The organism is Novipirellula artificiosorum (assembly GCF_007860135.1).
In the GTDB taxonomy this organism is placed as follows: Bacteria; Planctomycetota; Planctomycetia; order Pirellulales; family Pirellulaceae; genus Novipirellula_A; species Novipirellula_A artificiosorum.
Genome location: NZ_SJPV01000001.1, coordinates 752,336 through 810,006 on the forward strand (window position 1 = coordinate 752,336; position 57,671 = coordinate 810,006).

At 55.8% G+C, this 57,671-nt stretch carries 47 protein-coding genes (1 of these 47 cut by a window edge); 20 read left to right on the forward strand and 27 right to left on the reverse strand.

What is annotated here, in order from left to right:
• The first annotated feature begins 816 nt into the window (after positions 1-816).
• The 6 genes from ffh to Poly41_RS02625 all read left to right on the forward strand — a co-directional run bounded on the left by ffh (position 817) and on the right by Poly41_RS02625 (position 5,781).
• Positions 817-2,286 carry a signal recognition particle protein gene (gene ffh, locus Poly41_RS02600; RefSeq protein WP_146524341.1) on the forward strand — a complete coding sequence of 490 codons (1,470 nt, stop codon included), beginning with the start codon at positions 817-819 and terminating at the stop codon, positions 2,284-2,286.
• Between the two features lie 259 nt (positions 2,287-2,545).
• A complete protein-coding gene (gene rpsP, locus Poly41_RS02605; RefSeq protein WP_390621404.1) occupies positions 2,546-2,923 on the forward strand; it encodes a 30S ribosomal protein S16 in 378 nt (125 codons plus the stop codon).
• Positions 2,924-2,936: 13 nt separating this feature from the next.
• Positions 2,937-3,650 carry a tRNA (guanosine(37)-N1)-methyltransferase TrmD gene (gene trmD / locus Poly41_RS02610; protein ID WP_146524343.1) on the forward strand — a complete coding sequence of 238 codons (714 nt, stop codon included), beginning with the start codon at positions 2,937-2,939 and terminating at the stop codon, positions 3,648-3,650.
• Between the two features lie 39 nt (positions 3,651-3,689).
• The gene (gene rplS, locus Poly41_RS02615) at positions 3,690-4,025 is read left to right on the forward strand and encodes a 50S ribosomal protein L19 (protein ID WP_456237818.1); all 336 of its coding nucleotides are present in this window, start codon (positions 3,690-3,692) and stop codon (positions 4,023-4,025) included.
• A gap of 229 nt (positions 4,026-4,254) precedes the next feature.
• The gene (locus Poly41_RS02620) at positions 4,255-4,713 is read left to right on the forward strand and encodes a YraN family protein (RefSeq protein ID WP_146524345.1); all 459 of its coding nucleotides are present in this window, start codon (positions 4,255-4,257) and stop codon (positions 4,711-4,713) included.
• A gap of 51 nt (positions 4,714-4,764) precedes the next feature.
• A complete protein-coding gene (locus Poly41_RS02625) occupies positions 4,765-5,781 on the forward strand; it encodes an AAA family ATPase (protein ID WP_146524346.1) in 1,017 nt (338 codons plus the stop codon).
• A 61-nt stretch (positions 5,782-5,842) separates the two neighbouring features.
• Here Poly41_RS02625 and Poly41_RS02630 read toward each other — a convergent pair whose 3' ends face one another.
• The 4 genes from Poly41_RS02630 to Poly41_RS02645 all read right to left on the reverse strand — a co-directional run bounded on the left by Poly41_RS02630 (position 5,843) and on the right by Poly41_RS02645 (position 11,889).
• Positions 5,843-6,880 carry an electron transfer flavoprotein subunit alpha/FixB family protein gene (locus Poly41_RS02630; RefSeq protein ID WP_146524347.1) on the reverse strand — a complete coding sequence of 346 codons (1,038 nt, stop codon included), beginning with the start codon at positions 6,878-6,880 and terminating at the stop codon, positions 5,843-5,845.
• 88 nt (positions 6,881-6,968) lie between these two features.
• Positions 6,969-7,781, reverse strand: a complete 813-nt coding sequence (locus Poly41_RS02635) for an electron transfer flavoprotein subunit beta (RefSeq protein WP_146524348.1) — start codon at positions 7,779-7,781, stop codon at positions 6,969-6,971.
• Between the two features lie 38 nt (positions 7,782-7,819).
• Positions 7,820-9,679: a hypothetical protein gene (locus Poly41_RS02640; RefSeq protein ID WP_197231014.1), complete on the reverse strand. Its 1,860-nt coding sequence runs from the start codon at positions 9,677-9,679 to the stop codon at positions 7,820-7,822.
• A gap of 8 nt (positions 9,680-9,687) precedes the next feature.
• Positions 9,688-11,889 carry an acyl-CoA dehydrogenase family protein gene (locus Poly41_RS02645; RefSeq protein ID WP_231615348.1) on the reverse strand — a complete coding sequence of 734 codons (2,202 nt, stop codon included), beginning with the start codon at positions 11,887-11,889 and terminating at the stop codon, positions 9,688-9,690.
• Between the two features lie 362 nt (positions 11,890-12,251).
• Between Poly41_RS02645 and Poly41_RS02650 the strand changes: the two genes are divergently transcribed.
• The 3 genes from Poly41_RS02650 to Poly41_RS02660 all read left to right on the forward strand — a co-directional run bounded on the left by Poly41_RS02650 (position 12,252) and on the right by Poly41_RS02660 (position 16,111).
• A complete protein-coding gene (locus Poly41_RS02650; protein ID WP_197231015.1) occupies positions 12,252-13,238 on the forward strand; it encodes an electron transfer flavoprotein subunit beta/FixA family protein in 987 nt (328 codons plus the stop codon).
• Positions 13,238-14,266, forward strand: a complete 1,029-nt coding sequence (locus tag Poly41_RS02655; RefSeq protein WP_146524350.1) for an electron transfer flavoprotein subunit alpha/FixB family protein — start codon at positions 13,238-13,240, stop codon at positions 14,264-14,266. The genes Poly41_RS02650 and Poly41_RS02655 overlap by 1 nt, the downstream gene beginning before the upstream one ends.
• Before the next feature lie 99 nt (positions 14,267-14,365).
• On the forward strand, positions 14,366-16,111 hold the full coding sequence (locus Poly41_RS02660) for an acyl-CoA dehydrogenase family protein (protein ID WP_146524351.1): 1,746 nt from the start codon (positions 14,366-14,368) through the stop codon (positions 16,109-16,111).
• Positions 16,112-16,136: 25 nt separating this feature from the next.
• Here Poly41_RS02660 and Poly41_RS02665 read toward each other — a convergent pair whose 3' ends face one another.
• The 11 genes from Poly41_RS02665 to Poly41_RS02715 form a co-directional block, all read right to left on the reverse strand.
• Positions 16,137-17,267: a homocitrate synthase/isopropylmalate synthase family protein gene (locus tag Poly41_RS02665; protein ID WP_146524352.1), complete on the reverse strand. Its 1,131-nt coding sequence runs from the start codon at positions 17,265-17,267 to the stop codon at positions 16,137-16,139.
• 201 nt (positions 17,268-17,468) lie between these two features.
• Positions 17,469-17,771, reverse strand: coding sequence for a (2Fe-2S) ferredoxin domain-containing protein (locus tag Poly41_RS02670; RefSeq protein WP_146524353.1), 303 nt, complete (start codon positions 17,769-17,771; stop codon positions 17,469-17,471).
• 113 nt (positions 17,772-17,884) lie between these two features.
• Positions 17,885-19,183: a radical SAM protein gene (locus Poly41_RS02675; protein WP_197231016.1), complete on the reverse strand. Its 1,299-nt coding sequence runs from the start codon at positions 19,181-19,183 to the stop codon at positions 17,885-17,887.
• 19 nt (positions 19,184-19,202) lie between these two features.
• A complete protein-coding gene (locus Poly41_RS02680) occupies positions 19,203-20,570 on the reverse strand; it encodes a nitrogenase component 1 (protein ID WP_146524355.1) in 1,368 nt (455 codons plus the stop codon).
• Positions 20,567-21,970 (reverse strand): nitrogenase iron-molybdenum cofactor biosynthesis protein NifE, encoded by a 1,404-nt coding sequence (gene nifE / locus Poly41_RS02685; protein ID WP_197231017.1) that lies wholly within the window; start codon positions 21,968-21,970, stop codon positions 20,567-20,569. The genes Poly41_RS02680 and nifE overlap by 4 nt, the downstream gene beginning before the upstream one ends.
• An 86-nt stretch (positions 21,971-22,056) precedes the next feature.
• Positions 22,057-22,293 (reverse strand): TOBE domain-containing protein, encoded by a 237-nt coding sequence (locus Poly41_RS02690; protein ID WP_146524356.1) that lies wholly within the window; start codon positions 22,291-22,293, stop codon positions 22,057-22,059.
• 65 nt (positions 22,294-22,358) lie between these two features.
• Entirely contained in the window at positions 22,359-23,753 is a 1,395-nt protein-coding gene (gene nifK, locus Poly41_RS02695; RefSeq protein WP_146524357.1) for a nitrogenase molybdenum-iron protein subunit beta, read from the reverse strand.
• A 125-nt stretch (positions 23,754-23,878) separates the two neighbouring features.
• Positions 23,879-25,531, reverse strand: a complete 1,653-nt coding sequence (locus tag Poly41_RS02700; RefSeq protein ID WP_197231018.1) for a nitrogenase component I subunit alpha — start codon at positions 25,529-25,531, stop codon at positions 23,879-23,881.
• A 130-nt stretch (positions 25,532-25,661) separates the two neighbouring features.
• Positions 25,662-26,495, reverse strand: coding sequence for a nitrogenase iron protein (gene nifH, locus Poly41_RS02705; protein WP_146524358.1), 834 nt, complete (start codon positions 26,493-26,495; stop codon positions 25,662-25,664).
• Positions 26,488-26,811 (reverse strand): hypothetical protein, encoded by a 324-nt coding sequence (locus tag Poly41_RS02710; protein WP_197231019.1) that lies wholly within the window; start codon positions 26,809-26,811, stop codon positions 26,488-26,490. The genes nifH and Poly41_RS02710 overlap by 8 nt, the downstream gene beginning before the upstream one ends.
• 247 nt (positions 26,812-27,058) lie before the next feature.
• A complete protein-coding gene (locus tag Poly41_RS02715) occupies positions 27,059-28,663 on the reverse strand; it encodes a sigma-54-dependent Fis family transcriptional regulator (RefSeq protein ID WP_146524360.1) in 1,605 nt (534 codons plus the stop codon).
• Positions 28,664-28,798: 135 nt separating this feature from the next.
• On the opposite strand from Poly41_RS02715, the gene modA reads away from it, so the two are divergent.
• Genes modA through Poly41_RS02730 form a run of 3 tightly spaced genes read left to right on the forward strand, consistent with a single transcriptional unit; the run spans position 28,799 to position 31,203 of the window.
• Positions 28,799-29,794, forward strand: coding sequence for a molybdate ABC transporter substrate-binding protein (gene modA, locus Poly41_RS02720; RefSeq protein WP_197231020.1), 996 nt, complete (start codon positions 28,799-28,801; stop codon positions 29,792-29,794).
• 33 nt (positions 29,795-29,827) lie between these two features.
• The gene (modB, locus tag Poly41_RS02725) at positions 29,828-30,514 is read left to right on the forward strand and encodes a molybdate ABC transporter permease subunit (RefSeq protein ID WP_146524362.1); all 687 of its coding nucleotides are present in this window, start codon (positions 29,828-29,830) and stop codon (positions 30,512-30,514) included.
• Positions 30,511-31,203 carry an ATP-binding cassette domain-containing protein gene (locus tag Poly41_RS02730; RefSeq protein ID WP_146524363.1) on the forward strand — a complete coding sequence of 231 codons (693 nt, stop codon included), beginning with the start codon at positions 30,511-30,513 and terminating at the stop codon, positions 31,201-31,203. Before modB ends, Poly41_RS02730 begins: the two co-directional genes overlap by 4 nt.
• On the opposite strand, the gene hisN is transcribed toward Poly41_RS02730, so the two are convergent.
• Positions 31,170-31,982: a histidinol-phosphatase gene (gene hisN, locus Poly41_RS02735; RefSeq protein ID WP_146524364.1), complete on the reverse strand. Its 813-nt coding sequence runs from the start codon at positions 31,980-31,982 to the stop codon at positions 31,170-31,172. The genes Poly41_RS02730 and hisN overlap by 34 nt on opposite strands.
• 152 nt (positions 31,983-32,134) lie before the next feature.
• Positions 32,135-32,713: a signal peptidase II gene (locus Poly41_RS02740; protein WP_146524365.1), complete on the reverse strand. Its 579-nt coding sequence runs from the start codon at positions 32,711-32,713 to the stop codon at positions 32,135-32,137.
• 301 nt (positions 32,714-33,014) lie between these two features.
• Here Poly41_RS02740 and thrC point away from each other — a divergent pair, with 301 nt between their 5' ends.
• Positions 33,015-34,442, forward strand: a complete 1,428-nt coding sequence (gene thrC, locus Poly41_RS02745) for a threonine synthase (protein ID WP_146524366.1) — start codon at positions 33,015-33,017, stop codon at positions 34,440-34,442.
• Between the two features lie 55 nt (positions 34,443-34,497).
• Here the strand turns inward: thrC and Poly41_RS02750 are convergent, their stop codons facing one another.
• Positions 34,498-36,042, reverse strand: coding sequence for a B12-binding domain-containing radical SAM protein (locus Poly41_RS02750; RefSeq protein WP_146524367.1), 1,545 nt, complete (start codon positions 36,040-36,042; stop codon positions 34,498-34,500).
• 244 nt (positions 36,043-36,286) lie between these two features.
• Between Poly41_RS02750 and Poly41_RS02755 the strand changes: the two genes are divergently transcribed.
• Complete coding sequence (locus tag Poly41_RS02755) at positions 36,287-37,684, forward strand: RtcB family protein (RefSeq protein ID WP_146524368.1); 1,398 nt, start codon at positions 36,287-36,289, stop codon at positions 37,682-37,684.
• Positions 37,685-37,801: 117 nt separating this feature from the next.
• Here the strand turns inward: Poly41_RS02755 and Poly41_RS02760 are convergent, their stop codons facing one another.
• Positions 37,802-38,692, reverse strand: coding sequence for an endonuclease/exonuclease/phosphatase family protein (locus tag Poly41_RS02760; RefSeq protein ID WP_146524369.1), 891 nt, complete (start codon positions 38,690-38,692; stop codon positions 37,802-37,804).
• 209 nt (positions 38,693-38,901) lie between these two features.
• Between Poly41_RS02760 and Poly41_RS02765 the strand changes: the two genes are divergently transcribed.
• Complete coding sequence (locus Poly41_RS02765) at positions 38,902-40,086, forward strand: DUF2786 domain-containing protein (RefSeq protein ID WP_146524370.1); 1,185 nt, start codon at positions 38,902-38,904, stop codon at positions 40,084-40,086.
• Between the two features lie 58 nt (positions 40,087-40,144).
• Here Poly41_RS02765 and prmC read toward each other — a convergent pair whose 3' ends face one another.
• The 4 genes from prmC to Poly41_RS02785 all read right to left on the reverse strand — a co-directional run bounded on the left by prmC (position 40,145) and on the right by Poly41_RS02785 (position 43,694).
• Positions 40,145-41,047, reverse strand: coding sequence for a peptide chain release factor N(5)-glutamine methyltransferase (gene prmC / locus Poly41_RS02770; protein WP_146524371.1), 903 nt, complete (start codon positions 41,045-41,047; stop codon positions 40,145-40,147).
• 58 nt (positions 41,048-41,105) lie between these two features.
• A complete protein-coding gene (prfA, locus tag Poly41_RS02775; RefSeq protein ID WP_146524372.1) occupies positions 41,106-42,185 on the reverse strand; it encodes a peptide chain release factor 1 in 1,080 nt (359 codons plus the stop codon).
• A 156-nt stretch (positions 42,186-42,341) separates the two neighbouring features.
• A complete protein-coding gene (gene rpmE, locus Poly41_RS02780) occupies positions 42,342-42,590 on the reverse strand; it encodes a 50S ribosomal protein L31 (RefSeq protein ID WP_146524373.1) in 249 nt (82 codons plus the stop codon).
• Positions 42,591-42,725: 135 nt separating this feature from the next.
• Positions 42,726-43,694, reverse strand: coding sequence for a bile acid:sodium symporter family protein (locus Poly41_RS02785; RefSeq protein ID WP_146524374.1), 969 nt, complete (start codon positions 43,692-43,694; stop codon positions 42,726-42,728).
• Positions 43,695-43,797: 103 nt separating this feature from the next.
• Here Poly41_RS02785 and Poly41_RS02790 point away from each other — a divergent pair, with 103 nt between their 5' ends.
• Positions 43,798-45,117, forward strand: coding sequence for a hypothetical protein (locus Poly41_RS02790; protein WP_146524375.1), 1,320 nt, complete (start codon positions 43,798-43,800; stop codon positions 45,115-45,117).
• A gap of 8 nt (positions 45,118-45,125) precedes the next feature.
• Here Poly41_RS02790 and ccsA read toward each other — a convergent pair whose 3' ends face one another.
• The 4 genes from ccsA to Poly41_RS02810 all read right to left on the reverse strand — a co-directional run bounded on the left by ccsA (position 45,126) and on the right by Poly41_RS02810 (position 52,537).
• The gene (ccsA, locus tag Poly41_RS02795; protein ID WP_146524376.1) at positions 45,126-48,719 is read right to left on the reverse strand and encodes a cytochrome c biogenesis protein; all 3,594 of its coding nucleotides are present in this window, start codon (positions 48,717-48,719) and stop codon (positions 45,126-45,128) included.
• 58 nt (positions 48,720-48,777) lie between these two features.
• Positions 48,778-49,929, reverse strand: a complete 1,152-nt coding sequence (locus Poly41_RS02800) for a hypothetical protein (protein ID WP_146524377.1) — start codon at positions 49,927-49,929, stop codon at positions 48,778-48,780.
• Positions 49,930-50,196: 267 nt separating this feature from the next.
• Entirely contained in the window at positions 50,197-51,957 is a 1,761-nt protein-coding gene (locus tag Poly41_RS02805) for a helix-turn-helix domain-containing protein (RefSeq protein ID WP_146524378.1), read from the reverse strand.
• Positions 51,958-52,093: 136 nt separating this feature from the next.
• The gene (locus Poly41_RS02810; RefSeq protein ID WP_146524379.1) at positions 52,094-52,537 is read right to left on the reverse strand and encodes a hypothetical protein; all 444 of its coding nucleotides are present in this window, start codon (positions 52,535-52,537) and stop codon (positions 52,094-52,096) included.
• Positions 52,538-52,818: 281 nt separating this feature from the next.
• Between Poly41_RS02810 and Poly41_RS02815 the strand changes: the two genes are divergently transcribed.
• From Poly41_RS02815 to Poly41_RS02830, 4 genes are all read left to right on the forward strand, one after another.
• Entirely contained in the window at positions 52,819-54,270 is a 1,452-nt protein-coding gene (locus Poly41_RS02815) for a MotA/TolQ/ExbB proton channel family protein (RefSeq protein WP_146524380.1), read from the forward strand.
• Positions 54,267-56,450 carry a hypothetical protein gene (locus Poly41_RS02820; protein WP_146524381.1) on the forward strand — a complete coding sequence of 728 codons (2,184 nt, stop codon included), beginning with the start codon at positions 54,267-54,269 and terminating at the stop codon, positions 56,448-56,450. The genes Poly41_RS02815 and Poly41_RS02820 overlap by 4 nt, the downstream gene beginning before the upstream one ends.
• Entirely contained in the window at positions 56,447-57,505 is a 1,059-nt protein-coding gene (locus Poly41_RS02825) for a hypothetical protein (protein ID WP_146524382.1), read from the forward strand. Before Poly41_RS02820 ends, Poly41_RS02825 begins: the two co-directional genes overlap by 4 nt.
• A gap of 138 nt (positions 57,506-57,643) precedes the next feature.
• On the forward strand, positions 57,644-57,671 hold the 5' end (the start) of the coding sequence (locus Poly41_RS02830) for a PhoPQ-activated pathogenicity-related family protein (protein ID WP_197231021.1). The gene runs 1,448 nt beyond the window's last position; only the first 28 of its 1,476 coding nucleotides appear in the window; the start codon lies at positions 57,644-57,646; its stop codon lies beyond the right edge, outside the window.

Consider the following 57,671-nt stretch of genomic DNA (forward strand, 5'->3'; position numbering starts at 1 on the left):
GCGGCTTCATCGATCGACCAAAGAACGATCCTGGGACGCAAACGCTTTGGGTTGGAATCCAGAGATCCTACGACCTGTCCAACGCATGGAACGCTTTTGGGCCAGGTGCAAAAAATTTTTCAAGCGTCTAACTTATGTGGTACAACGAGCCCTCTGGGAGAGGTCGAGCCTAAGCGAGGGAGAGGGAAAACGGGCTGCGATGACAACATGAAATTCCAGCACGGTTTCTATACTGGCCCTCCCCCTCGCTGCGCTCGACCCCTCCCGCTGCGCGGGCAGGGGTGGTTGGATACCTAAACACTTCAGCAGTCACAACTTAAAAACTGCACGACCCCCGCGCGGGGAGAGGGGAGCCAGAATTCAAGAGCGTGACTTGTCTCCATACCAATGCCCTCTGGGTGAGTAACGCTAAGCTGCACGACCTCAAAATCGGGGGGGAGAAGCGAGCCAGAAAGGAAGGGTGCTGATGCCAATGCCTTTGGAAAACGTCGGGGGGGGCTGACGAGGATCTTGCACCCGGGCGGTGGAAGTGTCGCTGCTAAGCTCCCGCTAATAGGCCTTCAAAGAGGAAAGAGTGGCCAGCAATCCCCCATCACCGGTGAAGTCGTGGACGAGGGAGCCCAACGAGCAACTACTTTGGCCGGTTTTCTCGCAAAAAACGAGATATCTTGCGGTGGGACTCCATTTACAAAACAGGCGTTTTCCGCTTAGACTGGCGGGCTTCGTCACTGACCCCCGGCCCGCAGTGCCCTTCGAGGTGCCCTCGGCCAGAGACCCACGGTCTCTTCTTTTGACGCAAATGTCCGAGCTGTCCCCGTGTTTGATTCCCTCTCTGAAGGTCTGCAATCTGCGTTTAAGAGCTTGTCCGGCAAAGGCAAGCTCTCCGAAGGCAATATGCGCGACGGGCTGGAAATCGTCAAAACGTCGATGCTCGAGGCGGACGTCAGCTATTCGGTGGTCCAGGACTTCATGGATCACGTTACCGAAAAAGCCCTCGGAAAACGGGTCCTGCTGAGCCTACGGCCGCACGAAGAATTGGTGCGGATCGTCCATGACGAACTGATTTCGATCCTGGGTCCGGTCGACTCGTCGCTGCATCTGAAGCAGGAAGGCCCGACCATCATCATGCTCTGCGGATTGCAGGGTAGCGGAAAAACAACGACCTGCGGCAAGCTTTCGCAGTTACTGAAGGAAGAGAACGTCAAGCCGATGCTGGTGGCCGCAGACCTTCAGCGACCCGCCGCAATCGAGCAGCTGCACGTCATCGGACGTCAATTGGATGTGCCGGTCTATAGCGAAGCAGACAACAAGAACCCTGTAAAAGTTTGCCAAAACGGGATCGCCAAAGCGAAAGCCGAAGGGGCACGCGTCGTCATTCTTGACACCGCTGGCCGATTAGCGATCGACGAAGAGTTGATGGGGGAGCTTCAACGGATCGATAAGAAAGTCGCCCCCGATCAAGTCTACCTGGTCGTTGACGGGATGACCGGGCAAGACGCCGTCAACAGCGCCGGGGCCTTCAACGACGCCTTGGAGCTCAATGGCGTCATCATGACCAAACTCGATGGTGACGCTCGCGGCGGAGCGTTGTTGTCGGTCAAGCATGTCACCGGTGTTCCGGTCAAGTTCATCGGGACCGGTGAACACTTCGATGCCCTCGAGCCGTTTCGTCCCGAGGGGATGGCGAGCCGCATTTTGCAGATGGGTGACATTGTCGCGGCCGCACGAGAAGCCCACCGCATCGTTGATGAAAAAGAACGGGAAGAACTCGAAGCGAAGATGGCTTCGGGAGATTTCACGCTTGACGATTTCAAGGGGATGATGGAGAAGGTCGCCAAACCTGGCTTGATGGGCAAAATGATGGGTCTGATGCCAGGCATGGGCCAATTCAAAGACATGATGGAAAGCGACGAGGCGGCAGGCGGGATTCGCCAGACCATCGGCGCGATCAACAGCATGACGATGGCCGAACGTCGCAACCCGAAAGTGATCGACGTCCATCGTCGCACGCGAATCGCCAAGGGGGCGGGCGTGCAAGCATCGACCATCTCACAGCTGGTCAAACAATTCGAACAGATGAAACCGATCATGCAAAGCATGATGGGAACCGGTGTTGGCGACCGTATGAAGATGATGCGTCAATTGCAAGCCGGTGCTGCGATGGGCGACCCCACCCTGGGGATGAAGACCAAGAAGAGCACGGGCGAACGATTGTCCACCTCGGAAAAGAAGAAACGAAAGAAAGAACGCGACAAGTTGTTGCGGAAGATGAAGAAAAAGAAGTAGTTGCAGTTCAGGCTTTAGGCAGCTTGCGCCAGGTTGATCCGGTCTGCAGGCAGCCAAAGAGGCGGAACGTCAACAAACCAAACAGATGCCGAGCGTATCGGCACCGACCCGGCGCAGAGAGTGTTTCTCTGTCCCAGGCAGTCTGACTAGAAGTGAAACCCCAAGCAAACGAAAGTTTTGGAGCAAGAAGTCTATGGCAGTAAGAATTCGAATGAAAAAGATGGGCCGGACACATCGTCCGTTCTTCCGTGTCTGTGCAATGGATCAACGAAGCCCCCGTGACGGTCGTGTGATCGAAGAACTGGGTTACTACGATCCGATGTGTCCCGAGACGGATGCACGCGTTTCACTCAAGTCAGACCGTATTGATCATTGGATCAGCGTCGGAGCACAAGCGAGCGACAAGGTCGCCGTTCTGATCAAGAAGTATGGAACCAACGGCACGCACCTGGAGCAGCAAAAAGCTGCACTGGAACGGTTGGGCAAACGCAAGGAATACACCTTCGTCCCTGAAGCTCCACAGCCTAAGAAGCAGGAAGAGCCAAAAGCGGAAGCCCCGGCCGAAGCAGCTCCAGCCGAAGAAGCAGCTCCAGCCGAAGAAGCAGCTGCGGCGAGCGAAGAAACGGCAAGCGAGTGATCCTTAGCACGTCATGCGATTTGACATCGTCACCCTGTTTCCAGCCATCTTTGATGGTTACCTGACTCAGAGCCTACTTGATAAAGCGATTCAGCGAGAATTGGTCCACATTCACCGGCATGACCTGCGTGATTGGGCCGAAAACACGCCCCATCGCAAAGTCGATGACCGACCGTTCGGCGGCGGTCCCGGGATGCTGATTCAAGTGGAAACCACGGTGAACTGCGTCGAAGCGATCGAAGCGATGGACCCGCGGCCAGCACGAAGAATCCTGCTGACCCCACAAGGCAAACCGTTCGATCAACGCGTGGCAGAGGATTTGGCAACCACCGACCGCATCATGCTGTTGTGTGGTCGCTACGAAGGATTTGATCAGCGGGTTGTCGATATTTTGCAGCCCGAAGAAGTCAGCATCGGTGACTTTGTCCTCAATGGAGGCGAAGTGGCCGCGATGGTAATCGTTGACGCAGTGGTCCGGCTGTTGCCCGGAGTGCTCGGCGACGAGAACAGCAACATTGATGATTCCTTCAGCCGCGGAAATCGGCTGCTGGAATTTCCTCAGTACACTCGCCCGAGAACGTATCGCGGTCACGCGGTTCCCGAAGTCCTACTCAACGGCGACCACAAAGCGATTGCAGCGTGGCGGGAACAACAATCTCAGCAGCGAACTCAACAACGACGCAGTGATTTACTGCGTAACGATACAGATCACCCCTCATCAAAATAAGAAGAAGCAAAGGGATAAGAAATGAGCCAAGCATCGATTATGGAACTGGTCGAAAAGACCTCGCTAAAAGCCGACCCACCTCAATTTGACATCGGCGACACCGTTGACGTGCATTTGAAAATTCTTGAAGGCACCAAAGAACGCATTCAAGTCTTCAGCGGTGTGGTCATCGCTCGTAGCGGTTGCGGATCGAAGGAAATGTTCACGGTTCGCCGCATCGTTGCCGGACAGGGGGTGGAGCGTAAGTTCCCAGTCCATAGCCCGCGCGTCGAAAAGGTGGAGGTCAAGCGAAGCGGCGTTGTCCGTCGAGCCAAGCTGTACTTCCTCCGCGACCGCATCGGCAAGGCGGTCCGATTGAAAGAACGTCGCCGCTAGGAATCACAATCCGATTTTAAATCGCACCGATCCGTGTCTCGGCTTTCAGCAAAGAAAGCGGATGCACGGATTGAGCGAAAAACAGACTGCGCACGTTGGAGTCGTAGGCTTTAGCCGATTTAGCAAGGATCCAGCACGCAATCGGCTAAAGCCTACCACTCCAACGAATCATCCGTCTAGAATCAACGATCTGGAGCGACTCGGTGCGTTGTGAGGGGATTTTCATTCGATGCCCATGCATCAGATTGTCATTGGATGGCTTGAGCGGTACAGGGATTGGCGATATGGAGCGATCGACCGTGGTGGCCCGATTGGCAAACGGGGCGAACAAGCCGCCGCTCGACTGCTTCGCCAGAAAGGCCTGATCGTTGTGGCCGAAAGCGAATCCGATCGTGCTGGAGAGATCGACATCATTGCGATCGATTCGAAGCGAAGGATCGTGATCTTTGTCGAAGTCAAGACGCTCTCGACGACCAAACCAGGTCATCCCGCGGACCGAGTCGACACGACCAAGCAAGGAAAGATCAGCCGCGCGGCAATGCGATATTTGAAACGAAAGAAGCTCATCGGCACGGCATGCCGCTTCGATGTAATCGCGGTCTGGTGGCCCAACGAAGAGCAAGGCCCCGAGAAGATGGAACATTACGAATCTGCCTTCGAGGCCGTCGGTGACTTCCAAGTCTATTGATCGCTATACTGGGGGCTCCCATCCTCAAGGCAACCTTCCTAGCGCACCACCATGAGCCCATCCGTTTCGAATCCCAATGAAACGCCTCTCGGCGACGATGACGTCCAAGCAATCGATTGCCTCTGCGAGGTTTACCAGCGATTGCGAAACGAACTAGGGCGGGTGATTGTCGGCCAGCAAACGACGATCGAGCAATTGGCCATTTGTTTGTTCGCGCGGCGACACGCTCTGTTGATGGGTGTCCCCGGATTGGCCAAGACGTTGCTGGTCAGCAAGCTTGCGGAAACGATGTCACTCGATTTTAGTCGAATTCAGTTCACACCCGATCTGATGCCGATGGACATCACCGGCACCGATATTCTGCAAGAAACCAATTCGGGGCATCGCGAATTCCAATTCGTCCAAGGTCCCATTTTTGCAAACATCGTGTTGGCGGACGAAATCAACCGGGCCCCGCCCAAAACCCAAGCCGCGATGCTGGAAGCGATGCAGGAACACCGTGTCACGGTACTCGGCAAGCATTTTCCGCTGGATGAACCCTTCATGGTTCTGGCAACACAGAACCCGGTCGAACAAGAAGGTACTTACCCGCTGCCCGAAGCACAGCTTGACCGGTTTATGTCGCTGATCGAGTTAGATTACCCAAACGAGGCGGAAGAAATCCAAATCGCCAAGACAACGACAGGAGATGAACTGCCGCAATTGGACCATCTGCTCAGTGCTGAACAGATTATCGCTCATCAGCACTTGGTCCGCCGCGTTCCCGTTCCGGATCACATCTACACCTACGCAGCCCGCTTGGTACGAAAGACACGCCCCGATGGCGAGACCGCTCCCGATTGGCTCCGCCCGCTGGTGTCGTGGGGAGCAGGGCCACGAGCGGTTCAAAATTTGATCCTTGGCGCCAAAAGCCGCGCCGCGCTTGAAGGCAGCTACATGGTGCGTCTCGAGGACGTCCAGTATGTCGCCCCTCCCGTGTTGACCCATCGAATCATCACCACCTTTGCCGCGCAAAGCGAGCGAGTCACGGCGAAGGAGATTGTTCAACGATTGGTCGCGGAATCGTGAGCCCACGCACCGTGTCGACCAGGGGATCCCTCCCCTGCCTCGCCGAGATAAGGAAAAGGGGCTAACCGTTCGCCAACAATTCGTTGACCTTCTTCATCACTTCAAAAGCATCCGCCACGTAAAGGACGTCCGCCTTGCCTTGCGCCCAACTGCAATTGGCGTCGGTGTTCACCGCGCGTCGCTGATGGATAAAACGCCATCCCACCACGTGAGGTTCTTCGCCATGACAACAGGTGGCGAGTCCTTTGGGATGCCGAGGCGTGCTTCCCGTCTGACCGACTTGATTCATGTGACTCAGAAATCCCATCACCTGTTGGCCTTCGGCGTCTTGATCGACTAACGACTTGCTGCTGCCAAGCGATGCCTGGGTTTGGTTCAAAAACTCAAGAAGGATCACCTCGGCCTCAGGGACATGCGATTGTCCATCGGACTGTTTTTTCGTCCATCCGGCTCCGGCAACAATCAGCAGGTCGGCTTCAGGGCGGATCGTTTGCGTATTGGTGTCCGCCGCCTTCGTGCCGACGACTTTCGTGCGTGTTGCCCCGGCATCAAGCTCGACGGTCACGGACTCAACGTTGGCCGTACCGGCATCACCTTGCCAAGTGTCAAAAATACCCGGTGCAATTGACAAGAACCATGGACGCGCGTCGCGAGACAAGGTCGCAACCATCCGTTGACGGTAGTACCAACGTTGAATTTGCACCTTCCCGCCGTCGACGGAAATGCCGGCAACCTGAGTGTCAATGCAACCGCCGCATCGTTGAGCGGCTCCTGGCAGGACTCGCGTCACACGCGAGGTTGCAGGCGCCAGCACGATCGTCGCGTTGGTCGCCTTCACCAAACCGGCAATGGCTTGCGAGTCGGTCGAGTAACGCGAGACACCGAATTCGGGTCCCGTCACCGAGACGAATTGGTCGGCGCCACAGGACGCGATCTTATCGGCAGCAGCTTGGATATCGGTACCAATCAGCCCAACAACCAGTTGAAGGTCGCCGCCCAGCGAATCCTTCAGTTGCCTCGCTGCGGTAAGGGCTTCCAAGGCGGGTTTGGAAAGTGAGCCATCCGACTCGGTAGGGGCAAGGAATAAAATGGAGGTCATGGTGAGTGGGAAATAGAAGGAGTATAGGAAATGTGATTGGATGACAATACGTTACGGTGTAGCAGGCGTAAGCCCCTGACTTCGACGGTTAACTCTTGATCCACTCGACCAATTCGCGGGCAATCTCGTCTGCCGACACATCCTTGACGATGCGTGTGTCACGACGCTGCTGAGGCACTTCGACATTGGCGAACACCACGCCGTCGGCGCTGACGGCGGCAGGCTGTGCTTTTTGTAACGCGGGCATGATCGTCCGCATGTTCATCATGCCTACTTGGGGATTGTTCTTGGGCTCCGGAAGCGTCCCGGTTGCCCAACCCACCATCACGGGCGGCCCCTCACATACCGATTCCAAGTATTGCCCCCCTTCGATCCGCTCTAAGATCTTGAGCGACCCATCCGCTTGGGCCGTCAACTGATCCACGGACAAGAACTGATCCTGAATCGACAGTCGTTCGCCCACCATCTGCATCGTCGCTCCCGCGTCACGCGACGCGGATGCACAGCCACCAAATAAGAGCAGTCGCGATCGGTCCAAATCGGTCAGTCCCTCGATGGCATCGCTCATCACGTTTGCGACACTACCCGCGTCGATAAAACCGCTCGCCGAACCGTCCAAGGCGACCAACTCAAACGGAACCTTCTGTGCAAGCGTCATCATGAGTTGCTGCAGACGCGCTTTCGGCCCGACACTGACAAGCCAAACCTTGCTGCCGGGGGTGTTCTTGGCCAAATTCGCCGCTTCATACAGCGCGTGTCCTGCCCAAGGGTCGAGCACCGATGGCAGCATCATTTCGCTCTTCAGTTCAGGAGTTCCTGAAGCACCCATCATGGGTTGTAGTGTCTGCAACGGATCCGGCACCAACGATCCGCATACAACAATGTGAAATCCTGTTGTCATGATTCAGAGTTTTCCAAATGAAAGTGAAGGGTCAATGATCAGTTCTCGGCCGAGTGCAGGCCTCCGGCACCTGCGCCAAACGCGATATTGCTTCGTTCGGAATCGCCTTCGCGCGGCAGCGTGCAATTCCACATGCAGGCACCGCAGTGGACGCACTTCTCGCGGTCAAACTGGGGTACACCGTTGCTTTCTCCGGGGGCAATCGCTTCGCCCGAACACATATCGATGCAAAGCTTCTCGGAACACTCGGCGCACAACTCGGGATTGATGAACTTGACATGATCCGCATAGCCAGGCGGTGCCTGTACCTTGCCGCCCATCAATAACGCGTCTTGCTGAGAAACCAACAGTTTGCCATCAAAGGCGATCTCCGGCCACCCACAACGGTTCAACAAAGCCTCCTGCAAGGATGTGCCTGATTCGGCACAGCTTTCCCGCAGAGTTTGCAACTCGTCCGCCGGGATTTTGCCCGCGTAGTGCTGTTCGATCGATGGAATTCGCTGGTGCGGTGGCTTGGAATCCCCTGACAAATTCAATCGCCCGCCCGTCAATCCGGTCATCCCCATTCCAATCAGCCCACGGACAAATCCTTTTTGGAAACCGTCCCGTGACCGCTCGGCGACACGACCTTCCTTCTCAACCCAACTGTCGCGACGCCGCCGAACGTAGGCCCGATCCAGATTCTCGCGTGTGAACGGCTTGTCTTCTTTCAGCAGCTCGATGACGCCCTCGGCAAGTTGAACCCCCGTGGTCCAAGCTTCGTCAACGCCCGATCCGGTCAGCACATTCGTGCTGCCGGAACCTTCACCAATTCTCGCGTAGCCGTCCCCCACCAAGTAGGGCTCGCCCTGTTTGCCTGACTCCTGCAGCGACTTGGCGCCCCAGCTGCGCATCGTACCGCCCTTGAGATGCTGCCAAATCGCGGGATGCGTCATCCAATGTTGCAAATAGCGGTAACTGGTCCGTACCGGACTATCCAGCCACGAAGGAACGAAGATCCCCGCGGATGCAACGCCGTCAGGATAGACATACAGGAACCCAAAGACCTCTGGTTCAGGGTAGCCAAACGTGTGGAGCACCATTCCCGGTTTCAGTTCACAGTCGTCCGGCAGGTCGATGACCATCTTCATGCCGAGCGCCCATTCCCGCTGGTGGTTGCCCTCGGGAAGTCCAAAATGCTCATCCAATTTTTGCCCCACCGAACCGACGGGACCATCGCCGACCACCGTCAACGGTGCACGAATATCCATACCGGGCATGTAACCCGCGTCGGGATTTCCCGCCTTGTCGGTGCCCTGATCGATCAGCCGTACTCCGACCACCGCGTCGCCTTCAATCAGCGGTTCATTGACCGGCATTCCAGGCCAAACCTGAACCAAACCCGAGGCCATCAACTGCGAACCGATCCACTGGTTGAACTGGCCCATCGACAGCAGCAGCCCATTGTGTTTGCTGAGAAAACCAGGAATGTAGGGCAACTTGACCGCGTGTTCCTTGTAAGGCAACAACCATTTGCCTGCATGAATCATCCCGTCGAGCATCTTCAACGACGCAGAACGACGACTCACTTTGTGCGGGTCAAGCAAGTACAACACTTGCTCACCCGTGACGCCATGAGCCATTGGAATTTGCGTGGGATCCAGTTCGGGCAACGACTCGCGAATTCCCGTTGCACGGGTGACAATTCCTGAGACGCCAAAGCCGATATCCTCGGCCCGCTCGTAACAGATCACTTGCAGCGGCATGCCGGGCATCACACGGCTCATCAGCACCGGTTGCCCCTGATCATCGTTCATGGCCGCCGAGAGTGTCGTCAGGAAACCGCCTGTTGCCGGCCCAAAGCCGGTACAAACGATGTCCACTTCCATACTCTGCCGTTCGGGTTCTTGCATCGACATGGTTCAAATTAGCTGGGGTAATCGAGAGCTTCCGGAATCATCACTTGGGCCAAAACGTTGCCGGCGCGATCCTTCGCCAAACGAGATCCCGTCAAGCAGCCGTCCAATTTGTTGCGGCGACTGATGAACCCTTCGATGCCAGCAAAGCGCGGGCAGGGGCCAGCTTTGTTGGCGTGCGAACCGTCCGATTCCACAACGTCGCTGGTCAGACGCGTCCCGACACTGATGCCAGGGATGAGCCCTTCGAGGCAATCGATCTCGCCAGCCTGAGCACACGCTTCGCACGTGGGCTCCCAGCTCGGATGACGATTGTAGCCGTAAACAAGGTCCGCGCAGATTCGCCCCACCTCGCCCGCTGCATGCGCCGTTTGGACATGGCAAAGATCGGTAAAAAACTGAACATATCCAGGCAACGCATCCGCCAAGACCGGATTCTCGGCACCCTTCTTTTCCAGTTCCAAACAATCAAGCACCTGACACCGACAAGCCAATAGCCAAGCAAGTGCATCGGCCATTGGGAACGTTGCGCCTTGACGCTTGTCCCGATAAAGCGGCTTGCCGTCGGCATCTTTGGCCTCTTGCAAGTGGCGGTAGGTCCATAGCCAAAGCTCCATCGCCGATCCCAGAGCGCAAGCCCCGGTACCAGGTCGATCGGACGCCAACCGCCGCAGTTCGGTAATCCAGCCTTGGAATTGCGTCAGAAACAACTCACTCGTCATGGTCACGATCAACTGTCTTCGTTGAACCGATTCGGGACCTTCGTAGGTCGCTTCCAACTGCGAGTCCATCCACTTTTGCGGCAGGAATCCAGGGCAATCTTCGGTGATGCCATAGCCGCCCATCAAACTGACCGCCTCGCGCATCATGTTCGCACCCTGCCCGGTGTTCCACAACTTCGTTGCTGGAGACAAGATATTCGACAACGACTCGCCAACCATGTATTCAACCAACCGATTGGATTTCAGCTCTGCCAAGCGTTCTTGATCCCGTTCTTCCTCGGGTTCGGCAAGCAGTTCAAGGTACTCAAGCGCTAACTTCTCGGTCTGTTTGCGCAGTTTCAAGACCTCGCGGACACTGCGAGCTCCTGCCGCGGCATAGAGTTCGTCTCGGGTTTTGTCCAATTCCTCGAACTCATCAAAATGCCTCGCAGCAGCGAGCCCAAGGGAGGTTGCGGCCTCACCCGTTGCCCAGACATCGACCAGACGGTGAAGCACGTCTTCCTTCATCTGCAAACCGAGGTCATAGCGGGGTGTCCCCGGAGCACCTTCCCCGCCACGAAAACGACCGCGTTGGTAACGAATGATCGGCTCCACCGCAGAAAGCAACTTCGCAGCGGTCATCACGCCGACGGGAACTCGCGTCCGGGCAAAAACAGCCTCGAGCACTTTGCCGTGATTATGATTCGGAACGATCACTCCGTCCACGATGGTGTACCCACCGACGATGCGTGATGCAGGCACGGTCATGTGAAAGATGGGATCACGAGTCGAGGAAAGCTGATGCACGAGCTTATGCGTCACGGCACCACGATCGTAAACGCCTTCGTCGTCTTCTTCGAGGATCACCATGCAGGTACCCTTGATGCGATCATCGTCGGATTCGACGGCTGCCACGACAAAGCTGGCGTAGTCCATGTTGGTGATAAAACGACCACGCTTGTCGACCTGCAACATCGGCTCTTGGCCGTCTTCCCAATTGGCCACTCGGACCTTGCCACACATAATCCCCGTGTCGACGCCGACGTACGGCAACGGTTCGGTCAGACAAAACGCACCGCGCGCGATCTTGCGGTCTTCACCGGGCTGCGGTGGGACCGAACGAGTGAGGTATTCTTCGACTTGCTCTGGTGTGCCTCGTTCGATGATCGGCTCAAGCGCCAAGCCAGCAGCGAGACAACAAGTCGCTGCACCCGCATCGACCCACGCCAGCTCGAAGGCAGCCAGCGCCATCACGAAGTTCTTGGGGCCGTCGAGGTATCCGCCATACTGCGGCTTGGACATCATCGCCGTCACGCCTGCCTCGTCGTAAGCCTTTAACATCTCATCTTTGGCAGCGGTCCATTCATGCGTGTTCCGCTCACCATCGGCCACCAACCGTGCCACCACGCCTCGAGCAACCGAACGAGTGGACTGCACAAGCATCTGCAGGTCATATCGCTCGGCGTAACGCCACATGATTTGCCGGACCTCGTCGGTCGGTAAGGTTTGCATGACGGGAGAATTATCAACCTGGACCGACGCAATAGACATAGCTCGAACCTTGTTTCCTGAAAGCGGAATGAACCGAACGACTTCTCACTGCCCTTCGTGGGCAAGCGGTCTTGGGATTGTATCAAAGGCCTTATCCCACAACAACGGTTCTCGGGCAATCCCTTAGCCCCCTGGGCCTCGCACAGGCCCCGTCGCTTGCCGCCTCGGATGACAGCAAACGCCAAGTAGGCCTCCAATCTCTTGACCCCAAAGCGACTGGCGAATGCCCGCCGCCCACAAGACTCCGGTGCAACGAGCAGATCCAAGCTACCGCATAATGGCCTGCGTCTCTTTGTCGCACACCATCGATCGCGAGAGCGGACTTGACCGCCCTACCCGTCGCTGATACCCTCGCCTGCCATCAAGCCGTTCAACTGTTCTTGGAGTGCGCGACAGTGCCTTACGACAGCGTCATATTGGTCAAGCAGGTCCCCGACACGGCTCACGTCACGACCGATGCGATGCGGGCCGATGGAACGGTGAATCGCGGTGCCTTGCCGACGATCTTCAACCCCGAGGATCTTCATGCGTTGGAGTCGGCTCTCGAACTTCGCGATCGCTACGGTGGAACCATCACGGCACTCAGCATGGGGCCTCCGAAAGCAGCGGACGTGTTACGTGAGTGCTTGTTCCGCGGCGTCGACCGCGTCATCTTGCTGACCGACCGACGGGCCGCCGCCAGCGACACGTTGGCAACCAGCTATATCTTGGCCCAAGCCGTCAAAACCATCGGCAGGTTTGACTTCGTGTTCGCCGGGCGGCAAGCCATTGATGGCGATACGGCTCAGGTGGGCCCCCAGTGTGCGGAAAAACTTGGCGTCACTCAGTTAACTTACTTGGAAGAACTCGTCCACGTCGAGGAAGATGTGGTGCGAGTGCGCAGGAACGTCGGCAACGGTTGGGAAATTGTGGAAGCACCGCTGCCCGTGCTGATCACCGTGATGGACACCGCCAACGAACCCCGCCCACCGGCTGCCCGAAAAGCGTTGCGTCACAAACGTGCCCGCATCGAAGCGGAAGTGGTCGCGGCAGTCAAAGCGGAAAGGAAAGAGGCTTCCAAGGACGATCAGGCCATCGAGGTTGCTCGCCGCTGTAAGTCACTTCGAGAGCGAGGCCTGTTGATCGAGCAGTGGAATCTGGACGATATCGGGGCCGACCTTCAACGCTGTGGGCTAGCCGGCTCACCCACGAAAGTTTTTCGTGTCCAGTCGATCGTCCTCACCAAGGAAGGCTACACCGAAATCGCTCCCACCGAAGAGGGTGCTCGGCAACTCATTCAAGAACTCGTTATTGATCGGACGCTGGGATAATGATCGAACCGAATCGACAAGGAGAAGTTTGGGTCTTCGCCGAACAAGAAGACGGCACGATCCCGGATGTCGTGCTCGAGCTATGTGGAAAAGCCCGCGCGCTTGCCGATCAGTTGGGTGTCAAAGCCGGTGCGGTGCTAGCGGGTTCCGATCGAGGGAGCCTGCCCGCCCAATTGATTGCCCACGGGATTGATAACCTCTACGTCGTGGAGGACAAGCGACTCGAACATTTCCAAACCAGTCCCTACACACGAATCGTGTGCAGTTTGATCCAGAAACATGAGCCCCAGATTGTGCTGTATGGCGCAACCGCGTTGGGCCGTGACTTAGCGCCGCGTGTGGCATCCGAGATGCGTGCCGGGATGACCGCGGATTGTACGGATCTCCAAATTCAAGACGTCACTGATCCGCGGACCAAACAAGTTCACGAGAACCTGCTGCTGCAAATCCGCCCAGCGTTCGGTGGCAACATTATCGCCACCATTGTCAACTATGATTGGTGGCCACAGATGGCAACGGTTCGCGAAGGTGTCATGCCGCTTCAAGAACCGGACCTGGCACGCTCGGGTCAAGTCATCGCGGAACCGGTCGAATTAGACGATTCGTTGTTCCCGGTGAAGTTGATTGAGCGCCACATTGAACCGCGAACCGTTAACCTCAAAGGTGCAAGAGTCATCGTTGCAGGCGGTGGCGGCGTGGGTAGCCGAGACAGCTTTAAGTTGATTCACGAATTGGCTGGAGCCATCGGCGGAGCCGTGGGAGCGAGTCGCGCGGCAGTGGATGGCGGCTACATCGGCAAAGAACACCAAATCGGCCAGACCGGTACGACCGTGCGTCCCGCGCTGTATATCGCGGCAGGAATCAGCGGTGCAGTCCAGCACCGCGCGGGAATGGAAGAATCGGCAAAGATCATCGCGATCAACACCGACCCAGAGGCACCGATCTTCTCCGTGGCCCATTACGGCATTGTTGGCGACATGAGGAAGGTGATCCCCTTGTTGGTCAAATCGCTGAAAGAACGACGGTAGTGCGATAGTTTTTCTGCAATCAACGTCGCCAGACGGTGGTTGCGTTTTTGTTGTGCGTCCACGCTTTGGCGAGTGTGGTTACACGTGTGAGAATCTGCTGTGGCAAATTATTTTCTTGATAACCAAGACATTCAATTCCTCTTCTCGCACATCGAGATGCAGCAGTTGGCTGCCCTTCAAGAGCGGTTTGCCGAAAACGGGGATGCCGACTATGCACCCACCAGCAGCGCCGAGGCTGTCGAAGACTACCACCGTGTTCTTCAAATCACCGGACACGTGGCTGCCACAAACATCGCCCCCAACGCGGAACGGGTTGACCGAGATGGCAACTTGCTCAATCAGGATGGCACGGTCACTTTACACCCCTGTGTTCGGGAAAACCTTGACTGGATGGCAAAAGCGGATTTGCTTGGTTTCACCGTACCGCGGAAGTACGGAGGTCTGAATTGTCCGAATTTGATCTACACCATCGCGACGGAAATTGTCGCCCGCGCCGACGCCTCGTTCATGAATATCTTTGGCTTGCAAGGCATCGCGGAAACGGTCAATGCCTACGCCAGCCAGGAAATCAAAGACGAAATCTTGCCCCAGTTTGCCGAAGGCAAAGTGACCGGCGCGATGGTGTTGACGGAACCCGATGCGGGAAGTGATCTGCAGGCGGTCCGACTCCGAGCCCACCAAGATGAGCATGGCAATTGGCTTCTCAACGGCGTCAAACGATTCATCACCAACGGCTGTGGCGAAATCCTGTTGACGCTGGCACGCAGTGAACCCGAAATGAGTGACGGGTTGGGTTTGAGTCTGTTCCTTTCTGAACGTTGCGACCAAATCAAGGTTCGACACCTCGAAAAGAAACTGGGAATTCATGGATCCCCCACATGCGAGTTGGTCTACGAAAATGCACCCGCTCGATTGATCGGGGAACGTAAACGCGGCTTGATCACGTACGTCCTCGCATTGATGAACGGCGCTCGCGTCGGCATTGCAGCACAATCACTCGGCATTGCGGAAGCGGCCTATCGGCTGGCGAGAACGTACGCCCACACTCGGCACCAATTCGGCATGCCGATTGAAAAATTGCCGGCGATCGCTGAAATGGTTACCGACATGCAGGTCGCCATCGAGGCGGCGAGAGCGCTGACTTACGAAACGAGTTGCATCTGCGACAAGGAAAATAATGCGATGCGGTTGGTCGAATGGCACGCAGATCAACTTGAAAAAGAAGAGCTGAAGTCGCTAAAGAAGGAAGTCCGCCAGCTAAAGCGAATCAACAGCATGCTGACCCCGATGAGCAAGTACTACGCATCGGAAATGTGCTGCCGCGTTGCCGATGATGCCATCCAAGTTCTTGGAGGGTCGGGGTACATGAAAGACTATGCCGCAGAACGTCATTTGCGTGATGCGCGAATCACGACGATCTACGAAGGCACCAGCCAACTTCAAATCGTTGCGGCCATCCGTGGCGTCCTTTCCGGTGTGTTCGATAGCTGGGCCGTCGATTTTGAGCAAAAAGAATACGATGATTTGATGCTCACCGAACTGAAACAAAAACTGATCACCGGACGCTCACAACTGAGTGAAGCGATTATCTTTGTCAAGAAACAGCCGGCTTCTTATGCGGACCTTGCTGCACGAAGGCTGGTCGATGGCGCCATCGCAATCATGACCGGCCACTTATTGCTGGATCAAGCAACGAACAACGAACGCAAAAAACGTGTTGCCAAACGGTTTGTCCAATTGAAGATGCCGATTCTAAAGATGAACACCGAGCAAGTCCTTTCCGGCGACAGCATGCCCCTCGACGAGTTCCAACTGCTGGCGGGTCCGGTCCCCACGACGGCCTAGCCGTGGCGGAGAAAGCTCAAAGCGATCAGGTTGAGCGGGATTCGTAAAGCCGCATCACTTCCGCGGGGAGCAAGGATCGCCCCAACGAACTCGCCTGCTCGCGCACCCGCTGAAGCAGATCCATGAGTTGCTCAGGATTCAACTCGATCCCCGATTCTGCAAAGGCTTGGTGCAATGCGGCGCGTCCAGAGTGTTTGCCTAGCACCGTGACCGAATCCGCTTGGCCGACTTCCGCGGGCGCAAACGGTTCATAACTACGGCGATCCCTCTGCATGGCTCGAACGTGAATGCCGGATTCATGCCGAAAAACCTGTTTGCCCACGATCGGCTTGTGAGCTGCGATCGGAACGCCACTCGCCTGAGCGACATAATCGCTTAGCGAAGACAGCGTCTCGCTCTTGTAAGACGTTGTGCACTTGAGCACGATTTTCATCGCCATCACGACTTCCTCCAATGCGGCGTTGCCAGCTCGCTCCCCAAGCCCGTTGACGGTGACGTCAACACTATCGGCACCCGCCTGCAGTGCCGCAAGTGAATTCGCCGTTGCCATGCCAAGATCGTTATGTCCATGGAAACCCAACTCAATGTCTGGGACCGCTTCACGAATCAAACCAACAACGTCCCAAGTCGCTAGCGGATCCCAAACACCAACGGTGTCCGCGATTCGAACTCGGTCAGCACCGTGCATCGCAGCGGTGCAAGCGAGGTCAAGGAGGAAAGAAACATCGGTTCGCGATGCATCCTGCATCCCTACCGAAACAAACTCGAAGCGGCGGGTAGCATCCAGCAACAATCGATGGAGTTGACCAAGAACCCAACCGCGATCACGACCGAGAGCGGAAAGAAGGACACACGAAACCGGCAAGGAAAAATGCACGGCGGTGAGGTTTGCTTGTTCAGCCGCATCGAGATCTTCGGTCAACGCACGACACCAACCGGTCAAGCGACAATCAAGCCCGAGATCAACCAAACGCCGGATCGAGTCGATTTCATCCTGCCCTGCCGCGGGTGTGCCAACTTCGATTTCCGGAATCCCGAGATGATCGAGCATCACGGCAATCGCTTTGCGCTGCTCGTGTGAAAATGCAACGTCCGCACGTTGCTCGCCGTCTCGCAGCGTGCTGTCAATGAGCCAGATCTGGTCCTGCGTCTTCATGAGGATTCCCTCTCGGAGGTCGGGCTTCGAGCCTGTCGCATTCGGTTCCGTATCGCCGCAGCAGGCTCAAGCCTGGCCCCCGGCAAAACACTCTTTCCCTTACCGCTCAATTTGTTGTTATCCAACCACGATCCTCGCGACCAACGGGAGCGGTCCAACGTCATTCGAGCGGTAGCTCGCTTCGCTTGCGGCCGTGCCGCACTAGGCCATTAACAACTCTTCGGCGGGTTGTCCCTCTTCGAGAGCATCGAGGATCTCGTCGATCTTGTCTTCATCGATCGATCCATACCACCATCCGTTTGGATAGACCGTTAGCACCGGTCCTTTGTTGCACATCTTGAAACAACTGGTGGTCGACACCAATGCATCCAGTCCACGATCGAGAATTTCGTTTTCCAAGTACTGCGGCAAGTCCGACGCTCCCTTTTTGTGGCAAACCCCTTTGAGTTCACCGCTAGCACGTGCACTATTACAAACAAGAAGGTGATATTGAGGCTTTTCCATTTTGGAGTTCCTTGTAGTTGAAGTTGAAGTTGAACAAGTAGGAGTTCAGGCTTCAGCCTGTCACAAATGCGTTTTAACTCGTCGCACCAGGCGAAAGCCTGAGCTCCAACGCTTTAACCACATCCCGTACCGGGTCCGCTGCACGGACTGCAACCGATTCCATCCGAGTCACACCCCGACCCCGCCGCGGATACACGCAGCGGCATTCGAGGCTTCTGGCCTGAGTACACCAATTCAAGTGCTTCGTCGATCAAGCCTTCGGCGACCATCACGCGAATGCCTGCCTTGGCCAGAGTGGTTTTAGGCGAGGGGCCCGCATGAGCCGCCAAGACCGCTCGACAATCGATCAGCCGCTCCGCCAAGTCTTCCCAACGACGCGAACCACTACCGGGAAGTGGGGTCGGACGAGTTTCCACCATTTCGAACTCGCCATCCGGATCACGAGCGAAGATCCAGAGCTGTTCCGATTCACCCAGATGCTGATTCACCAACATCCCCTCCAACGAAGCGACGGCCACGTAGGGGCGATCGTCCATTGGGTTGAGCGGCCCGGTCGCTGCTTCAATCAACGCGTCTTGAATCAATTCCGAATTGGCTTCACCGAGCAGTCCCACGGCATCCGCACGGCAACGAGCACAATGGGACATCTGCGGTAACACTTGGCGAATCTGTTGACGAATCTCCATCATCTGTTTTGGTTCGGGCGCATCCAATTCCGCAAACGGGGTTCCTTCAACCGGAACCAAGGCCATACAGTTTTGAATGTCCACGCCAAGATCGGCCATCTTTTGTGTGATTTCCGAAATGTGGTGATCGTTCACGCCCGGCATGACAATCGTGTTGATCTTGACCGTGATCCCACATCGCTTCAACGCGTGAATGGACGCGAGCTGACAATCCAGCAAATACTGAGCCCCCTCTTCGCCACGATAGACTTTGTTTGGCTGTGGTCGCACCCAACGATAGATTTTGGCACCAATCTTCGGATCGACCGCGTTGACCGTGACCGTAACATGACTCGTTTGAAGCTCAGCCAACTCTTCCACATACGGCTCCAAATTCAAGCCGTTCGATGCGATACAAAGAATGATCTGGGAGTCATCTGCCCGAACCCGTCGCAGCGTTTCCATCGTTTCTTCTGGATTCGCAAACGGATCACCAGGCCCTGCAATCCCGACAACGGTGATCGGACACTCGACCAAGGCTTTGACTTTCTGCAGGTACAATGCCGCCTGTGCCGGTGAGAGAACCGTACTCGTGACGCCAGGCCGACTTTCATTTGCACAGTCGAACTTTCGGTTGCAGAAATTGCAACTGATGTTGCACTTGGGAGCAACCGGCAAATGAATCCGCCCAAACTTGTGTTTGGCACTGGCGCTAAAACACGGGTGCATTGAGGTGTCGATGGTCATAAGTGCATCCTTGGGGGAATCAAAAGTAGGTAAAGTCAACGTCCGAATCATGCTGACGCATTTCCAGCAAACTGTTCGCGATCGAATCGAACCGAGCTTGGGCTCCGGCATATCCGAGATGCAAGATTCGCGCACCACCGATGCGATCGTGGATGGGGAAGCCGACTCGGATCAGCGGGCGATGAAGCTCGCGTGCCAGTTTGAATCCCTTGCTGTTTCCAACCAACAAATCGGGCTCAAGCTGGCGTGCTTGATCGGCGATTTCTTCAAAGTCGACCGCTTCATGAATCTCGCACTGTGCGGCGATCTCGGGAGCGACGCTTCGGATCGCATCGGTCAGCTTTCCACTTTTGCCGCCCGATGAGCACAACACGGGAATCAGGCCGACCTCTGCCATCATCGCCGTCATGCCGACAACGAGGTCTTCTTCACCGAACACGACGACTCGTTTTCCTGTAACGTACTTGTGAGCATCGATGAAGGAATCGATCAGCCGGCCACGGCGACCCAGGTAGCATTCGGGGGTCGTCCGACCGCTGATTTCTTGCAGTTTATCAAACAGAGCATCCGTCAGAGCGACTCCCATGGGAACGCCGAGTCGATGACAAGGAACGCCAAACTTGTCCTTCAGTCGTGTTCCCGCACTCGAAGATTCTTGGGTCGTAAAACCAAACTCGATCGTCGCTTCGGCTTGCCCCATCCGAGCGGCTTGTTCGATCGTGGTTCCACCCGGTGGCAGTTTCTTGTATTCGCTCCACGTTCCGCCGTCGAGTCGATCGGAATAGTCAGGCAACAAAATCGGCTCGAGTCCGAAATCTCGCACCACTTGCTTGAGCCAACGCAAGTCGGCGGGGGAAAACATCCCAGGAATAAGGTTCACGACGCCCTTGATCGTTGGCCCTGGCTGAGCGAGCACATCGACAATCGCACGGACTGCATCATGGTATCCCGACGCATGGGTGCCGGTGTAGCTTGGCGTCGCGACGTGGACCAAATGCGGCAATGCCTCGCCTTCGTGGTCCTTTCGAAACTCATGCAAAAACATCTTGACATCGTCACCAATCGTTTCCGACAGACACGTCGTCGCAATTCCAATCATCGTTGGACTGTAGCCTTCGATCACGTTAGCGAGACCAAGTCGGATATTCTTGCCACCCCCGAAGATCGCTGTATGCTCTCCAAAGTTTGACGACGCGATATCCATGGGTTCACGAAAATGGCTAATCATGTACCGTCGAATGTAGGTCGAGCAGCCTTGAGATCCGTGCAGGAATGGAATCGCCCCTTCGACACCACTGAAAGCCAAACAGGCTCCCAAAGGTGTACAGAGTTTGCAGGCGTTTCGGGTCGCTGTGAAATGCTGGGAAACGGGGAGTGCTTGAATCATGACGTTGCTCCTTCGAGTCGTCCGCGTCGTGCCGCCAATTTCCATACCGGACTGGTTACCGTCCCATGAACTTCCTTGGCAAAGTTGAGCATGCCTTCGAAACCAGCGAGCCCGATCTTTCGTTCGTGGTTGTGATCACAAAACCCAAGTCCGAGCTTGTATGCGATCGGACGTTCCTTGACGCCACCGATCAGCAAGTCCGCCTTCTTTTCTTCAAGGAACTTAGCGAGTTCCAACGGGTTGGTGTCATCAAGAATGACAGTCCCATCATCACAAATTTCTTGCAATTGAGCGTAGTCTTTCTTGTTTCCGGTTTGTGAACCCGCGATCACCGTTTGCATACCAAGGGTCCGAAGCGAGCGCACCATCGACAACGCTTTGAAGGCTCCACCGGTGTAAACCGCTGCTCGTTTCCCTTTCAGATCCTTCTTGTACCGCCGAAGTTGCGGCACTAAGTTGGACACTTCGTCTCGAACCAAATCCTGTGTCTTCCTCATCACGGTTTTGTCATTCAGGTACTCCGCCACGTCATACAGTGCTTGACTCATATCCTCGATACCGAAGTAGGACACCCGAATGATGGGAATGCCGTACTGTTCTTTCATCTTGGTTGCGAGTTGCGACATGGATCCCGAACACTGAACCACGTTTAACGCCGCGCCATGGCAGCGCCGAATGTCGTCGACTCGCCCATCCCCCGTGATGGTCGCGACCACTTCAACCCCCATCCGCTCGTAGTAGTCTTTGATCACCCAGGTTTCGCCGGCGATGTTGAAGTCGCCAAGAATGTTGATGGAAAGCGGACGAATACCCGATGTGTCTCCCGTCCCGACGAGTCGGCCTAGAGCGTTGCAAGCAGCCGAATAGCCATCTTTCTTGGACCCTTTAAAACCTTCGGAGTGCACGGGGATCGTTTCGACGCCGGTCTCTGCGGTCACGCGTCGACAGATCGCCTCGACATCGTCACCAATCAGCCCCACGATGCAGGTGCTGTAGATAAACGCGGCCTTGGGACGATAGTGTTCAACCAGTTCGATGAGGCCCTGATACAGTTTTTTTTCGCCACCATAGATCACATCCTTTTCTTGCAGATCGGTCGAAAAACTCATCCGGTGGAGTTGCGGGCCACTCGACCATGCACCACGAATGTCCCACGTGTAGGCGGCACAGCCGATGGGACCATGGATCACATGCAAGGCATCAGCGATGGGATAAAGAACCACCCGTGACCCACAAAACACGCATGCCCGCTGGCTGACCGAACCGGCAACACTCTGCTTTTCGCACTCGATATTGAAAGGCTGCGATCCTTTTTGGTGAATCTGTGCCTTTCGGCCTTCGAGTATCGGTATATCGGTTTGAATGGTCATGCTTGCGTGTACTTGTTCGTTGTCGGTCATTTCGCAAATCGGTAGGTCCTCTAACAGCCGAACGAACGCTTCCGTTGAACGTCACGCTCGGCGGCTGTTGACTCCGCTACAAAAAGCTAGTGCTTACACCCGCATTTGGCGTCATCGCAGGCAGCCAACAGCACCGAAGATGCTTTGATAATGGCACAGGCTTGACCACCTTCGCTGAGTTCGAGCTCCTCAACAGCCTCTTTGGTGACGACCGCGACGAGCGTCGGAGGGGAGTCGAGTGTCAAGGTAATCTTGGCGTTAATCGGACCAGCCTCGATCTTGCTGATCTTGCCCTGGAGTTGGTTGCGTGCGCTAATTTTCATCGCTGGGTTTATCGGGTTTTCGGTTCAAGGAGTATCAAGTTTGGAAAGCGTTTATCGCTTCCTACTCACATCGTCAATTCAAAACTTTCTTCGGGTGAATCGCGATCTTGACGGTCGAGAAATGCGTCGAGTATTTTTTCACACAATCGAATCGCACCACGGTAGCCGCACGTGGGAAAGTACTGGTGACCGACACGATCTATGATCGGAAAGCCGTGGCGAATCAGAGGGATATCCTCATCGCGAGAGATGTACTTGCCATAGGTATTGCCGATCAACAAGTCCACCTTTTCTCGCTTAATCAATTGGTGCATGTAGAACATGTCCGCTTGCGGCCCTTGTTTGACGACAACCTTCTTGACATCCTCTTCACCGAGAACCTCAGCGATCCGCCGCAGGAAAACCTTGCCAGGCGTTCCCGTGATGATGTACTTGGGACGCATGTCCAGATCGACAAGGAACTGCGTCAGAGAGACAAGTTGGTCGGGGTCACCCCACAGTGCAACGGTTTTTCCATAGAAATACTGTGACATATCTGAGACCATATCCACCAAACGACCGCGCTCGGCAGTGATGGCTTCAGGAACCTCGCCGCCGTTGTATTTGCGAAGATGTTGGACAAAGATATCCGTTGCTCGCAGACCAATCGGAAGCGGTAGAGTATCCTCGGGGACTTGGCATTTGGCTTTGAGTGCTTCTGCCGCTGGGCCACTGCAAACCGGTCCAAGTGCAATCGTTCCTGACGAATCACCGGTTGCGGCAAGCTGCTCCACGGTTGTTCCACCATCGGGGTACATCTTGTATTCGGCTCGTAGCGGAGCATCGAGCACGTCGGAGGTGTCAGGGAACGTGATACCCTCAAGCCCCATCATCTTGACGATGCGTTTCATTTCACGCATGTCGGCCGGCTCGACCCAACCGGGGATCAGGTTGATTTGACCTTCAACCTTTTCCTCGGTGGTGCTGGTTGCGAAGTAGTCGACCATCGCTTTGGTCATATTGGCAAAGCCGGTGGTATGAGCACCCACGTAACTCGGTGTGTTCGCGTGGATGATCTTTTTGCCTTCCGGGATCAACCCTTTGTTGTTTGCCGTTTCCGCAATCTGCGGGATGTCGTCGCCGATCGTTTCTGACAGACACGTTGTATGCACAGCGATCACATCTGGGTCATAGACCGAAAAAATCGTGTTGATCGCTTGCAGCAAGTTGGCCTGACCACCGAACACGGACGAACCTTCGGTAAAGGAACTGGTTGCTGCCATCGCGGGTTCTTTGTAGTGTCGGCTCAGCGTGCTGCGGTGGTAACTGCAGCAGCCTTGCGATCCGTGACTGTGTGGCAAACAGCGATGAATGCCAAGCGCGGCGTACATCGCTCCGATGGGTTGGCAGGTTTTTGCTGGGTTGACCGTCAAGGCTTGACGTTCGATCACGTCGTCGGTTGTATGTCTTAAGAGTGCCATGATTTGTTTCTCGGTTTATGGATTGAGTTTGTTTGTTTAGCGGTACGGGGAAGCCGTCCGGCACATCAATGCATGTGATTGTGAACAAGCGGACGATTTTGCGTCGCACCGCCAAAGGGTGTCGATCATTCCCAAGGAGCTTTGATCATGTCCTTGACCTTGCTGTTGACCATACGATCGATGTCCTGATAGAACTGAATCGCACCTTGGAATCCCGCGTAGGGCCCACCGTAGTCGTAGCTATGCAACTGCTTACAAGGGACACCCAGCTTTTGCACGGCATACTTTTCCTTGATACCGGCACAGAAGATATCGGGCTGGCACATTTCGATCAGCTTCTCGGCCTCATGGTGACTGACGTCGTCGATGATCATCGCCTTCTCGCCCATGTCGGCCATCATCCCTTGATAGTTTTGGAAGAAGTCACCCTTTTTGAGTTCTTCGATATCGGCGTTGGTCTGCGGTTCGCGGAAGTGTTCTTCGTCCTTTTCGACCGATAATTCTTCAATGTTGCGGCTATCCGCATCGATTTTGATATCGGGCAAGACCTTACGCCCTTCGTAGTCGTCGCGGTGTGCAAACTCATACCCGGCTGCGATCGTTTTCATCCCGATCTCTGCAAACAACTCTTGGTAGGAATGAGCTCGGCTACCACCCACAAACAGCATCGCTCGCTTGCCTTCGGTGCGAGGCAGGATCTCTTCCTGCGCCTTCCGCACAGCCGGATACTCTTCCTCGATCACCTTTTCGACCCGTGCCGTCAATTCCGCATCATCAAAGAACTCTGCGATTTTGCGTAAGCTCTTGGCCGTTGCCTTCGCACCGATGAAGTTAACTTTGATCCACGGTGCACCATACTTCTTCTCGATCATGTCAGCGACATAGTTAATCGAGCGATGGCACATCACGCAGTTCAGCTGGGCCCAGTGCGATTGTTCGAACTGTTCCACCGTGGAGTTGCCGCTGAAAGTCGATAGCAGCGTGATGCCACATCGCTCAAACATGTCTTCGAGAACGAAGGCGTCACCACCGATGTTGTACTCGCCCAACAAGTTGATCTTGAACTTGCCTTCCGGTTCCGTCTTTTGGTTTCCAACCATATGTTGGAACACGCCATTGTTGGCGATATGGTGCCCCGCCGATTGGCTGACTCCCTTGTAACCTTCGCAAGAGAACGCGAACACGTTGCAGTCGCTCAGTTCTCGTTTCATCTCGCGGCAGACTTGGTGCACATCGTCTCCGATCAATCCCACCGGACACGTCGCGAAGACCGCAATCGCCTTGGGGTGAAACAGGTCATAGGCTTCCTGGATCGCGGCCTTTAGCTTCTTCTCGCCACCAAAGATAATATTCTCGTCGTGCATGTCGGTCGAGAAGGAATAGGGCATGAAGTTATCGTGCTCGTCGGTCGGCGGCTTGGTCTGGTTCCGCCGAGTCAACCACGAATAGAATCCGCAACCGATGGGACCGTGAGTGATGTTCACGATGTCACGGGTCGGTCCCATGATCACCCCCTTGCAGCCGGCATAGGAGCAGCCACGTTGGGTGATGATACCGGGGGACGTCCGTGTGTTGGCATTGATGACGGGCAGCGTCAATGTACCGTCGGCTTCTTCGATCTTTTCATTCAGCAGGATTTGCTTATCCCGCTTGCGTTTGACCTTACTTGGGTATTGCCGAGTAAGTTCGTCTTTGATCTGTTCCGCCGTCATCGTGGTGACCTCAAAAGGCTCCGACGGTGTCTTCAGGTCAGGTGTATTGATTCGGTCAGTAGACACGGGGCGCTCCGAAAGTGAGTGGGTCAGTTGTGATTGGCGGGAGTTCCAACCTTAGCCTGCCGCGCGAGCGATCCGTCTGCGGCTTGCTCGGTGCGGCCTAAAGGCTGAACTCCAACGCCGTGATTCTGTGCTACGCGGCACCTTCGAGGATACCGAAATCCATCAGCAGCTCTTCGAGTTGTTCAACCTGTAACGGCTTCGGAACGACGAACATTTTGTTGTTGTCGATATTGCGAGCGAGCGCCCGATATTCGTCGGCCTGGTTGCAGGTCGAGTTCCAATCGATCACGGTCATCTTGCGGATCTCAGCGCGTTGCACATCGTTGTCTCGCGGGACAAAGTGAATCATCTGAGTGCCCAATCGCTTGGCGAACTCGTCAATCATTTCCTTTTCGTTGTCCACATTACGGCTGTTGCAGATCAAGCCTCCCAGACGGACGCCACCGGATTCCGCAAACTTCATGACGCCTTTGCAGATATTGTTCGCGGCGTACATCGCCATCATTTCACCGGAGCAAACGATGTAGATCTCTTGTGCCTTGCCTTCACGGATGGGCATCGCAAACCCACCACAAACCACATCCCCGAGCACATCGTAGAACGAGTAGTCAAGTTCTTCGCTTTCTTCATAGGCCCCAAGTTGTTCGAGCATGTTGATCGAGGTGATGATCCCACGACCGGCGCAACCCACGCCAGGCTCGGGGCCACCTGATTCCACGCACAACGTGTTGCCAAAGCCTTCGCGGCGGATGTCATCCAATTCAACGTCTTCGCCTTCTTCGCGGAGCGTATCCAAAACGCTCTTTTGAGCCAGCCCGTGAAGTAGAAGCCGGGTTGAGTCCGCTTTGGGATCGCAGCCAACCACCATCACTTTCTTTCCCATCTCAGCAAGCGCTGCGACCGTGTTCTGTGTGGTGGTTGATTTTCCAATTCCGCCTTTACCGTAGATGGCGACTTTACGCATGGTTCGTTTCCTTTGTCTTGAGTGAATCATTCGCGTCGAGAGATCGACGCTTCTTGCGGTCATTGGTTCGGTACAAAAGCGAAGGCCGTACCAAAGGCAAACCACAACGACACTTCGCTGGCTGAGTGCATTCGTCCAACCAAGGTCTAGGTCCGACTCGACCGCGGCGAAGCATCGCTAAGAGGAAAGATCCCGCCACAACACAAATCTGTATTTTCTTCTCATGCCGCGAATCCACCAAGCGTGCTGCGATCGTGGTATCGACAAGAATGTCGCGCGGCTGAAAAAGTCCAAATCGTCTAAGGAGCGTAATCATGACAACGCATCCCACAACGGCAGGCATCCCGCCACACTCATGAGCTAAACGACCAAGTGACAGGAATGTTGTCCGGCCTGCGAGAAGCGACATTATTGTTGCAAGAGGTTGAACACTTTTGTGGTGTCCACGTCCTTGGGCGTCACTCACTCTGGCGCAAAGAGGTGCATCGAGAGGGAACCCACCGCAAACACGGCATTCGAATCTAGACCGTGGGCAATGGTGTCACCGCAGAACCTAGCCAGCGCTACGCTTCCGACGCCCAGTCGATGCCGAGATTGCGGACCTTGTAACGGATGATGCGAGAACTGATGCCAAGTTCTCTTGCCGCGGCCGCCATGTTACCGCCGCTCCGTTTGAGCGAGTCACTGATCATGTCGCGTTCCAACGCCGCCACGCGTGTGCTCAAAGAAAAGGACTCTGACGCACCGGTTTCATCTGGCATTCTTATCGATGGAGGAAAATTGTGGCTATGGATCACACCGTCTTGGGCGAGCAAAACGGCATGCTCCAAACAATTCTCGAGCTCGCGAACGTTCCCCGGCCAATGGTACATCATCAGCGTGTTGATCGCGGGTGTGCTGATTCGTTTGATGGAACGATCCATTCGCTTTGAAAACTTCTCTACGAAATGGTCGGCCAAAGCCATAATGTCACCACGGCGTTTCCGAAGTGGGGGCAGATGTACCGGAAAAACGTTAATACGATAGTAAAGGTCCTGTCGAAACCGTCCCTCCCGAACGGCCTCTTCCAAGTCACGATTGGTCGCTGCGACAATTCGTACGTTGGCGGTCCGAGTCACGCTGCTACCGACGCGTTCATACTGACGCTCCTGCAAAACTCGCAACAGTTTCACTTGGATCACGGGCGAAAACTCTCCCACTTCATCAAGGAAAAGCGTACCGCCCTCTGCTTCCTCGATGCGCCCGTGCCGCTGCTCGACCGCGCCCGTAAAGGCTCCCTTCTCGTGACCAAACAACTCGCTCTCGAGCAGATTTTCATTTAACGCGGCACAGTTGACTTTCACCAGCGGTTTCTTCGCCCTTACGCTCGTGCAATGGATCGCGGTGGCAACCAACTCTTTTCCCGTCCCCGACTCGCCTCGAATCAACACCGTGGTGTCGCTGCTCGCAACTTGCTGGATCTTCGTATAAAGCTGACGCATCGGCTTCGAACCACCAATCATATTGCTCGGTCGAAATCGCTCTTCTAAAGCATCGCGGAGTTGCAAGTTTTGCAGTTCCAGCATCTCTCGCTCGAGCCGACGTGTTCGTCTGCCGTTGACGTCATAGGCAATCATGCTGGCAATGATTCCCAATGTTTCTGCATTATCCTTCAATGCTTCGACATCCTTTGTTTTCAGGTCGGCCGACAACGTACCCACCGTCTCACCCTCGACGATGATGGGAACGCACACAAACGAAGTTGCCTCCAACTGGCGCGGCGTTCGCTCATGGATCCGATTGCGAAAATGCGGTTCCTTACCGATATCAGGAACAATTTCGGCTCGTCCCTGTTTCAACACACGGCCGATCACTCCTTCCCCTCGACCATACGCGACCTTCCCCGGCGCAACCGATACCGGGCTGCGGGTCGCCTCCAACTCTAGCCGTTGACCGTCGATCGTCAGCATCATGACCGTGACATTCAGCACCGCCAACTTCTGTTCGATCGTGTCAACGATTTCCAAGAGCGTCTGCTGCTGGCCTGGCCGATCTGACAGCAAACGAGCAATCTGCAACAGCGTTGAGCGTTCGACCTCACGTCGGCCACGCAACTCGGCACAAGAGGTGGCACTTGCTAAATCGGCGTGCACCGGACAACCCTCTGCACAATTTGTGAGCACTTCCATAGAAATTGTTATCGTTCGACTTCAGAGAAATCATGGATATCACGTGACGGCATGCGATAAGAGAACAAAACGAAATAGGGCGAATCGGGTTGTTTTGCCGATGTCCTCGTCCGCCAAATGCGAACAAGCCCCACCATGCAAACACCCACAGGTTCTTTCGAATACAATCCTCGCGGCAAGTCGCGTGCCGCGATGAGGGTAGCGACGGCACTTGATTTGCTTCGCATGTCAGGTGAACCAACAACAACCGCTCTCGACGAACAAGGGAACGTGATCCTTCGTCCTCGAAATTGCAGTCCGAGTCTCGATCCCATGGCTATGCTCGACGCCAATCCCCCCCCAAGTTCCTGTCCTGTCAGGCACGCCGCGTTCGGTATCAGCTGTATCACGATGTTGCTGTTCCAACTCCTTGGATGCGGTTCAACGGCAGACACACCCCCCGCAGCAAGTTGCGTTATCGTGCTCGCGGCCGCCAGCACGATGGAACCGATCAAGGAGGTTGCTGAGCAGTTTGAAAAACAGACGGGCTTCTGCGTTCGCCTGAGCGTTGGCCCATCCAATGGGCTTGCCAGGCAAATTGTCGCAGGAGCGCCTGCGGATCTTTTTTTATCTGCAAATCGTCAATGGGCCACTTTCGTCACGGAAGCAGGACTCACCAGAACGTCTACCGAGCTCTTATCGAACGCCATCGTTTTGGTGGTTCCCCGAGGAAACCCTGCCGCGGTTCATCAGCCTGAGGATCTGCTTGGGTCCCGTACAGAGCGAGTCGCGATCGCGGGGAAAAACGTACCCGTCGGAATCTATGCCAAACAAGCGTTGCAGCAATTGGACCTCTTTGAACCACTGGACCGTCAAGGGAAGATTGCTCGCGGTAGTGACGCCCGCGTCACACTCGCCTATGTTGAACAAGCGGAGGTGGAAGCTGGAATCATCTATGCAACCGACGCGACGGATGCGAGCCGGGTTGAAACGGTTTTTGCGTTCGATCCCCAAACGTATGATCAAGTGGTTTACCCCCTGTTGTTACTTCAGATGAACAAGAGCAACACGGCAGCGAATGAGTTTTATCAGTTCTTGCAAGCGAAAACGTCGAAAGCCATTTTTGAGCGATACGGATTTACGACGCTTTGAAGGTCGCGTTGATTCACATTGAGCAAAGCAATCATGTCATCAGAACAATGGAGCGCGATCGGACTCAGCTTACAAGTGGCCAGTGTCTCGGTTCTAGCCAGCTTACCGCTTGGCATCGCAACAGGTTGGTTGCTAGCCAGAAAGCGATTTTACGGCAAAGCGCTGATGGAAACGATTGTCAATCTTCCGCTAGTCTTACCGCCTGTTGTCACGGGGTATTTACTGCTGCGGGTGTTCGGACGGCGTGGAATGTTCGGAGCATTTCTTGAGCAATGGTGCGGGATCCGCGTGGTCTTTGACTGGAAAGGTGCCGCCCTGGCCGCTGCCGTGGTTTCCTTTCCGTTGATGGTACGTGCCATTCGCGTGGCATTCCGCTCGGTGGATCCACGACTCGAGCAAGCGGCTCGCACGCTCGGCGCCGGCCCGCTGGACACCTTCTTTAGCATCTCTTTACCGCTGGCTCGTCACGGTGTCATTGCCGGGTGCATCCTCGCTTTTGCAAGAAGCTTGGGGGAATTCGGAGCAACGATTATGATCGCAGGAAGCATCCCAGGCGAAACCCAAACGATACCCCTGTATATTTTCAGTGAACTACAAACCCCCGACGGAATCGAAGGATCGATGAGCATCATTGCGTTCTCGATCACCATCGCCGCGTTCGCCTTGTATGTGGGGGAACGAATTGACCACCGGAGTCGTTTCCAAGAGGGCTCACGATGACGCTCGTTTTCGATTGCCGCCATCGATACAGTTCGGGATTCGTGCTTGACGCAAGAGTCAAAACCGACGATCGGGTCACGGCGATTTGCGGACCTTCGGGAAGCGGTAAAACAACGATGCTGCTACTGATCGCTGGACTGCTTCGCCCTGATACGGGACACATTCGCTTGGATGAGGTTACCCTGAACGATACCCGCGAGCGAATCTGTATTGCGCCAGAAAAACGAGACATGGGCACCTTGTTCCAAGAACATCGCTTGTTTCCTCATCTGACCGTCAAGGCGAACATCGAATACGGAATGCGGCGCCGTGGCAATGGCGGCATTTCGATGGATCAACTCATCCATACACTCGAACTCGACCCGTTTGTCAATCGCTACCCCCATTCGCTTAGCGGTGGACAGAAACAACGCGTTGCACTGGCGAGGGCCGTCGTTTCAGCACCCCGACTTCTATTGCTGGATGAACCGTTGACGGCGCTCGAACCGTCGCTCCATGATCGCATTACGCTGTACATCGAACAGGTCATCCAGACCTTTGGCATTCCAACGCTGCTGGTCAGTCATCACCGCCAACTCGTTGAACGACTCGCCGATCGTGTCATTCAGATCGAGCAGGGAACGATTCTGCAATCCGACGAGTGCGTCGATGACGATTATCCCCTGAGCCGTTCGATCACCGCTTCGTGAAGCAGACCATTGGTCCCGACACCATTGCCTCCGCGCGATGTCGTTTCGCCCTTCCAATCCGTAAACTTGCCTCCCGCCTCGTTGACCACCGGAAGCACCGCGGCAACATCCCAGGGATTGCATATCGGATCGACCATCAAATCCGCTCGCCCGGTTGCAACCAATAGGTAACCGTAGCCATCTCCCCAACTTCGCGTCACCCGAGCTTCTTTTTCGAGTCCCAGGTAGGCGTCCGCGGCATTGAGTGCTGCGAAGGAATCCACTTGACTGACCACAAAGACCGCCTTGGACAGCTCTCGCGTCGAGGACACCGACGCTTGCCCCCAGGCCGCATCGGATCGGCTCTGATACCAACTGCCCTGCCCTACCCCCGCTACCGCCATCTCACCCAGCGCAGGAATCAAGATCACGCCGCCGAGGGGCTCGGCATCACATTCGAGAGCCAAGAGGGTCGAATAGAGCGGAACACCGCACACGAAGGATTTTGTCCCGTCGATCGGGTCAACAATCCATCGATAGGGGCTCGTTCCCTTCGCTTCGGCAAACTCTTCCCCTTGAACCGTGTCGTCGGGAAACCGCTCATTCAAGAGCTTTCGGACGAGCTGCTCGGCTTCACGATCTGCGACCGTGACCGGCGAATCATCGCTCTTCGCATCCACCACGAGATCATCTCGGCGGAAGTGTTTCAAGGTGTGCTGGCCTGCGGCCGACGCGACTTCGATCATGGCCGAAAGCCGGCCCTGGTGCAGCGATTGCCATTGATCAGGAGGGGTTGCCATCGATGGGGTGTCCTTCGTCTTGATGGGATGCAGCCGTCGGGCTGCCGTTAGGGGGGCCCTTGGTGAATTTGCTCTGGGCGCATTGGCTCTGGGCAGCGGAAATTCTGGGCAACGGAAATTCTGGGCAACGGAAAGCTTGAACTCCAACGTATTCACTCGCCCTTGTCAACGTCGGTGCGCCGCGGCTCCTCTCCGGGAAAAAGCGATTGGTACAACAACATGCACGCTCCGACCACCAACAGCGAATCGGCAATATTGAAGTTCGGCCATTTCCAGTTGTCGCTGGCCTGCCACAGAATCCAATCTCGGACGCCGCTTTTCCATGCTTCGGGGTACCCGGGCTGCCACCACAACCCCAGCCGGTCGTACAAATTGCCGATGATTCCGCCGCTGATCAGTCCCAGCGCCACGGTCAACCACATCGACTCCGCCGCTCGGAAATAGAACAACCAGGCCAAGATTCCGATGCCCGCCACCACGGACAATGCGGCAAAAACGGCCCCTTGGCCTTGGCCGATTCCAAACACCGCTCCCAGATTAATGGCGTTTTCAATCCCAAAATAGCCATCGATCACCCACCAGATATCCTTTTCGCCGGGGAGCCCTCTCCACGCGAAAACGGCCTGTTTGCTGCATAAATCGGTGATTGCCCCCACAATGGCCAAGGTAAAAAAAATCACCGCTCGGCTCTTGAGCGGAGGGGACGGGGTGGCGAGATCGGTTTCGTCCATGTTTCGGATCAATTTGCGGTCGGAATTTCAAAGCGTTCACGGTAGAATCCATCGGGGAGCTTGCCCAGATGGATCTGCCGTTCTAAACATCATCTTTGGTACATTTTCCCAGACTGAGTCATAGAGAATCTCGCGACAAAGGTCCACAGCCGATCTAGCTTTAGGGTGGAGTTCCGCCTTCAGCGTGATGCCGCACCAGGAGTGGGCCGAATAACGCTCCTGTTAGCGGGATTGGCTTAAAGCTTGAGCGCCAGTCCTAACACACGTTCCTTCACAACGCACTCAACCCTATTTTTCTGACATGTTGCAGACAGCCAAGACCCCGATGAAAGAGCAAACCGACCTCGCGTTTCAGCGCTGTATCAATCCGACATGTGGGGCCACATACGAGGCTCGAACGATCCGCACCTCGTGCGACAAGTGCGGCGATCTATTGGATATCGCTTACGATTGGGATCGAGCGTCGGTGCCCTCGAAGATGAGCGATTTCGAAGCGATGTGGAGCCAACGAACCAACCCGGTTCGATTTAGCGGCGTGTGGCGATTCCATGAATTGCTTCCGTTCGCCCCTCAAGACCAATTGGTCACCGTGGGGGAAGGCCAGACGCTGCTTCAGCAAACCGACGCGGTGGGCGATTATGTCGGCATGAACCACGGTCAATTGCACCTGCAATACGAAGGCATGAACCCCTCAGGTTCCTTCAAGGACAACGGCATGTGCGCCGCCGTCACTCACGCGAACTTGATGGGGGCTAAGCGAGCCGCCTGCGCGAGCACCGGGAACACCAGCGCCTCACTGGCGCTATACTGCAGTGCCACGCGATTGATGAAAGCGATCATCTTTATCGGCAGCGGCAAGATCTCCTACGGCAAGCTTTCGCAAGCCCTCGACTACGGAGCGCTGACCGTTCAAATCGCAGGCGACTTCGACGATGCAATGATACGCGTCAAGCAGGTGTCTCAGGAACTTGGGATCTACTTGGTCAACAGTGTCAATCCGTTTCGGCTGGAAGGTCAAAAGACGATCATGTTCCGCGTGCTGGAGTCTCTGGGATGGGAAATTCCGGATTGGATCGTCGTACCCGGCGGCAATCTCGGTAACAGCAGCGCCTTCGCCAAGGCGTTCATGGAATTGAAAGAACTTGGCTTGATCGACCGCATCCCACGTTTGGCCGTGATCAACGCCAGCGGAGCGGACACCCTTTACGAATTGGTGGAACGACGTGGTGTGAAGTGGAACGGTGGACATGTCGAGATGGATCCGATCCGCGAGTACAACGATTTAATGGACCGAGACGGTATCCGCGCCGACACCATTGCCAGTGCAATTGAGATCAATCGCCCGGTCAACTTAAAGAAGTGCTTGCGGGCACTTGAAGTGATGGACGGTGTCGTGCGACAAGTCAGCGATCAAGAAATCTTGGACGCCAAAGCAAAGGTCGGTGCCGGCGGATTCGGCTGCGAACCTGCGTCAGCGGCCAGTGTTGCGGGTGCAAAACTGCTCCGCCGTGAAGGCGTGATCGCACCGAGCGACCGCGTCGTCTGTATCCTCACCGGTCACGAACTCAAGGATCCAACGGCAACGGTGGCCTATCACACCACCGATCAAGAGTTGTTCAACAAGACACTCGGCAGCCGTGGGGTGACCAAAGCAAGTCACGCCAACCGAGCCATCGCGGTACCCAACGAACTCGACGACATCATCAAAGCGATCCAGCTTTACTCGTAGCGGCAAGCAAATGCCCCTCGCGACCCAAGGGGTGGCGACAATCGCCAAACGGGAGCTAAACTCCTGCCGAAACGACATTCCCTGGCGAGTTCACGGTTGCTACTCGTTGCAACAACCGCTTGCGAAACCGCAGGTGTCTCCGCCGTGTCCATTCGACTAAGGGACGCCATGCGATGGCGGTCATTTGATGACGAATCACTTGGTACCAAATTCGGTTGGATCGTTTGTAGAGATACGACATCGCGAGGTAGGGCAGCACGGAACGGACATCGGTCGGTCGACGCCGCCAAATCGAAGCATGCGAAAACAAATGCTCGTAGCACCACTGGTAACCTCGCATCAGTTCCTCGGCTGTCATTCGTTTGGGCCGAAAGACCACCTGAGCCGTATCGTACTTAGACCAATCGGTGTGAAGCAATCGATTGTCCGCTTGCATTTGGGTGAACAGAGGCGTGCCCGGGTAGGGCGTCAAGATATGAAAGGTCGCACATTCAAGTCGATTCGCTTCGATCCAATCAACCGTCCTGGCAAATACACTTGCGTCATCATGGTCAAAACCAAACACAAAACTACCGTTGACTTGAATCCCGTTGTCGTGAAAGATTTTGACTCGGTGTGCGTAATCATCGGTCGCGGGACTTCTCTTTCGGGCGCCAACGATGTTGTCATTCTGTAGGGATTCGAACCCGACGAACACTCCGGTGCAACCAGCCAACGCCATCTCTCGAACAAGACTGGGTTCATCGGTCACATCCAACGATACGGCGGCACTCCATATCTTTTCGATTGACCGAAGCCCCACGCATAACTCTCGCAAATAGTCCTTACGCGAACCGAGGTTGTTGTCCGTGAAGACACCGTAGGGTTGTTCGGTGGCCTCGAACTCGCGAACGATTTGTTTGACATCGCGAGTCTGATAAGGCATGTGAAGGTTGTCGGTCGACAGGTAACAGAAATCACATCGACTGTGGCAACCTCGCGTGGCGATCAGGCTGGCCGTGGTCAAATAGTTCTTATCCGGCAACAGATCACGCCGTGGCGATGGATCATCACGATAGGGTTTGCGAAAATCGCCGTGATACACGGCTTGCAGCGTTCCATCACTGACATCACCAAGCAGCTTTCCCCAAACCTGGACGCCATCGCCAATCACAATCGCATCACCGTGTGGTGAGCATTCGTCTGGACAAGACATCACATGCAGCCCACCTAAAACGACCTTCGCACCTTGCTTGCGGTAAAAGCGAGCCAGATCATAAGCTCGCTCGGCGAAGGTCAGATGGACCGTGATTCCCACAACTTCCGGTAACGGATCGGTTGGTGGCGGACCAAGCAGGAGGTTCTCATCCCAGTAAGCAACCTCCCAATCCGCAGGTGTCGTTGCCGCGACACTCGTCAGCGCCAAACTGGGCGTCAAAACATGTTTGCCAAAACTAGCGTGAGGATCTTTCGGGTAAAATGGATTGATCAGGAGAGCCGTCTTTGGCTGAGGCTTCGAAGTGCAACGAATTCCTTCGAGCGAAGGTGCAACTCGAAATGCGTCGGGAAGCCAAAGGGTCACAGGATGCCTCATGATGTTGGAAAGGACGAGTCGTTGCATCAGTATAGCAGCCTTTTGTCGGCGTTTCGTTTTGAATCCGTTCGAAGCACGCCGATGGTTTGTTCCGCCTCAGGGAACCTTCCGGATCACCGAGCGAACGCGGCAGGCACGAGCGAACCTCGAAACGGCAAGAAGCTTCTTGGACGTACAAAGCAACATCGTAAGATGGGAAGACGACAACGAGGTCCGGTGTCACCTGGCACGACCTTTCATCAGCTTGCAGCGGACCTCCTAAGGAAGAAACATGAAAGCACGTGAACTGAACAACCTCGGCGTCCCCAAGGGACCCGTGATGAAAATCGCTCTCGAAGCGGTCAAGAACGCTGCCAAAGATGGAAACAAGCAGGCGGAAATGCGAGAGCGAATCTCGGCGGTCGTCGCTACGCCCGACTCGTTCACAGCCGACCCCATTTGGGGAACACTGGCGTCCAAGCTTGCCGGAGTCTTCGAAGCTCAAGCTCGCTACATTGGCCGTGAAGATCCTGCTCCCTGGAAACAATGGGGCGACGGACTCGAAGCGGGTGCGGTGGACCAGATGGTCAATGCCTGCAAATTGCCCGTCACGGTCTCGGGCGCCTTGATGCCCGATGCACACCAAGGTTACGGACTTCCGATCGGTGGTGTCTTGGCAACGAAGGACTGCGTGATTCCTTACGCGGTCGGTGTCGATATCGCGTGCCGGATGAAAATGACCGTGTTGGATTTGCCAGTCGAGACACTGAACAAAGACCAAGACCGTTTGCGTAACGCGATCGAGCGAGAAACGCTATTCGGGGTAGGGGCAGGTTTTCGCAAAAAGCGAGAACACGATGTCCTGGACGCCGATTGGACGGTCTCGCCGATTACGAAGCTGAACCGCGATAAGGCCTGGAAACAACTTGGAACGAGCGGCAGCGGAAACCACTTCGTCGAGTTCGGCGTCTTGACGCTGGATCACGAAGACCTTGGACTTGAAGCGGGGACCTATCTGGCACTGCTTAGCCATAGCGGTTCACGAGGAACAGGGGCGGCGGTTTGTTCGCACTACAGTTCGTTGGCCAAAGAGGCACATCCGGAACTGCCACGTGAGTTGTCGAATCTGGCTTGGCTTGATCTCGATTCCGAAGCCGGTATGGAATACTGGGCAGCGATGAATTTGATGGGAGAGTATGCCGCAGCAAACCACGCATGCATTCACCACGCGATCAAAAAGAACCTTAGTGTTGATGTGTTACTCGACATCGAAAACCATCACAACTTTGCTTGGAAAGAAACGCATGGCGGCGAAGAGTTGATCGTTCACCGCAAAGGAGCGACTCCGGCAGGCGACGGTGTGCTGGGGATCATTCCCGGATCGATGGGAACGCCTGGCTATATCGTTCGCGGCAAAGGTGTCGAAGCGTCGTTGCGGAGTGCATCGCACGGAGCGGGCCGCAGGATGAGCCGCACAGCAGCGAAGGCGAAGTTCAACTGGAAAGAGGTCAAGCGTTTTCTCGATCAGCGAGGTGTGACGTTGATGTCGGCAGGACTCGATGAAGTCCCGATGGCGTACAAGGACATCGAAGAAGTGATGGCATCGCAACAGGACCTCGTTGAGTCGGTCGCCCGTTTTGATCCCAAGCTGGTCAAGATGGCTAAGGCGGGCGAACGGCCAGAGGATTGAATCCTCAGAGATTCTTAGAATTCGACATGGGGCAGGAAAACCATGACGGGAACCGCGAACAAGGTAACGATGGAACTGCAAATTCCGTAGCGTGTCGAAGTTGACCGATCCGTCCGATCATCTTGTCGAATTGGCTTGGCTTAGAATCGCGGTCACCGGATAGTGATCCGACGGCGTCCGACCCTCTTTGCCCGTCCGATCAATAGCGGCTTCTTGAAGCGTCCAGCTGCCTCGAATCGCAATCCAGTCGATTCGCGATCCTTCAAGCGTCGAGGACTTGAATCCCGAAAAGGTTGCTTCACCCGATTCATCCGCCGGACGTTTTGTGGCATAGGTATCAAGGAATACGGTTTCGCCTGGAAGTTCGCTAAACAACGCTCGATAAGGTTCACTGTCGGCCGCCGCGTTGAAGTCTCCGGTCAGGACGATGTCACAGCCGTCGCCGAGCTCGTCCGCTTTCTTGCGAAGCAGCCTCGCCGATTGCAATCGTGCGTCGCTGCCACGATGATCGAAGTGCGTGTTCATGAACAGAATCGGTCGTTTCGATTCCGATACTCGGTCCTGGAGCCGCACCCACGAACACATCCGTGTCAATGATGTATCCCACGACTTGCTGCCGGGTATTCTCGGCGTTTCACTGAGCCAAAAATGCCCCTCTTCGAGCAGCTCAAATCGTTCGGTTTTGAAGAACAAGGCCGTCATCTCGCCCGATTGATCACCACGATCACGACCAACACCGACGCTGGTGTAGGCTGGCATTTTCTTGGATAGAAACTCCTTCTGGAACTCAAGCGTTTCCTGTGTGCCAAGCAAGTCTGGAGCATACGCGTGAATCGTTTCGGCGACAAACTCTTTTCGCTTGTCCCAATGGTTTTCACCATCGTTGGCCGTACCGTAGCGAAGGTTAAAACTCATGATGCGTAGTTCATTGGCGGATCCCGAGGAACCGATCAGCGACGAAAGTAACAAAGCCAGCATGGTTGTGTGCAAACAAAACGTCTTACTCATCGTCGAAGCTCTTTTTGAAATTTTTTTGGGCGGGAAGCATGGGGGTGAATGAAACCATTGTAACCTCGTGTCGTCTCGGCGGAATCCACGGATCCGCAATCAATCTTAGAAGGAGCAGCCAACCGAGGATGTCCGGTTTGAAACGGAGCCAGAAACCGTTATTATCCAATCGAACGTCAACAGTTTTCGTTAAACCGAGGCCAAAATCGATGGAATTTGTTTGGAACGACGGCGGGCGATCCGGCAGCGGCTTTGTTGGGCTGACCGGTGATTGTGTGACGCGGTCGATCGCGGTTGCGACCGGAACCAGCTACCGTGATATCTACCGCGATCTCGGTGAGGCATCGAACAAGACGCCCCGTAACGGAGTCCACACAACCGTCGCAACGGAATACCTAAAGAAACTCGGTTGGAGGTTCACCCCAGGACGGGGGCGTGGTTTTTCATCCGCATGGCTGCCCAAGGGGGTTGTGATTGCTCATCTGGGATTGAAGCATGGTCGTTTTGGGGGACATTTCTGCACCCTGATCGACCATGTCATTCATGACACATGGAATCCGAGCGAAGACGACGGCTATCTGGTTGAAGGCTATTGGACATTGCCTGACGGAACCCGTGACACGAAGTTGCCAACGATCGCTCCGAATCGGCGCGTTGATGCCGAACAAGAGCTGACTCAGAAAGAATTTGACAAGGTGCTTCACCGTCTGCGGGCACTCGACAACACCGCCAACAATGACGCCAGCACCGAGGGTGAGAAACGCAACGCGTTGCGGATGATGCAAGCGATGATGCTGCGTCACAATTTGTCACGTGAAGACATCACAGATGACGACAATGTCGAGAGTGTTTCCTTTACGCGAAGAGCGTGCCCGGTCAATAGCAGCCGTGCTTGCGGTTGGGAAAAAGAGCTTGCGGCTTACCTGATCGAAGAGATCTTCCCGTTGATGGACTGGTACTATGGTCGTCGTGGCCATCGAACCTTGTTTTGGTTCTACGGCCCCACCGACGACGTCCAAAACTGTATCCGCTTGTTCCGCGAGCTTGTGCTGACGATTGCCACCGCTGCTCGGCTTCAATATGGTGGCTATTCGCGTGGCAGCGGCGCCTCCTACGCAGAGGGCTATGTCCGTGGGCTACCGCGTTACCATTCGAGTTCGCAAACGGACGAGAGCATGGTTAGCGAAACGGCGTTGATTCATACGCGTGCCCTGGCCGTGCGTCGGGCTGCTCGCGAATGGCTCAAGCGGGAGTGTGGCGTTTCGGTGGTGATGACCCGCGGATCGGCGCGGGATCAACACGATCCGACGGCGGCCGGCCAAGGGGAAAAGCACGGCGCAAAGCACGACGTGACCGCAGCAAATGGACGATCAAGAATCACACAACGTTCTTAGACACAAAAGCCGACTCTTCGTTCCCCGTCGATCCTTAGCCGCTCAAGCGAGTCGTGTCTTACGGTGCGTCGGTCGACGCTTTGCGCATCGAGATCACGCGGCGATGGCCGGCCAGGTCTTTCACAAACCTCAGATCGTCGAGGCAGGTGGTTGCGTCGAACAATTCTTCGCATAGCTCTGCGATCATCGGACTGATCTCAATGATCAATCGTCCGCCAGATTCAAGACGCTCGGGAGCCGTTTCGAGCAAACGCTTGATCACATCCATTCCATCGATACCCGCGACCAACGCTTCACGTGGTTCGTACTCTCGCACGGTCACCGAAAGTTCGTCGTATTCGGACTCACTGACATAGGGCGGGTTGCTGCAAATGATGTCGAACGTCTCGTGCTTTTCGACGGACTCAAAAAGGTCACTGTGGACGAACGCTACCGAATCGGCCAAGCCCAAGTGCTCCGCATTCCATGTTGCAATCTTGAGAGCCGCCTCGCTTTGATCAATGGCTGTCAATTGGGCGTCTTTGATATGCTTGGCCAATGAGATCGCGATCGCGCCGCTGCCGGTGCCCACATCGGCTATTCGAATTGGTCGATCACGGACCTTCATCGCTTTGGCGCAATCGATGGCCTCGACCACCAGATGCTCCGTTTCCGGACGCGGAATCAAAACGTTTTCATCGACACGGAACCGCAACGAATAGAATTCACGATAGCCGACCAATTGCGCCACCGGAGTCCCTTCGCCGCGCCGCCGTACCATCTCGCGAAAGGCCACGCGTTGTTCTTCGCTGGGAACCTCCGCGAAAGCGGTGTAGAGTTCGATGCGAGCGCAGTCTCGTGCATGAGCCAAAAGGATCTCGGCATCAAGTCGCGGCGATTCGCTGCCACGTTGCTTGAAAAATCCTGTCGTCCACTCCAACAGCCTCAGCACCGTCCACGGTTCTTCATTTGATTGCGTCATCTGTAGGGTCCCCGAGCAGAAGCTCACTGATCGCGGCCAGGCCGCCCTGCGGTTAGGTCTAATCGATCATATCGCCGCGAAGCTGATCGCGGTCGAACTCGATCATCGCCTCGGTCACTGCGGATAAATCCCCAGCGATGATCTGGTCGAGCTTGTAGATCGTCAAGTTAATGCGGTGATCCGTGAGTCGGTTTTGGGGGAAGTTGTAGGTGCGAATTCGCTGGCTTCGGTCACCCGATCCGATCAACCCTTTCCGCGTCTGCGCCTGCTTTGCTTCTTCTTCCTCACGCTTCTTCTCGTAAACCCGAGCTTTCAAAACTCGAAGTGCTTTCGCCAAATTCTTGTGCTGGCTCTTCTCATCCTGACACTGGACCACCGTGCCCGTTTCATAGTGCGTCAATCGGATTGCCGATTCGGTCTTGTTGACGTGCTGGCCACCGGGTCCCGAGGCACAAAACTTGTCGACACGATAGTCATCCGGCTTGATGTCAATTTCAACATCTTCGGGTTCGGGCATCACCGCAACGGTGGCGGCCGACGTATGCACACGGCCTTGCGTCTCCGTCTCGGGAACTCGCTGAACTCGATGTCCTCCCGATTCGTAAGCCAGATCGCGATAGACATTTTCACCCTCGAGCGTCAGGGTGATGTCCTTGAAGCCACCCATTTCGGTGGCGCTATGGTCCATGATCTCAATCTTCCAACGCTTTGTTTCCGCATAGTGCTTGTACATTTCAAACAGGTCACGGGCGAACAAGGCCGCTTCATCACCGCCGGTTCCGGCGCGAATCTCCATCACACAGCGCGTCCGGTGCGAATCTTCGCCGCCGACGGTCAACGAGAGCAATTCTTCCCAAAGCACTTCCCGCTGCTTTCGCAGGCTGGCCATCTCAACCTCGGCCATATCACGCTCATCCGGATCCGAGGCCGCCTCGGCCATTTCCTCACAACCGCGGATCTCGTCGGTCAGTCGCTTGAATTCGCGGTACTTTCCCGACACCTTGGCCAAACCACCATGCTCGCGCGCAGCCGCACTCATCCTTGCCCCGTCTGCCAAGACCTCGGGGTCCGACATGTCGGCCTCCAACTTTTTGAAGCGGGCCAGCTTTTCTTCGAGCGTATCGCGAATGGTACTCATGGACAGTGTTTTTCAAAGAAAGGCAACCGAGGAATCGGGACGATGGTTGCGGCAGGGAAGACAGGGATGAGGGATGGACGAATCAACGTACGAAAACAGCCGCACGAGTCCACGAATGAACGGTGCGGCTGGTCAGGTTTTTCGGTGGTAACGAAGCTACTTTTTGGCTTTCTTGACTGCCTTCTTGGACTGCAGGCTACCGTAGGTTCCCGCCGCAAATTTCTTCTGGAACTTGTCGATTCGGCCCGCGGTGTCGACATATTTCAGTTTGCCGGTGTAGAAGGGATGACATTCATTACAAATGTCGATCTTCAACTCCGGGCGAACACTTCGCGTCGTGAACGTATTGCCACAACCACAGTGGACCGTCGTTTCTTGATACTTAGGGTGTATGCCGTCTTTCATGGCGGTTCTGCTCATCTTCTCTCGAGGGAAATGCACGCTGGCGATCGTACAGCGTCGCAAGTCCCGGATTCTACGCGACAGACGACGGTTTGTTCAAGGCCGCCGGTAAGCCCATGCACCAACGGGAATCAAGGCTCAACCCTCTGGGGGGACAGATTCCTCCCCACCCGCACGCCAGCGAGCCGCGATGACGGTGTCAATCGTCAATTGCAACAAGTGGTACATCAGCATCGGAATGACGCTGACCCCCAAGTCGATCGCGATTTGCAGGCCTACCATCAGCGTCTTTTGGCTGCCGCCGATTCCGACTGCGATTTGACTCTCTCGGTCCGCTCCAGCCGCACGTGCCGAGAAAACCCCGATGCCAAAGGCCGCAAGATGGATGGCCATCACCAGCAATGCCAGCGTGATCAAGGTGATCCCCATCGACCTTGAAGCCGACTCACTCGCTTGCTGCACCACTCCTGCACTGGCAACGGAACCCAACACAACCATCGACAAGATTCCAAACTGTGCCAAGAAAGACAATCGAATCTTGTGCCGGTCAGCAAATGCTGCAAGCCCAAAGTACCGCATTGCTTGAGCCAGAACCAAGGGGGCAACGACAATCGTCGCCAGCTTTTGCATTTGCTCGATCGCGGAAATGTCGGCCTGACGGGCCAGCACCAACGCAACACCTACCGGAACGACCACAATACACGCCAAATTCGTGACCACCGTCGTCATCAGCGCGATCGAGTCGTTGCCACCGGCTTTCCGCGTCCAAACCGCAGCCGAAGCCAAAGTACAAGGCACCAGCGAAACAACGTACAGACCGCCAAACTCTGCCCTGGGGAGCAGCCACTGCGTCGGTAAACACAATAACGGCACTACCAAAATGTTGATCCCAATTGCTAGCAAGCTAGGCAGGGGACGACGAACGCTTCTGCGGATTGCTTCGGCATGAAGCGTGAACCCCATCATCCACATCACAACGAAGACGATCCCGCTGCGCAGCGTGGTCATCGCCATCAAAGGTTGAAGCGTTTCGCTAGCAAAGTAGCCGGTGGAAAAACAAGCTGCGAGTGCGAGCAGGAACCAGTGTTTTTTCAACGCAACCCACATCGTGTAATCTTTCCAAACGACCTATCGGCCAACCAGCTTGTGAAACTAAGATCCTCGCTAAAGTCTAGCCAAAAATACCGTCGATCGTGGGAAGGGAATCCGCATGCATGAACGGACACAACGAGCGCTTGCTCGCTTCGTGTTCGTTGTTTGCTGCGCGGTCCCGACGATTTTTACCCTTGTGATTCTTTTGGTGACGTGGACACCATGGTACCACCAAGCCGAATTGCGTGAGTTGACCGAGTCGATCGCCAAAGATACCGGATTCCTGATCGAAGTGGCTGATTTTGAACGCCCCAGTCCATCACGACTGGAACTGGTGGGGGTTCGGGTCATCGACCCGGAAACCCAACATGAGGTTGCTTGGGTCGATCGACTGTCGTGGACCGAAGTCAACGATGGCGTGTCCATCGTGCTGAGTCATCCCAAACTATCCGCCGCCGAGCTATCGGGAGCTTGGCGACTCGTCCACGACCGGTTCCTGTGCAGCTCCCTTTGTTTGTCGACGCCCGTGCGGTTTGCCGCCAGTGATTTAGAGATCGAACGTGTCAATGGTGATCGTGCCGCAGGATTGAATTCGCTTCAGGACATTGACGCATGGATCGAACCCGGCCAAGGTTCAACCCGCGCTACGATTGAATGCGTTCGATCAAGCCAACGAGCCGGCAGCGGTTTTCGAATCGAAGTGGTGCGAGATCGGACAACGGACACGCCGACCACGCAGTGGTTATTGGAAACCCGTGACGCTGCCCTGCCCTGCTCTGCCCTGTCGGATTACCTTACTCCGCTGCGATCGCTTGGCCCGAATGCCGCTTTTGCTGGAAGAATTCGGTGGAGTATCGATACAAACGGATGGTGGGTTGATCTTGGGACATCGCGTTTCACGGGAGTGGACCTGGCAAGCATCTCGGAGCGTTCGCCTCATCGGTTGAGCGGAACCGCCACCCTCTCGTTGACTCGTGGAATGATCCGCCCCGGCAAAACCTTGGATGTTTTAGGCGAACTGCGAGCCACGCAAGGATTTGTCAGCACATCACTCCTTGCTTCACTCGAAACGGATTTTGGGATGAGCGTCACAGGCGATTTCCGCAACCGGCAAACGATGCCCTACGATTACTTGGGGGTGCAGTTCGAATTTTCGGGTTCCGCACTCACCCTTGATGGCATTTGTCGCACCGAAGAAACACTCAAGAGCTTGCCGGCCGGGGTCGTCTTCTGTGCCGGCAATTCACCTCTGGTGGAGGCCAGAGAATTGCAAATGGCGGCCGTAAACCTGACTCGAGCGTTCACGACACCCGAAAGCGTGACGGTGCCTTTATCCGAATTGACGATGCCGATCATCGAGTGGCTGGTCCCTCCGAGTCCCGTCAGCCGAATCGGAGCCTTACCAACATCGTCGGCGCCGAGAAGAGACGGTTGGTAGGATAATGGCTAACCCTCCAATAAGTCGCTCGGTTGCTTGCCGGCGATGAGCCCTGCGATGATGAAGATCGCTTGAACGCCGAGGAACAGACTCAGCCACATCAAGACCCCCGAGGTGAATCCGTAGCTGTGTAGTCCGATGCCAAGCTCGTTAGTTCCAAACCAGCTCCAGGCCGTGACAACATTCCCGCCGATCGCGAGGATCGAGAAGCCTTTTGCGCCGACCATGCCGTCCCATCGAGCGTGCAGCATCAGGGCATTCCAAATCACGATCAGCAACGCCCCGTTCTCTTTTGGGTCCCACCCCCAGAATCGGCCCCATGAATCATCGGCCCATAGCCCGCCCAAGACGGTCCCCACAAAGCTGAACAGAATCCCAAAACAGGCCGCTCCGTAACACATGCGATACAGGTCTTTTAGCGTCTTCGGATCTTTTCCAACCCAACCTGCGATCAAGTAGCCGATGCCGAGCGTTCCCGCCACAAGCGTCGCGACGTATCCGAGCGTCACACTGATGACGTGTGTGGCAAGCCAGAACTGAGTATCGAGAACCGCCTGCAAAACCGGCATCGTGTCGCCTTTGTCCAACCCATAAGCGACCAACAACGTCAACACGCCCGCAGCGGCCGACAACATGTTCCCCAGCCCATATCGGAAGATTCGCTCTACGATCAAGCCAAACAACACCGAGCCCCAACCGATGAACACGGCCGACGAATACAAATTGATCACGGGCGCACGACCGGTGATCGCAACCCGACAAAGAATCGCTAGGGTATGAATCGCCATCGCCATCAGTAGCGTTCCCCAAACGACCTCCCGGAGTCGCGGCAAATCGGCCATGAAATAGATCAAACCCAAAACCATCGCAACCAAGTACATTGCCATCGCGACACCCGTCGGCCAATTCGCTTGCATCCATCGCTCGAGCGAGACCAACGATTTGTCGTAACCACGAATCGGGTAATCTTGTACCGCGGCCAAATGATCGTCGACGGCAGAATTGAACTTGCTGGGGTCTTCGTCGCGGTACGCCTGGATCATGTCCCCAAACGACTCGATGCCAACCCGAGGAGCGACGTCTCCTGCGGCGGACATTTTGGCCATTTCAAAAAACGCCGGTCCAAACGAAGACCATTTTGGATCATTCGACGGTTGCATCGCATTGGCCGGTTCTGGCGGGATGAACGAAGGCGAATTCATCTTTTCGACATTTTGCATCATCATTTCGAGCTGTCGCAAGGCAAACAGGCCACGCGTCCGTTCGTCCGTCCCTTCCGGAAAGAAGCTCTCAGGAATCTGGGGCGGTACCGGTAATCGAATCGCCGCCGCAGTGACCGTGTATTGCCGTGTGCGCAGGTCCAACTCAATCAATTTCTTTTCTTTGAAGGACTGATCGATCGATTCCTTGCTAAAGGCCGCCTCGACAATCTTCGACGCCTTGTCCCAATTCTCGAGGATCTCGGCACGAGAATAGAGTTTGCTTTCGCGTCGTTCGAGTCCAAGCTCGCTGCGCACTTCTTCGGCATCAATACGGAACATCGGCAAGTATTGCAGTTGCGTGTCATCGACCGCGACTTCCATCAACCACTGCATCGCCGTCATCCGCTTGCCCGTCGCTCGTTTCTGGATTCCGGTGGGCGCTTCGTCGAGCGGAAGCGACTCTTTATTGCTCATCGCTTTGAGCGTTTGGCGAGCGTAAGCGTCGAGCGGCATGATCCGGCCACCAAACTGTGTGGGAATCTTGCCGGCCGCGTAAAAGTCGAACGACGTTTGCCGTGTCGCCGGGCGCATCGCGCTGATCACCGCGGACCAAGGCACCAGCATCATCACAGCAAAAAGCCCCAGCGCCGCGGTCGCCACGTAAACCGGCATACGACTCGGCGGGGTTAAGTTGTACGTCGCCAGTTTGGCGAGTTCCTTGTCATTCTCGCGCCGCCGACGTGCCAAGAATCGTGATAACGTACCAAGGAAGTGTGCAAGCATCCCCAGCCCCGCTATGCTGCAGGCCACATACGGAATCAGCCAACCGGCATTGCGAACGACTTGAAGCACCGTCACTTCCTTGCCGCTCGGAAGTGTATCGTACTTTGATTGATAAAACGTCTCGCCACGATAACGCAGCGGGTTGTTCATCCAAACCCGGTCCTTACGGTCCTCGCCCGTCTCCTTGTCGATGATACGAATGAAGGACGAATAGTCACGCGGCGTTGTGGTCCCGCTGTACGTCACTTGGCGAACATCTTGAAGCTGAACCCAGTACGGCTTCACTTCGCGATGGTATCGCAGTGCAAGTTGATAAGAGACATCACCCACGGTGATCGAATCAAAATCATCAGGAATGTTCTCTCCCGGCGACAGCATCTGGCGATCGGTCAACAATTGGCTAACCATGTACGTGCCGAGCGATTCATCGCTATCTTTATCGATCAGTTCGACATAAGCCGCCGTCAAATTAACCGCGTTTTCGACACCTCCCGACTTCCCTCGCTGTTCCGCGACGACTTCCTTACCGATCCCACGATTGGCAAGGTTGCTCTGGTCTTCGTCCGCCTGTTTTAACGTCGAGTGCTCAAAGAATCTCAGCACCTTGACATCTACGGGCAACGCCTCGTCACGGAGGACTTCACCCGATGCTGCAGCACGCAACAAACGAGTCGCCGGAATCGCGACCACATTTTCGGATTGGTCTTGGCGGTCGATGAAGGCAAGCTCCACGGCATCCGGATTGACCAGCACGTTCGTCGATTGTCCTTCGACAAGGCTGAGGTTCTGTTCGAGTTGGCGATCCCCAAAAACGAACTGACCGACCATCAACAGCCCAACGCCAAGATGCAATAGCACATTGCCACCCTGTTTATCAAACACCAATCGACACCCAGCCAACAAGATCAATCCGGCGCCAAGTCCTTTGGTCAATTGCCACACAATCCGCAAACCGGGATTGCCAATCCGCGTCCCGCTGACCAAGTAATAGACCAATGCCGCAGCGACGATGACCGCTACGGTGATCAGCAGTTTGCGAACGGTCTTGTCGGGGGTCTTGGTCGCGGCCACCAACGATCCCGCGGTGGACAAGGACAAGACCGCCAGCACCCACCGCCAAAGCGTCTCGTAACGCATCGGTGGTTCACCCTGCAGCCCGTCGCTGCTGTGGCCCGTCGACACGATCAACCCCGCGACTACGGTTCCGATCACCAATAGCGCAATGCCACCAAACAGATTCGAGCCGCTGGCATGGATCTTGAACCGCGTGATCTTCGCCGCAATCAAATTGACCATCAACAAGGCGCCGACCAACGCGCCACCGGGAAACGGGATGACGCCCGGAATCGGTTGTTCATGCCGATAGAAGGCCTGGGGGAAAAAATCATCCAAATGCAGCGGAGCAATCCAAGACAGGAAGTACCGATTCTTCACGTCCAGCATGTTCATCTGGTCTTGGGCCAAAGTCCCCACCAAGACCAACACCAACGAGATGGCAAAAAGCAAGACCGTCAACTTAAGTGAACCGAGCCAATGCAACACCGTGGGGCCGATTTTTCCAGCCGTAGGGTTACGAGTGCCGTCGGGGGATTCAGGAGGAGTAGAAATCGTTGCCATAAGGATCGGTTCTTGGTGGGATGAAGCCGCCGACGTCTCTGCGACGGTCGACAACTGTTTAAAACTGCAAGGATTCGATGAAGGCTTTGGTTTGGTCTGATTGGTCCCTTACCGTTTGGACGGGACCCGTCATCTTGATGAACATACTGAAATTGTCTTCGAGCGGAACAATCGTGGCGTCAATCGCGGTTCCCGAAGCAGGGTCTTCTCCCAATAATAGGAACCGTTGCGACTTTCGACCATCAACTTCGATTGTTTCGGCATCCTCGATCGCTTGGTCCACGACTTGATCGGACACACCGCTGGGGCGAATTTGGCCGAGCCAGCGAACGACGTTACCGCGAAGGTCCCCACCAGCGGCAATGATGGTGATTTCCGCTTCCGCATCCTCCGGTCCGACGTTGAATGCTGCCAATCGCATCGTCGACATTCGCCCGTCTCGCCATCCTTCCGGCTTGTCGTATTTCAGTTTCGATTCGGATTGCGGCGCGGGCGATGCCGCCGACAAGGAGCCAGAGGAGCCACTCGGTGGCGTTTGCAACCCGCTGTGGATCGCGTCTTGAGGCATTTGCCCCATCATCGACGGTGCGGCAGCCACATCCTCACCTGTGGCCTTGGCAAGCAGATCCACCCAAACGGCTGGGCCATCCGCCGTATCGATCTCAATCGCTTCGCCACCGGCCCATTTTTCGTTCGATGGATCCAACCCCAACTGAGTGCGCCAACGATTCACATTCATGACCACCTCCGCGTCCCAATCGTCCTGCTTCGGCAACGATGAGACACTGATGTCAAGTTGCTTCTCAGGCGTGTTGACATCGATCGATGCAAAACGCATCGGCTTTTCACCACCCAAACGCCAACCCTCGGGCAACTGACCAAGATCGGGCGCGCCATCGGAAAACTCGATCGACTGGACAAAGCTCCGAAATTCGTCCGCGATACCCCCAATGGCTTTCTCGGGGCCGGTGACTTTAAAAAACCAGGTTTGATCCGCTACGGGAAACATCGCGCCCAGTCGCCGATCAGTACCAGCACGAAACTGCGCCGGCACGTCCGTCGGGATCGAATAGGTCACGATCGGGTCTGGCTGATCGCAACCGATCGTGAACAAGGTGGAACCGGCCAACAAGGCCCATCGAAGGATACGTGGCGCGGTTGCAAGTGGCTTGTTGGCGAAATTTCGCCAGTACAGGGGAAACCTGAGCATGTCTGCCTAAGCGGAGAGGGTAGGAAGCAGTTCGAGCCGATGAGGAGCCCATGAAGAACTGCATGAGGGTAAGAGGTCTTACCGTTTATAGAAACCCCGCAAGGATTTGGTTCATACGCCGCAAGCAAATTGTCGAGCCAACCCGCGAGCTAGCTGCGAGAAACCGTAAGTTCCCTCCTGTTTGTCAGCCGACGGCTCATCTCCCCGTCGCACTGGTCCCTTGTGTAGCCAAGCGACACATGCGCGCCCGTTTTGATCCTGACTCGCTTACCAACCCATCAAGCTGATCAAGGAATCGGTAAGAGAACTCACCGGGGCCGATGGTTCGGTGTAGGTCCACATGTTTCGCACCAAATCGGTCATCAGCATGCCGCCGATGCTCATCACGCCGATGATCATCACCAAGGTGACGCACTGCATCGTTGTGAAGGGGACTTCGTAGCCCAACGTGCCTCCGGGGCCTCCTCCCACTTTCGCTCGGCTACTGGTCGATTCGATTCCCATCGCGCCGGCTTCGTCACCGAAACCACCATCGTCGACCATCGCCGCATCGGCTTCGAAAACGTCACCGTCAAGGGCACTCGCTTCGTCCCCAAAGGCATCCGCACCGATTTCGACCGGCTCGCCAATCGCCTCGGAATCTTCGACCTCGATGACCTGAGACCCGCTTTCGATTTCGGCTTCCAGTCCGATCCCCGAAGGCGACAACTGGAACTCTTCATCGGCTTGGAAGTCCACTGAGGATCCACTGCCGCTCAGACCAGAACCCGACGATCCGCTACCGCTTCCATCCCCCACTTCGGCGCCAAGATCGAGTGCCGAGATACTGCTGCCAGCCAAATCGAGCGGTTCGCTTTCGAGCGACAGCCCGCTGTCGGAAGGGCTCATCAGATTGATGCCGCTGTCGCCAGCGACCGACAAATCACTTTCGGCCGAGCTGATCACCAAGTCATCATCGTCATCGGAAATCAACAAATCGTCATCATCCCCTGTGGCGAGGGCATCGTCGCTTCCGCCTCCCAGTCCCGACACACCGCTACTGAGTGCGCCAAGTCCCAAACTGCTGCCCAAGCCCGACGAAGCCAACAAGTTTTCGCTATCGCCGGTAATCAGCCCGCTTCCGTCCTGCTCTGCTCCAAGCAAATCAAGTTCGCTGAGCACGTCAACGCTAGCAGCCCCGTCGGCCACGTTAATCGGCGCGTCCAGTTCGTCCATCAATTCCAAGCTGCTGATACCCGACGCCGACGCATTCGAGTCGGCTTTCCCAGAACCGGCAACCACTTCATCCGCTAAGACGTCCATGGAATCATCTTCATCTTCGTCGCCGATCACCATATCGTCGCTATCTTCTTCACTGATCCCGCTAAAGCTCAACCCGCTCTTGCTGCCGGTTGCTGCTTCTTCGAGCACATTGTCCAAGCTGACGTCCGACCCCTCGGCCGCTTCATCAACGGACTTATCTCCGGTAAGTTTTTTTAGTTCCTCATCCGTGACCGGGCCGGTGCTGCCCGCATTCGGCTCGATCGCCAAATCGATCATCGCTGAGTCATGGTTGATCGCCGCATCTTCGAGTTGCAGTTCCTTGGAATCGATCTCGACCAAGTTGCGATCTTCATCAAAGTCCAAGCCAAGATCGCTATCACTCGCAACGAGCGCTACATCGCTTCCTTCATCGCCTCCGCCGGCAACCAAATTCACATCGCTGCCACCGCTGCCCTTTCCCGTGGGCTCATTCCCGATTTCAACGTCACTGCCACCCTCGTCCGCCGGTTCATCCCCACCGATCACCTTCGATCCGCTACCGAGTGCGAGCGACGAATCGGCTCCGAGATCGCCAACTAAATCGCCTGAACCCCCGAGCGAATCGAGTAGGTCGTCGGCCAAACGCTCGACTTCGTTCGCAGGAAACTTCCAACTTGCACCATCGCGGAAACCACGGACTTGACCTTGGCTACGGAGTTCGACCAACCGATCGGTTGGAATTCCAAGCTTCTTTGCGGCGTCTTCGAGGGATAGGTAATCGGCCATGGGGCTTCTTGGCTCCGGGGTTTCGCTGTAACAGCTGAAAACAGACAAGGGAAACGTTTTGCGATCCATCGCCTTGAATACCGACCACTCCGTTCATGCTCTACATTCTCTAAACCCTCTAGACCAACGCAATGGATCATCGCGACTGATTCATCTGGCGGATTTCCTCCGGCAGCGGGCTGGTCAGGTTCAGTTCGAGTGAGAAATCAGCGTCCACCGGGCGGCTGCTGACAAGTCGAATCATTCCCGACCTATCGATATGATACACGGCCATCCAAGATTTTCCCGCATGTATTAGCGTAATTGTCTGAGTTCCCGAGCCGTCAGAATGGGAAAAACCGATCATGTCGCCCGCAGCACCCACCTGAAAGGGGCGTGCCGCCGTCTGAGACAACACGTTCTGCATCCCTGCGGCCGTCCCCACCACTGGCCCAGCATCCTCCACGCCCCCCTCTGCAGGACCAAGATCAACCGCAACCGGAGGCTGGCTCGAGACGAAGGAAGTCACAACTAGGGCGAGTGCAGTGAACAAAAGAAACCTCACCGTCTTTTGCGAATAGTCGTTCTCGTGTCCGAACATGATGGTTTGCCTTGGATAGTCGTGGTTGATGAGCGGAAGGCCCGCTCCCGTTTTCCAGATCGTACGTGGCTTTGCACTTATCGGGAAAGCTCAAACAACATGGCTCTGCCGAGCCGACGATAAATTTTTACGATTGGGTGAAGTGAGCCGGTCAAAATGGTCGATCCGGTTGTAACGAGCGTGCCATTGCGCGCCGTCGTTTGCGCATCAGCCGTCACGGCTGCAACGTCGGCAAACCTTGTCCATCTGAACCGAGAATTCACCGATTGAGGCTAGATTTCGTGAAACGCTATCAAAACGAGGGATCAACGGTTTCTGCCGGGACCACACCGGCCTACGGCGGCATCGCCTGGGGATCGCTCGGTGTCCTGATGGCCGGCGGTTTTTACGCGATTGTAAAACTGACCGCTTGGCCCCCCCTTGAGCGGTACTTTCTAGGACACCCCGTTGCTGTCGCCGCGACGATCCTGTTCTCGATAGCCGTAGCCGTGTTGATTGGAAAATTCATCCAAACCACGGTCCAGTGGAACGCACTTTCGTCGATCCGCGACGAAGACTTGATGCCCGCCCATCTGCACGGCAGCACGACGGCCCGTTGGCTTGAATCCCACGATGCCGGCCATGTCGCTCGAAGTTGGCTTACCCAATTGCGTGAGTTGCCGCTCCAAACCCGCGCCAGCCACTTGGTTCGACGACTCGAAGAAATCTTGACACGGCAAAGTCAACGCGGCACGACCAAACAACTCTCCGACGACCTTCGCGAACTCTCCGGTCGCGATGCCGACGTCGCTTACGACTCGCTCGGCCTGGTCCGCATTATCGTTTGGGCCATCCCCATGCTGGGCTTCCTTGGAACGGTCATCGGCATCACGCAAACGCTCGGCGGTCTGGACTTCACCGACGGTGCTGCTGCGGTCGACCGCCTCAAAAGTGGATTGTACGTCGCGTTTGATACAACCGCCTTAGGGTTGGTGTTGTCCGTGGTTGCGATTTTCCTGCAATTCCCGATGGAAAGAACCGAGCAGCGGTTGCTCTCTGCGATCGATGCTCGGATTGGACACCTCGTCTCGTCGGCACTTCCAAGCGACGAGGCCTCGGACAACCAGGTTTCACTGATTGCTGAGCTTTGCGAAGGAATCCGCGTTGCGGTAGCCGAATCGATTGAAAGTCAAGCGACGGTTTGGCGACAAACGATTGATGAAGCCCGAAACCATTGGCAAAGTGTTCACGAGAGCGACACGAATAAGATCGTCGAGGCCTTTGAAGACACGCTGAAACCAGCGCTCCGCGATCACGCGGTTTCGCTTGAACAGTCGTCCCTCCGCGCGGGCGATCGCTGGGAACAGCAATGGGAGCAGTGGCAAGAAAGCATGGCAGAACACGCTGCGGTGTTGACGACCCATCAAGCATCGCTGGTCGACCAATACACTGCGCTGGCCGAAACGCACACTCGCGCCGGAGAACTCGTTGCGATGCAGCATTCCATTGACTCCAGCTTGCAGCAATTGAGCGAAACGAATGCCGCGATTGACCGCAGCATCACCGCCTCGGCGGGCGATGGTATGGCAGACGCGATGCGAGTGCTTGCTCGCGCGGTCGACGTCCTGTCCCATCGCTTGCCGACCATCGTGAAGATGCATCAAGCAGCGGATCTCTCGGCTCCATCCATCGACGATTCCATAACAACGGTATCAAACGGTGGTGCTTCGAATACCTCGAGGCGTGCAGCATGAGTGGGCGTCGTCGCCAAGCCCTATCACCGACTCTGTTTCCGTTTCTCGCCGTCTTGGTCTGTACCCTCGGCACGCTGATTCTGTTTCTCGCTCTGGTGGCACAGAAGGCGACCAAGGCTGCGGAACAGCAGGTCGCGGAATCGGAAAAAGAAGTTCAGGCGAACACGCTCGTTCAGACGGAAACACCTGAAAACGGCGAACCTGTCCTGTCGGTCAAGACGGCCAAGTCGCTGATCGCGGAAGAACAAGTGCGACTCGAACAAGTTGTCGCCTTCCGCGACGAACAGGCAGCAGACCTCGAACGGAAACGCGATGAGTTGACCCATCTCGAAGATCATCTGAAGCGAGTCCGTGATGAACTGATGCGTCTGAGTGACGAAGTCAAGCTCGCAACAGGAGAAGAACAAGCGGAAGCGATCGATACAGCCACGATCGAATTTCTGAAAGCACAGCTGCAAGCCGAAGAACAGGTGGTTGCCGAGCTGAAGGCAAAAGAGGAAAGCAACACGCCTCGCGTCGTCATCGTTCCGCACAAAGGCCCTAACGGAACCGATCGGCGACCCGTCTATCTAGAATGCACCAAGGATGGCGTCATGATTTGGCCCGAAGGCGCGCGAGTTACACCGGAGCAACTCGCAAATTCAAGCCGTGGTGCCAATCCGATCGACGCGGCCCTGCGGGTGATTCGTCATCATGCGATGCAGAATTATGGCGACTCCATTCCCCCCTATCCGCTGCTGGTGGTTCGACCCGATGGAATCGAATCGTACGCAACTGCCCGAGCAGCGATGGACGACTGGGATGACCAATTCGGTTACGAACTGGTCCCCGGAGCGGTGCAATTGGCGTTCAATCCACCCGACCCCGCTCTCAAACGACGCATCGATCTGGCAATCCAAGAATCGATCTCCAATCAACAGTCCCGGGAACAGCAGGTACGTCGACTGGCAAGGGGCGGTGGTCGCGGCCAATCGGGTCCGCTGCCAACCTTGTCCGCCAAACAACTCGATCGCGAAGGCAAGGCAAACGGCTTTAAATCCGCCAACGGTAAGATCCCCGACACCTCGATGTACGGGCCTTCCACCAATCCTTATGCCACGAAGGACTCGTCTTGGTCCGCGGGAAGTGAAACCGCCCCTGATTCGGCGAACACGACTTCAACCACCGCGATCGGTGCGAGGCAAATGCAATCGATCGAAGACGAGATGCGATCGGCGTCCGCGGAGATGCACGCTTCGGGACTCGGTGGTGATTCGCAATCTGCTGCGGAAATCGGACTCGGAACGCAGGCCACCAGCGGAAGCGTCCCGAATGGAAGTTCCAGCGGTATGGCTGCAGGCGGTCAATTGGAACGCTTCCTCGACAAGCATTACGGCGACTTAGAACGTGCGCAGGTTGCTCACTCGCTGAGCGGCCCTGGCGAAGCGGGACCCCCTGGGGACTCGTCCATGTCGCTCGACGCGCCCGCTTCCGACGGCGCAGCATCGCTATCCGATACCGGATCGCGTGCGGGCGACGGCGATCCGAGCGACCCAAACCGCACGATGGCACCGCCTCAATTTGCAACTCCAGACACCAGCGCCCCCTTTTCAAAGCCGGACAGCGGCCAGGGATACGGTCCCAGCGGCTCGATGGCGGCATCGTCAGCAGCAGCAGCGTCGTCGTCGACGGTTGCAAGCGAACAAGCCGGAGCGGGAGGATCGGACTCCCCACCCCCATCCGAGAACCGTCCAATGGGCGGCAGCATGTCCGTTCGCAACGACAACACGAAACCCAGTGAAACGCGACCGCAGAACTGGGCCATCCCCAAACACGTGGCCCAAGCACGAGGAAACTCAATCATTCGCACCATCCGAGTGCTCTGCTACGAAGACCAGTTCGTCCTGCTTGCTCCCTCAACCGGTGGTGCAACGGAGATGTTTGGATTCAGTGACGAGAGCATCTCGCAGGCGACGACGGAGCTTGGCGATGCGGTCCGAAAACGAGTCAACGGATGGGGACCGTCACTGCCCGGAGGCCGCTGGCAACCGGTGCTCGACGTCGAAATCATGCCAGGTGGGGACGCCCGGTTCAAGCAGCTTCAACAAATGATGCGAGGCAGTGGCGTGGAGCTGAGGGGCGACAAAGTCGAAAGCCTCGGCACGGGCCAGCAAGCGACACCCAGAGGATTGACCCCATGAGCCGATCCAAACGAAATCGAACGACCCTTGAACTCGGACACGATGCCTTTTTGGACATTGTCGCCAACCTTGTCGGCATCTTGATCATCTTGGTCGTGGTGCTCGGGACGCAATCCTCGCAGGTGATCGAAGAAATCAAGGCAAAAACCGATCACAACCGATCAGCGGAACTGCAAGTCGACGATGCTCATCGGCCTGCGGGCGAAGATCTGATGCAATCCCTTGGAAGCGTCTCGATGCGAGCCGCTTCTGCACAGGCCGACTCGGATCGTTTCGAGATGACGATCAAGAAATACGATCAACAGATCGCACAGCGAGAACAACAGCGCGGCATGCTGTTGGATTTGCTTTCGGAAGCAAAGGCAGCCTGGGACGCGGAAAAAGAACGCTACGATCGGCAAGCGAGGGAACTTGCGGCCCGGAATCGTGAGTTCGACGAAGCGAAGACCAAGCTCGCCGAACTGCAGGGCGAGCGTGAGCGACTCGAGGGCGAGAAGCAACCCGTCGTCGCAGTGACGCACCTGCCAACTCCGATGGCAAAAACCGTCTTCGGTGACGAAATCCACTTTCGACTCAAAGCCAATCGCTTGAGTGTGATACCAATCGATCGCTTGGTTGCCGAAATCAAGAACGATTTTGAACGGGCCTCGGTCGGGCCTCGTGATGGGCTGATCGATGCGGCAGTCGGTCCCATACGAGGCTACACCGCAATGTACGAAATGGCCAAGAGCCGCGAATTGGTCTCTCAAGGAGGCCGAGTCGGAATGGGCATGCGTGTTTCGTTTGTCGGCATGACCATCACGCCGTTGAGCGAACCGCATGGGACGCCGATTCAAGAGATGTTCCGTCAAGGTAGCGAACTGGATATCGAATTGGCGGGCCGCGACCCCGGGACCACCACGATCACCGTCTGGGTTTATCCTGACAGCTTCGCAGCTTTTCGGCATTTGAAAGAGCATCTCTATGCTCGAGGCTTCGCGGCGGCAGCACGCCCGATGCCGATGGATCGAGACATCACCGGCGGCCCGAATGGATCAAGGTCGACGGCTCAATAGGGCCGAGCCACGGGTTGATCGGCACACAATCTCACAGCCACATGCTGGCGTTTGCTCGGGGCAAACGCCATACTGGCCAGCTTGTTGCGGCATGAACCCCATGACCGCTGACGTCGACCGGTTCCTCTGGATCATCCTGTGAAGATTCTATCAACTACGAATGTGC

What these genes read in the sequence shown, in the direction of transcription:
- prmC (WP_146524371.1), bottom strand. Translation starts at nt 41,047, where the DNA reads ATGACGCAATCAAATGAAGAACCGTGGACGGTGCTGAGGCTGTTGGAG.
- Poly41_RS02765 (WP_146524370.1), top strand. Translation starts at nt 38,902, where the DNA reads ATGGAATTTGTTTGGAACGACGGCGGGCGATCCGGCAGCGGCTTTGTT.
- Poly41_RS02625 (WP_146524346.1), top strand. Translation starts at nt 4,765, where the DNA reads ATGAGCCCATCCGTTTCGAATCCCAATGAAACGCCTCTCGGCGACGAT.
- Poly41_RS02785 (WP_146524374.1), bottom strand. Translation starts at nt 43,694, where the DNA reads ATGTGGGTTGCGTTGAAAAAACACTGGTTCCTGCTCGCACTCGCAGCT.
- Poly41_RS02715 (WP_146524360.1), bottom strand. Translation starts at nt 28,663, where the DNA reads ATGGAAGTGCTCACAAATTGTGCAGAGGGTTGTCCGGTGCACGCCGAT.
- Poly41_RS02805 (WP_146524378.1), bottom strand. Translation starts at nt 51,957, where the DNA reads ATGGCCGATTACCTATCCCTCGAAGACGCCGCAAAGAAGCTTGGAATT.
- Poly41_RS02665 (WP_146524352.1), bottom strand. Translation starts at nt 17,267, where the DNA reads ATGAAGACGCAGGACCAGATCTGGCTCATTGACAGCACGCTGCGAGAC.
- Poly41_RS02760 (WP_146524369.1), bottom strand. Translation starts at nt 38,692, where the DNA reads ATGAGTAAGACGTTTTGTTTGCACACAACCATGCTGGCTTTGTTACTT.
- thrC (WP_146524366.1), top strand. Translation starts at nt 33,015, where the DNA reads ATGTTGCAGACAGCCAAGACCCCGATGAAAGAGCAAACCGACCTCGCG.
- Poly41_RS02825 (WP_146524382.1), top strand. Translation starts at nt 56,447, where the DNA reads ATGAGCCGATCCAAACGAAATCGAACGACCCTTGAACTCGGACACGAT.
- Poly41_RS02680 (WP_146524355.1), bottom strand. Translation starts at nt 20,570, where the DNA reads ATGATTCAAGCACTCCCCGTTTCCCAGCATTTCACAGCGACCCGAAAC.
- Poly41_RS02730 (WP_146524363.1), top strand. Translation starts at nt 30,511, where the DNA reads ATGACGCTCGTTTTCGATTGCCGCCATCGATACAGTTCGGGATTCGTG.
- Poly41_RS02710 (WP_197231019.1), bottom strand. Translation starts at nt 26,811, where the DNA reads ATGATTACGCTCCTTAGACGATTTGGACTTTTTCAGCCGCGCGACATT.
- Poly41_RS02750 (WP_146524367.1), bottom strand. Translation starts at nt 36,042, where the DNA reads ATGCAACGACTCGTCCTTTCCAACATCATGAGGCATCCTGTGACCCTT.
- Poly41_RS02790 (WP_146524375.1), top strand. Translation starts at nt 43,798, where the DNA reads ATGCATGAACGGACACAACGAGCGCTTGCTCGCTTCGTGTTCGTTGTT.
- Poly41_RS02690 (WP_146524356.1), bottom strand. Translation starts at nt 22,293, where the DNA reads ATGAAAATTAGCGCACGCAACCAACTCCAGGGCAAGATCAGCAAGATC.
- Poly41_RS02640 (WP_197231014.1), bottom strand. Translation starts at nt 9,679, where the DNA reads ATGTCGATGCAAGAACCCGAACGGCAGAGTATGGAAGTGGACATCGTT.
- trmD (WP_146524343.1), top strand. Translation starts at nt 2,937, where the DNA reads ATGCGATTTGACATCGTCACCCTGTTTCCAGCCATCTTTGATGGTTAC.
- rplS (WP_456237818.1), top strand. Translation starts at nt 3,690, where the DNA reads ATGGAACTGGTCGAAAAGACCTCGCTAAAAGCCGACCCACCTCAATTT.
- Poly41_RS02655 (WP_146524350.1), top strand. Translation starts at nt 13,238, where the DNA reads ATGATCGAACCGAATCGACAAGGAGAAGTTTGGGTCTTCGCCGAACAA.
- modA (WP_197231020.1), top strand. Translation starts at nt 28,799, where the DNA reads ATGCAAACACCCACAGGTTCTTTCGAATACAATCCTCGCGGCAAGTCG.
- Poly41_RS02670 (WP_146524353.1), bottom strand. Translation starts at nt 17,771, where the DNA reads ATGGAAAAGCCTCAATATCACCTTCTTGTTTGTAATAGTGCACGTGCT.
- rpsP (WP_390621404.1), top strand. Translation starts at nt 2,546, where the DNA reads ATGGATCAACGAAGCCCCCGTGACGGTCGTGTGATCGAAGAACTGGGT.
- nifK (WP_146524357.1), bottom strand. Translation starts at nt 23,753, where the DNA reads ATGGCACTCTTAAGACATACAACCGACGACGTGATCGAACGTCAAGCC.
- Poly41_RS02740 (WP_146524365.1), bottom strand. Translation starts at nt 32,713, where the DNA reads ATGGACGAAACCGATCTCGCCACCCCGTCCCCTCCGCTCAAGAGCCGA.
- Poly41_RS02675 (WP_197231016.1), bottom strand. Translation starts at nt 19,183, where the DNA reads ATGACCATCGACACCTCAATGCACCCGTGTTTTAGCGCCAGTGCCAAA.
- Poly41_RS02620 (WP_146524345.1), top strand. Translation starts at nt 4,255, where the DNA reads ATGCCCATGCATCAGATTGTCATTGGATGGCTTGAGCGGTACAGGGAT.
- nifE (WP_197231017.1), bottom strand. Translation starts at nt 21,970, where the DNA reads ATGACCGACAACGAACAAGTACACGCAAGCATGACCATTCAAACCGAT.
- Poly41_RS02630 (WP_146524347.1), bottom strand. Translation starts at nt 6,880, where the DNA reads ATGACCTCCATTTTATTCCTTGCCCCTACCGAGTCGGATGGCTCACTT.
- ccsA (WP_146524376.1), bottom strand. Translation starts at nt 48,719, where the DNA reads ATGGCAACGATTTCTACTCCTCCTGAATCCCCCGACGGCACTCGTAAC.
- prfA (WP_146524372.1), bottom strand. Translation starts at nt 42,185, where the DNA reads ATGAGTACCATTCGCGATACGCTCGAAGAAAAGCTGGCCCGCTTCAAA.
- hisN (WP_146524364.1), bottom strand. Translation starts at nt 31,982, where the DNA reads ATGGCAACCCCTCCTGATCAATGGCAATCGCTGCACCAGGGCCGGCTT.
- Poly41_RS02820 (WP_146524381.1), top strand. Translation starts at nt 54,267, where the DNA reads ATGAGTGGGCGTCGTCGCCAAGCCCTATCACCGACTCTGTTTCCGTTT.
- Poly41_RS02755 (WP_146524368.1), top strand. Translation starts at nt 36,287, where the DNA reads ATGAAAGCACGTGAACTGAACAACCTCGGCGTCCCCAAGGGACCCGTG.
- Poly41_RS02635 (WP_146524348.1), bottom strand. Translation starts at nt 7,781, where the DNA reads ATGACAACAGGATTTCACATTGTTGTATGCGGATCGTTGGTGCCGGAT.
- rpmE (WP_146524373.1), bottom strand. Translation starts at nt 42,590, where the DNA reads ATGAAAGACGGCATACACCCTAAGTATCAAGAAACGACGGTCCACTGT.
- modB (WP_146524362.1), top strand. Translation starts at nt 29,828, where the DNA reads ATGTCATCAGAACAATGGAGCGCGATCGGACTCAGCTTACAAGTGGCC.
- Poly41_RS02645 (WP_231615348.1), bottom strand. Translation starts at nt 11,889, where the DNA reads ATGCAAACCTTACCGACCGACGAGGTCCGGCAAATCATGTGGCGTTAC.
- Poly41_RS02800 (WP_146524377.1), bottom strand. Translation starts at nt 49,929, where the DNA reads ATGCTCAGGTTTCCCCTGTACTGGCGAAATTTCGCCAACAAGCCACTT.
- nifH (WP_146524358.1), bottom strand. Translation starts at nt 26,495, where the DNA reads ATGCGTAAAGTCGCCATCTACGGTAAAGGCGGAATTGGAAAATCAACC.
- Poly41_RS02810 (WP_146524379.1), bottom strand. Translation starts at nt 52,537, where the DNA reads ATGTTCGGACACGAGAACGACTATTCGCAAAAGACGGTGAGGTTTCTT.